Source organism: Rhodoplanes sp. SY1 (assembly GCF_046000175.1).
Lineage (GTDB): Bacteria > Pseudomonadota > Alphaproteobacteria > Rhizobiales > Xanthobacteraceae > Rhodoplanes.
Genome location: NZ_JBEOMB010000059.1, coordinates 1 through 56,587, shown reverse-complemented (window position 1 = coordinate 56,587; position 56,587 = coordinate 1). Strand labels below are relative to the sequence as shown.

Genomic DNA, 56,587 nt, shown 5'->3' with positions numbered 1-56,587 from the left:
CGACGCGCCGAGATCGCGGGCGGCGAGCACCAGGCCCTGGTCGCACTGGCTGATGCCCAGCACCGTGTTGATGACGACGGGGAAGAACGCGCCCAGCATGCTGATCGTCAGCATGAAGGGGCCGCCGGTGCCGAGCCAGATGATCAGCAGCGGAATCAGCGTCACCTTGGGCAGCGGATAGAGCGCGGCGATGAAGTTGTCGGCGATCGCCCGCACCCGCACCGACACGGCCATCCAGACGCCGAGCGCGACGCCGAGGACGAGCGCGATGAAGAAGCCGCCGAAGATGCGCGTGAGCGTCGCGATCAGGTCGGTCGTCAGGCCGCCGTTGCGGAACATGTCGAACAGCGCGACGACGATGCGGCTCGGTCGCGGCAGGTAGATCGGGTTGAGCTGGAGCACGATCACGGTCAGCTCCCAGGCGAGAATCACGACCGCGACCGCGATCCAGCTCAGCGCCTTGGGCTCGCCGAGGCGCGCGAGCAGGCCGCGCGGCGGCGCCGCCGGCGCGGTGTCCGGGCTCGCCAGCGGCCCGGCCGTGGTGTCGGGGCTCACGCGTCGCCTCCCTCGGTCGCCATGGCGCGGATCACCTCCTGGCGCAGCAGGCCGTAAATCTGGTCGAACAGCGCCGAGAAGCGCGGGTCGTGCGTCGTCGCCATGCTGCGCGGATGCGGCAGGTCGTTCTGGATCTCGGCGGCGATGCGGCCCGGCCGCGCCGTCATCACCAGGATGGAGTCGGCGAGCAGGATCGCCTCCTCGATCGAGTGGGTGACCAGGATCGCCGTGGTGCCGCTGCGCTCGACCAGGGTCGCGAGCTGCTCCTGCAGGACGAGGCGCGTCTGCGCGTCGAGCGCGCCGAACGGCTCGTCGAGCAGCAGGAGCTCTGGCTCCATCACCAGCGCGCGGGCGATGCCGACGCGCTGGCGCATGCCGCCGGAGAGCTGGCGCGGATATTTCTGCTCGAAGCCCGTGAGATCCACGGCGGCGAGCGCCTTCCTGGCGCGGGCGAGGCGCTCGGCCTTGGACACGCCGGCGACCTCCAGCCCGAACGCCACGTTGTCGACGATGGTGCGCCACGGGAACAGATTGAAGGCCTGCCAGACGGTGGCCATGTGGGGTGGCGCGACGTCTCGGATCGCCTGTTCGTCGGTCTCGCTGCCCAGTCTCACGAAGCGCAGCTTGCCGCGGGTCGGCGTCAGGAAGCCGCGGACGATCTGCAGCAGCGTGCTCTTACCGCAGCCGCTCGGCCCGATGATCGCCGTCACCTTGCCGGGCGCGAAGCGGCAGCTCACGTCGGACAGCGCGACCACCGGCTCGCCGCTCTTCGACGGGAAGGTGAGGCCGATGTTTTCTATGGCAATCGTCGTCGCCGACGCTCGCGGCGCCGATGCATGCGGTGCGGATGTCGCAACGGGCGGAGCGGCAGCCGGCGCTGACGACATGATGTTCACCTCCGGGGGCACGAGGCTCGGGCCGGACCCGCGGGCCGGCTGGTCTGTTGCACCGAAGCCTCGGACGTGATTATCTTCATGTCAAGATAATTGCGGAGGCAGCCGGTGCCGCGATCCGATGCAGTGTCGTCCCGCGCCGCGGGATCGTCCCGCGGTGCAGCGAGATTCGGCGATGCGGCGACTGCTGCGGACGCGATGGACCGCTTCATCGCCGAGTGGAACGCCTCGCATCCCGACATCGACGTGCACTATCTCGCGACGCTCGGTCGCATCCTTCGGCTCTCTGCGCATCTCCGCGAGGCGGTGGACGGCTGGCTGAAGCCGTTCGGCCTGACTTGGGACGTGTTCGATCTTCTCGTGACGATCCGGCGCTCCGGCGCGTCCGACGGCGTGCGGCCGACGGCGCTCTACGACGCCTGTCTCCTGTCCTCCGGCGCGATGACCAACCGCATCGACCGTGTCGAGAAGGCGGGGCTCGCGGTGCGGCGTCCCGATCCCGACGATCGCCGCGCGACGCGCGTCGCCTTGACGCGGCGCGGCGCCGTGCTCGCCGACAAGGCGATGAACGCGCACGCGGCGCACTCGCGCGACATCGCCGACCGGCTCACCGCGGCCGAGCAGGCGACGCTCGCGCACCTCCTGCGCAAGCTGCTGGCGACCTTCGAGGACGAGATGCCGAACGGGCGCGGGGAATGAGCGCGCCGGTCGAGTCGATGCCGCCGGAACGCCACCCTGTGTCGGTGGGCGAAACGCCACGACCGCGTCCGACCGCGACGGCCTTGCGGGTCGCGCCGGCCGTGGTGCACACTTCATACAAAGACTGCAGAGACGGCCGCCGCGCACGCTGCCGTTATTCACCCGCGGCATCGCTCTTGCATTTCCCGCCCCGCATCACGTCGATGCCGTTGTCCCACCCCCGGAGGCGCCCATGACCCGCTCCCTCGACCGCCGACGCTTTCTGTCCACGACCGCCGCGGCCGCCGCCGCTGCGACGATCGCGATGCCGCATGTCGCCCGATCCCAGGAGCGGGCGAAGATCCGCATCGGCGTGGTGCCGCTGATCTCGTCCGGGCCGATCTTCGTCGCCCAGGCGAAGGGCTTCTTCGACAAGGTCGGCCTCGACGTCGAGATCCGCTACTTCGCCGACGGCGTGCTGGCGATGCCGGCGCTGATCGCCGGCGAGCTCGACGCCACCGTCGCGACGCTGAATGCCGGCCTGTTCAACACCGTGTCGAAGGGCGCGCCGTTCAAGCTGATCCTCGACCGCGGCTCGGAGAAGCCGGGCTCCGGCTCGATGACCATCGCGGCGTCGAACGACATGGTGAAGGCCGGCATGACGGCGCCGAACAAGATGGCGCTTCTGAAGGGGAAGAAGGTCGCCATCCAGGCGCCGGGCGGCATCGACCAGTATCTGATCGGGCTGGGCGTGCAGCGCGCCGGCCTCGATCCGCGCACCGACGTGAACTGGTCGAGCGGGCTCGCCTACCCCGATATCGTCAAGGCGATCGGCGCCGGCCAAGCCGACGCCGCCAACGTGCCGGTGCCGCTCGGCTTCCTGGTCGAGAAGAACAATTTCGGCAAGCTGGTCTTCGCCGGCTACGACATCGAGCCGAACACCCAGCTCGCCTGCTGGGCGATGTCGCAGAAGTACCTGCAGGCGAACAAGTCGGCCGCGGTGCGCTTCGCCATGGCGCACACCCATGCGGGCCGCCTCTACAACAAGGCGGCCGCCGCCAAGGACCCGGAGGTGATCAAGATCATCTCCGAGGCGACCAAGGTGCCGCCCCCGCTGATCGAGGCCGCGGCGCCGCGCTGGACCTGGTTCAACGACGACGGCCAGCCCAATATCGAGTCCTGCATGGCGCAAGGCAGGTTCTGGACCGAGCAGATGAAGCTCGTCTCCGGCAGCGTCACCAAGGAGCAGCTGTTCGACCTGTCGCCGGCGATCGAGGCGAACGCCCAGCTCGCGACGAAGAACCCGTTCGGGTGAGCGCTGCCGGACTTCGGGTGAGCCCTGTCGGACAGAGTGGCGGCGCGATCGCGCCGCTCGTCGAGCGTCATACCAACGGCCCAGGACGCTGACTTTCACCATCACCCTGAGGTGCCCGGCGTAGCCGGGCCTCGAAGGATACGGCCAGCCAAGTCGGCGTCGCCGACTTGGCTTCGATGCTGTCGAGAGCCACTGCCCGAGGCCATTGGTATCAGATCTTCAACCGCTTGAAGACGAACCACGGCAGGTGGCGGATGATCGTCATGATCGGTCCCCAGAACCACGGCGTGTAGACGGTGCGGCGGCGCTTCTCGACGGCGCGCACGATGTCGGCGCCGACCGCGTCGGGGCTCGCGAACAGCGGCCCCTTGGCGATCGCGTCGGTCATCGGCGTATCGACGAAGCCCGGCTTCACCGTGACGATCCGCACCGGCGTGCCGGCGTATTTCTGGGCGAGACCTTCGAGGAAGCGGTCGACCCCGCCCTTCGCCGCGCCGTAGACGAAGTTCGAGGCGCGGCCGCGGTCGCCGGCGACCGAGCCGATGGTGATCAGGGCGAGCGGCGCGGCGGCCGGGCGGTCCTTCAAGAGCGCCAGCATCCACAGCGCGACGCTGACGAAGTTGACCTCGAGCGCGTTTCGCGCGGCGCCGAGATCGCGCTCGCTCGTCGCCTGGTCGCCGAGCCCGCCGTAGGCGATCAGCACCTCGTCGGGCTCGCCGAGGCGGCGGCGCAGCGCGGCGGCCTCAGCCTCGATGCCGGCGAGATCGGCGAGATCGAGCGTCGCGATGTCGGCGGCGCGCGCCCCGCCGGCGCGCAGATCGTCGGCAATCGCCGACAGGCGGGCGGCATTCTGGCCGACCAGCAGGAAGGCGGCGCCGGTCGCGGCGCGGCGGCGCGCATAGGCCTGCGCCATCGCCGAGCCGGCGCCGAGAACGAGGATGCGGGAGGGCGTGGTGGGCGTGCTCATCGGGCGTCTCCGGTCACGCGGCGCCAGAAGTCGGAGCCGAAGGCGGGATCGCGCAGCGCCGCGACCTTGCGCCAGTCGGGATAGCCGGCCTTGAACATCTCCGGCATCATCACGGCGTCCTTGGCCGGATAGATGCGGCCGCCCGCCGTGGTCGCGATCTCGGCGAGCCGGAGGAGCAGGCGCCGGGTGGGCTCGCCCTTGTCGGGAAAGTCGAGCGCCAGCGTCGCCCCCGGCATCGGGAACGACAAGACGCCTCCCGAGCGCGTCTCGCCCAAGAGCTTGAGGACGGCGAGGAACGAGCCCTGCCCCTCCGCCGCGGTCGCCTCCAGAAGCCGCACGACGGTGTCGCGCGCCGCCGGCATCGGAACGACGGACTGGTGCTGATAGAAGCCGCGCTTGCCGTAGAGCCGGTTCCAGCTCGGCAGCGCATCGAGCGGATAGAAGAACGGGTCGTAGTGTTGCGTGCAGGCGCCGACCGCATAGGGCCGCCGGCGATAGAGCGCGTTGAAGGCCCGCATCGTGACACTGTTCAGCACAAAGCCGGGCAGCTCCGGCGCGAAGCCGAGCCGCGGGGATTTGTGAACCTCGAGCCCGCCGGTTTCCGCCCAGCGCCCGCGCATGAAGAGGCCGCGACCGAGATCGTGCCCCTTGGCGAGGCAGTCGACCCATGCGACCGTGAACGGCCAGTCACGGCTGTCCTGCGCGATGCGGAAGAAGTCGTCGACGTCGCGGATCGCCAGCGATTCCGTGTGCAGCCGCGCCGCCGCGATCGGCACGAGCCGCATCTCCACCCATTCGATGAAGCCGGTCAGGCCGAGGCCGCCGACGGTCGCCGCGAACAGTTCCGCGTTCTCGTCGCGCGACAGCGTCAGGCGCTCGCCGGTCGAGCGCAGCAGCCCGAGCTTCTCCACATGGGCGCCGAAGCTGCCGGCCGTCTCGTGATTCTTGCCGTGCACGTCGTTGGCGACGGCGCCGCCGAGCGTGACGAGCTTGGTCCCGGGCGTCACCGGCACGAACCAGCCGCGCGGCACGATGGTGCGCAGCAGCCGGTCGAGCGACAGCCCGGCCTCGGCCCGCACCCGCCCGGCCTGCAGGTCGATCCACTGCAGCCGGTCGAGCCGGTCGGTGACGAGGAGGCGGCCGTTCGCGTTGAGGCACACGTCGCCATAGGAGCGGCCGAGCCCGCGGGCGAGCAGCGGCGCGCCTGGCGTCGTCACGGTGCCGGCCGCGACGTCCAGGAAGGGCGGGCGCGTCACCTCGTGCAGCGGCCGGGCGAGGCGCCCCCAGGCGGTCATCGGGGTCATCGGCATCGGGCTGATCCTGATTTTTTCATTTCGCCTCGCTCGCCCTGATTCTCGTCTCGTCCCGACGTGCTGATCCGGTCCGGCTCACGCGGCGCCGGGCTTCGGGGTGGAGAGCCGCACCGCCAGCGGCACGGCCAGGAAGCCGGCGACGGTCGCGTACCATACCGTGCCGAGCCGCAGGATGGCGGTAGCGACCAACGCCACCTCGTTCGGCACGCCCTGCAGGCCGAGCAGCATCACCATGACGATCTCGAAGCCGCCGACGCCGCCCGGTGTCATGGTGAGGCCGCCGACCACCGCGGCGAAACCGAATACGAAGGTGGCGGCGGAGAGCGACACGGGCGCATCGAGGAGATGCAGCACCGCCCACAGCGCGACCGCCTCGACGAACCACGCGACGATCCCCAGCGCCAGCGAGACCAGAAAGACCCGCCCCTGCATGACCAGCGCGGTGTCGCGGACCATGTGGCGCACCTGGATGAACAGGCGCGGCTTGACCCGAACGAGGCCGTAGGTCGCGTTCAGCATCACGATCAGGAGCCGCGGCCGTGCGAGCAGCAGCGTGCCGGCCGCGGCGACCGCCAGCACGGCCAGCACCGGACCGCGATACTGCTCGAACCCGGTCAGCCCGGCGAGGCAGAGGAGCAGCATCGCGTAGACGTCGCTGATGCGGTCGGCGAGCTGGAGCGCGATGCCGCGCCGATAGGCGAGATCGAACCGCCGTTTCAGGAACCACAGCCGAACGACCTCGCCGAGCTTGCCGGGTGACATGGTGAGTGCGAAGCCGGCCGTGTAGTAGGCCGAGGTCTCCCAGAACGGCATTGCCAGGCCGAGATGGCCGGCAAGATAGACGAACCGCCAGGTGCGGATCACGTAGTTCAGGGTCGCGAAGGCGACGACGACCAGCACCAGCCAGGCCGGCGCGTCGGCCAGCACCCGCATCGCCTTGTCGAGATCGTCGCCGGCCGCCAGCACGATGATCGCGGCGACCACCGACAGGCCGGCCAGCACCCCGGCCGTGACGCCGGCGCGGCGCAAGGCCGGGCGAAGCGCCCGCCCCCCGTCGGCCGCCGGCGGGATGCGCGCCTCCGGTTCCGCTGGTCGGTCGGTGTCGGTCATCGCCCGGACCCTACCCGTTCGGCGTAAACGAAGTTTTCCGCCCCGCTGGTGCGGCCGCCCGCGGACGCGGCCGGGCCCGGCGAGGTCGCCGGGAGCCGCGCCGCCACGACGCCAGCCCGCGCGCCACCTCCCGCGCGCTTTCGTATGCAATTTTACGCATATTCATGCAGCGAAAAACGCCGTCGAATCGTGCCGACCGTGCCCCCGGCCCCGCTCCGCGGTCGCGTCCCCGCCCGAGTCGTCGCCGGTGGCACCACAACAACGACACACAGGGAGATGATCGTGGCCGGTCGAACCGACTTTCTCGCATCGCGGCGCGCCGTGCTCGGCCTCGCCGCCGGTGGATTGGCGACCGCGGCCGCCCTGCGGCGGGCCGACGCCGCGCGGACCGCGACCAAGGCCCGGATCGTCATCGTCGGGGCCGGCGCCGCCGGCACCGCGATGGCCAACCGTCTGGTCGAGCGGCTCGACGGCGCCACCATCACGCTGGTCGACGGTCGTGCCGAGCATTGGTACCAGCCCGGCCTGTCGCTGGTCGCGGCCGGGCTGCGGCCCGCCTCCTACACGGTCTCGAAGACGACCGACTGGCTGCCGCAGGGCGTGACGCTCGTCCCGGAGGCGGCGGCCGCCATCGACCCGGTCGCCAAGACGGTGGCGACGACGAGCGGCAAGCGGCTCCCTTACGACTTCCTGATCGTCGCCCCCGGCCTGGTGCTGGACTATGCGGCGATCGAGGGCTTCTCGCTCGACCTGATCGGCCGTGGCGGCATCGGCTCGCTCTATGCGGGACCCGACTACGCGGCCAAGACCTGGGCGGTGGCCTCGGCGTTCGCCGACAAGGGCGGCAAGGGCCTGTTCACCCGGCCGGCGACCGAGATGAAGTGCGCCGGCGCGCCCCTCAAGCACACCTTCCTGATCGAGGACATCGCCGGCCGCAGCGCCGGCAAGGGTCGTTACGAGATCACCTACGCGGCCCACAACGACGCGCTGTTCAGCGTGCCGATCGTCTCCGAGAAGGTCCGCATGCTGTTCCAGGAGCGCGGCATCAAGACCGTCTACAGCCATGTGCTCAAGTCGGTCGATCCCGGCCGCCGCATCGCCACCTTCGCCACGCCGAAGGGCGATCAGCAGATGGAGTACGACTATCTGCACGTCATCCCGCCGCAGCGCGCCCCGGAGGTGATCCGCCAGTCGGGCCTCTCCTGGGGCGACCGCTGGAAGGACCAGGGCTGGGTCGAGGTCGACCAGAAGACGCTGCGCCACCGCCGCTTCCCGGAGGTGTTCGCGATCGGCGACGTCGCCGGCGTGCCCAAGGGCAAGACCGCCGCCTCGGTGAAGTGGCAGGTGCCGGTCGTCGAGGACCATCTGGTCGCGACGATCGAGGGCCGGCAGAGCAGCGCCGCCTACGACGGCTACACGTCCTGCCCGCTGATCACCCGGGTCGGCCGCGCCATGCTGGTCGAGTTCGACTACAACAACAACCTCACCCCGTCCTTCCCGGGCGTCATCGCGCCCCTGGAGGAGCTGTGGATCAGCTGGCTGATGAAGGAGGTCGCGCTGAAGGCGACCTACAACGCCATGCTGCGCGGCCGGGCCTGAGGAGGACACGTCATGAAGGAACTGACCGTCGGCACCATGGTCGCCGTGTTCGAGGAGATGTTCGGCCTCGCGCTGTTCTGGATCATGGTTCTCGTCGCCGTCGCCATCACGGCGGCCTATCTCTACGTGCTGATCCGCGACCGCAGGCTGTCGATGCGCAAATTCCTGTGGGCGCAGCTCGCGATGCCGCTCGGCGCCGTGGCGGCCGTGCTGTTCGTCCAGGCGGTGACGCATTCGGACTTCGGCGACATCGGCGGCCCGGTCGACGTGATGGTGCTGCTCGGCGTCGCCGTGCTCGGGGCGATCGGCATCGCCATCATGGTCTACACGGCGCAGTCGCTCGCCCGCGGCGTCCGCGACGCCAGCCGCCGGGCGCTGTAGCGGCGCGCCCGGCCGACGAGCGAACGACGGTCACGCGGTCGCGTCGGGCGGGCGGCCCGGCCGCGGCCGGTAGCGCGGCAGCGACCAGCCCCAGCGCAGCGCCGCCGCCCGCACCGCGAAGCCGACCGCGAAGCCGGCGACCAGCGCCGCGTCGCGCGGCACGCCGGCGAACGACAGGGCCACGAACGTCGTCGCCCCGGCCAGCGTCGCGGTCGCGTAGATCTCGCGGCTGAGGATCACCGGGCTCTCGCCGCCCAGCACGTCGCGGATGACCCCGCCGAACGTCGCCGTGATCACGCCCATGGCGGCCGCGACGATCGCGCCCGCGCCGGCCCGCAGCGCCGCCTCGGCGCCCGTCACGGCGAACAGCGCGAGGCCTATGGCATCGAGCCACAGCAGGATGCGGTGGCGCGACTGCGGGAGATGCGCCGTGAAGAAGACGACCACCGCGACGACGGCGCAGACCACCAGATAGGCCGGTGCCCGCGTCCAGAACACCGGCGCGCCCATGAGGACGTCACGCAGCGTGCCGCCGCCGATGCCGGTCGCGGTGCCCAGCATCACGAAGCCGACGACATCCATCTGCTTGCGCGAGGCGACCAGCGCGCCCGTGACGGCGAAGACGACGACACCGAGCCAATCGAGCGCGGTCGTGACGGTGTCGAGCATCGCGGCCTCCGGACGCCGCGCGGTCCGCGGCGCCGCCATGGAGGCATGGCGGGCGCCCCCGCGCAATCGTCCCGAAGAGCAAGGGTCGCAGGCCGCGGCTTCGGACGGCGAAAACTCAGTTCGGCCGCTTGTCGTTGCAGTTCGGCGTATAGGGCGCCGCCTGGGTGTGGCCGCAGGCCGTGCACTCGTAGGTCCGCATCTCGCGGCTGATCGGTCCGGCGATGCTGAAGTTGCGCGACACGACCTGACACCGATGGCCGCAGTCTTCGCACGCAGGCCGGTCGAGCACGACGTCCCGATAGAGAATCAGCGTGGCAACGGTTTCGATATCGAGCGACTGTCTCGGCAATACGATGCGTGGAACAAATCTGTGGCGTCGAATTCTGAGTCTGTCTTCATGGCCACTCATTGGAGTTGGCCTCCGTCATCGAGAGCAACAGCAAAGAGATACCACGATGTGAGAAAACAAGAATCCGTACATTCCCGTTCGCCAATGAAGCTAATACCTGACCCGCGCCAAACGCGGCGTTCATAGGCTATTAAGTCTCGTGAAAGTCCCGCTTTCGGCATGGCGGCTCCGCGCCGACGCCGTCTCTCATCCGAGCGGATTACCCTCACTACCCTGTGTGGCGGGTTTTTTCGTCGGCAGGAGAACATAAACGGCGGCCGCGAGCGCGATCGCCAGCACGACCAGGGCGGCCGGGTGATGGGCGAGCGAGGAGACCTTGCCTTCGGTGATGATCAAGGCCTGGCGCACCGAGAGCTCGAGCTGCGGCCCGATGACGAATCCGATCAGGAACGTCACCCGCGAGTAGTCGAAGCGGTGCATCAGATAGCCGACGAGCCCGAAGCCGACCATCAGGCCGACCGCGAACACCGACTTGCTCTCCAGATAAGCACCGACCAGGCACAGCATGGTGACGACCGGAACGATGATGGTGGCCGGCACCCGGGTGAGCTGCGCGAAAGCGACGAGTCCGATCCGCCCGACCACCAGCATCATCACGGCGGCGACCATCATGGCGCCGAAGATCCCGTAGATCAGCCGCGGCTGCTCCTCGAACAGGCGCGGCCCCGGCGTGACGCCGTGGATGGTCAGCGCGGCGATCAGGATCGCGGCCGAGACACTGCCCGGCAGGCCGAGCGCGAACAGCGGCACGAAGCTCGCCGGCACGACCGCGTTGTCGGCCGTCTCGGCGGCAGCGACGCCCTTCAGCTCGCCCTTGCCGAACTCTTCGCCGGGCTTCGCCATGCGCTTCGCCAGCGCGTAGGACGCGAAGGACGCGACGGTCGGCCCGAGCCCCGGCAGGAGGCCGATCGCGGTGCCGACCAGGCTCGACTGCAGGATGGTCGGCAGCACCCGGCGAAACTGCGTCCAGCCGAGCCGGTCGTCGGCGCCGCCGGCCGCGACGGTCGCCGTGTCGGCGCGCCGGCCGATCACCTCCTCGGCCTGGATGATCATCTCGGACAAGGCCAGCATCCCGACCGTGACGGCGAGCAGCGGGATGCCGTCGAACAGCTCGACCTGGCCGAAGGTGAGGCGCGGCGTGCCGCTCTCGACGTCGAGGCCGACGGTCGCGCAGAGGAGCCCGAAGGCGCCGGCCGCCAGGCCGCGGAACAGCGACTTGCCGGCCAGCGCCGCGATGAAGGTCAGCGCCAGGATCATCACGGCCGACATCTCGACCGGCCCGAAGCCGAGCGCCAGCGTCGCCAGCGGGCGCGCCAGCAGGATCAGCGCGAGCGTGCCGATCAGGTCGCCGATCACCGAGCCGTAGAGGGCGACCTTGAGGGCCTGCTTGGCCTTGCCGGCGCGCGCCAGCGGATAGCCGTCGAGACACGTCACGGCGGCATTCGGCTCGCCGGGCGTGTTGATCAGGATCGCGGTCGTCGCGCCGCCGGCGCCGGACGCCTTGGCGATGCCGATCAGAAAGCCCACGGCGGCGACCGGCGTCAGCCAGTAGCTGATCGGGATGGCGATCGCGAGCGCGGCCGGCCGGTTGAGCCCGGGCAGCACGCCGATGACGTAGCCGAGGAGCACGCCGAGGAAGACGAACAGCACCGTGACGGGCGCGAGCGCGTCGCCGAGGCCGAGAAGCACCGCGTCCATGAGCACGCCTCAGCGAACGATCAGCGGAAGACCAGCCAGACGAGGCCGGCGCAGGCGAGCGCCGCGACGACGATGCGCAGCGGCCGGCGCTCGCCCAGCACCAGCATGCCGGCCGGCACCATCGCGAGCGCGCAGCCCGCGATGCCGACGACGGGGAGCAGGCAGACGCCCAGCACCGCGACGGCGCCGATGCGCACGAACGCTCCCCAGCCGTCCGGATAGCGCTCGCCCGGCGCCGCGCGCAAAAGGCGCAGAGCCGCATCGGCGATCACGAAGACGCCGAGCGCGATGGCGCAGACGGTCGGAAACACGGCCGGCGACAGGCCGATGCCGCCGTCCGAGGTCTGGGCCGGGATGATCCAGACGACGGCGGCGAGCGCGGCGGCGCCGAGCAGCACCGCCTCGGCGACCACCGAGAGCCGCGACCGCGCGCCCGGGGTCGCCGCGGGTGCGGCGTCTCCGGCGCGGCCGGCCGCGTCGCTCACTTGGACTGCTCGATCAGCTTGCCGAAATCGTCGATGTGGCGCTTGACGGTCGCCTCCAGGGTCGCGCCGGTCTCGACGACCTGGTTCAGGCTGCGTTTCTCCATGAGCGACACGATGCTCGGATCCTTGCCGGCCGCCGCGAAGGCGTCGTCGAGCTTCTTCGCCACTGCGGCGGGCAGCCCCTTCGGCGCGACGAACAGGATCAGGTTGACGCTCGCGACGCCGTAGCCGAGCTCCTTCAGGGTCGGCACGTCGGGCAGGCCGGCGACGCGCTTGTCGCCGAGCACCGCCATGACGGCGAGCTCGCCGGCCTTGGCCTGCGGATAATAGGCGCCCGACGAGTAGCCGAGATCGACATGGCCGCCCATCACCTGGGTCACCACCTCGGCGCCGCTGCGGGTCGGCACCGGCACCAGCGACACGCCGGCCTTCTTGGCGATGGCGGTCGAGATCATCCGGTCGAGCGCCGTGTTGGAGGCGTAGTTCATGCGACCCGTCGCCTTGGCGGCCGCCATGGCGTCGTTCAGGGACTTCCAGCCATGCTTGGGCAGCGCGATGAAGGCTTCGGGAAATTCGCCGATCGCCGCCACATAGGTGAACTCGGCCGGCGTGTAGCCGAGCTTCATCAGCTGCGGATCGAGCGTGATGGTGGTGGAGGTCGTCGCGACCAGGTTGTAGCCGTCGGCCGGCATCCTGGCGAGCGCCGTCGCCGCCACGGCGCCGCCGGCGCCCGGCTTGTTCTCCACCACCACGGGCTGGCCGAGCTGCTTCGCCACCACCTCGGCGACGGCGCGCGCGACCACGTCGGTGGTGCCGCCGGCGCCGAAACCGACCGCGATGGTCACCGGCTTCTCCGGCCATTCGGCCCGTGACGGCGCCGCGAAGGCTGCGAGAAGCGCGGCGCTCCACAGGACGGATCGAACGGTGCGGGACATCGACATCGACGGCTCCTTGGGGGCGGTGAAGCGCGGGACAGTGGACGGATCGTCCGGACGAGGAGGCGGGATCCGAGCGGCGGGGACCAGCCCGGAAGACACGTGACGGAATACAAGTCACGTGACGGAATACAAGTATCGTGCCCGTTTCGCGCCTGTCCAATCGGGTCGCTCCGATCGCGTCTCACCCATCGCGTCTCGCCACGCGCGTCTCGCCGATCGCGTGCGTCCGATCGCCCTCGCCGGGTGCGGGCGGCGGGTGCGGGACGCGAGCGGCCGGTCGCGTCGTCCCTCCCCTGATACTGCAATCGCGGCGTGATGGTTCTGCCACCGTCCTCGTGCTGAACTCGATCTCTGATTCGACCGTGGAGTACGACGATCATGGCTTGCGCGACCCGGACCCGACCCGTTTTCGGCGCGATGCTCGCGTGCACGGCCGTCGTGCTGCTTCTCGCCGCGGCGGTGGCCCAGGCCCGGGTCGATCCGGCGCGGCTGTCGGCCGCGCAATCCGCGGCGGCGCGGTTCATGCAACTCGCCAAGGGCTCGGAGACCACCGGCCAAGTGCCGCGCCAGAGCGATCCGGCCGTGCGGCCGCTGCTCGACATGGTGTTCGACACCAGCGACGTCACCGGCCCGGTCAGCTTCCAGGAGCTGACGCCGCTCAGCCAGCGGATGGTGACGGGCGCCCAGATCGGCACCGTCTACATGCTGGCGGGCACCGGCACGACCGATCTGGCCGGCCTCGCCGCCGACCCGCAGGCGGACGCCAAGGTCAACCGCAACGTCGTGCGCTTCGCCCCCGAGATGGGGCGGTTCCTGGACTTCGAGCTGGTCGTCCAGAACGCCATCGTCGAGGCCGTGCTGGTGCATCTCGCCAGCGCCAAGCCGGCCGACCTCGCCCGGCCGAACTTCCAGTCCGGCCTCGCCAGCATCCGCCAGGGCAGCCTGCGCACCGTCGCGAGCGTGATCGAGACGCTGACGGTCGACGGCCTCTCCGACGAGTGGCGGCGGTCGCGGCTGCCGGCGCTCGCCGGCATCGCGCCGCGGCTCGCCCGCTTTCTCGAGCCCGGACAGCGCGCCAGCCTGGAGCAGCTCGCCATGGCCTGCGCGGACGCGATGGCCGATCCCAGCCTCAAGCGCAGCCTGCAGGCCTTCGCCCGCACCGTCGCGGGCAGCTGAGCCGCCTCGTCTCGGAGAGCGTTGTCGGTTTCGTCGTATCCCTCCTCGATTTCCACTCGTCCCCGCGAAGGCGCGGAACCAGGAGCCGCACGACGTGAGCCCCTGGATTCCCGCTTTCGCGGGAATGAGCGGAGTATGGGGCGCCTTCAATGGAGACTGCTCTGGACATCGCGAAACGCCGCACCGCGAGTTGTCGGCCGGCCGACCGCCGTGCCATGGTGCGCGGTCGCTGCCCGGACCGAAAGTTGTCTCGATGAGCTTCGCGTCGTCGCCCGCCGGCTCGCCGCCGCCGTCCTCCCCGTCGTCCACCACACCGGCGTCGCGCTGGCGCCGCCTGCAGGCGGCGACCGATGCGGTGCATCGGGCACTGGATGCGCGCATCATGATGGGCGACCCGTTCCGCGACCGCGCGCGTTACGCCCGCTTCCTGGCGATGCAGCTGCAGATTTTTCGCGACGTCGATGCGCTGTATGCGGATCCCGGACTCCGCGCCGTGTTCCCGGATCTCGCCGAGCGCCGGCGGCTGCATCTCGCCGAGCAGGACGCGATCGACATCGGGCTCGATCCGGTCCCCCTCGACGCGCCGGCCGTCGCTCCGCCGATCGACGTGCCGACCGGCATGGGCTGGCTCTACGTGATCGAGGGGGCCGATCTCGGCTCGCCCTTCCTGCTGCAGGAGACGATCAAGATCGGCATCGGCGAGGACTTCGGCGCCCGCCACATGCGCGGCCATCCGCAGGGCCGCGGGCTGCACTGGCGCCACTTCACCGAGGCGCTCGACGCCGCCGTCATGAGCGAGGTCGAGGAGGCGCGCCTGATCGCCGGCGCCGAGGCGGCGTTCGAGCGGGTGAACCGGCTGTTCGCGCTGGCCGGCCTCGCCCCTGGCGACTGACGCGCCTGTAAGAAAGCACCTCCTTTTCGTTCGTCCGGCTCCGCCCGTCCGGCGGACGCGCGGGCCGATGTCCGGCACCCGGCACGCGCGCCGGAACTCTCGCGGATTCCACACGTTACGGCAGGTCACAGGCGTTCCCCCGCGGCCTCGCCGAGCAGCGGGTCCGTCAAAGAGGTTTTTCGACCCTTCCGACGAGGCTTTCTGGTGCATCCCCCGCGTTCGTGTCCGGCCGACCCGCCCTCGCGGGGTCGCTCTCCTCGCTGCAGGCCGTTCGGCCACGACGGGACACGCGGTGCGAACACGGAGGCGCCGCGATGACGGCGCACGAGGCGCCCGAGTCCCGCGTGGCAGGCTCGACCCTGACGGGCGCCGACAGGCCGGTGCCGTGTGAGCGCGAACCCATCCGCGTCCCGGGCAGCATCCAGCCGCACGGCGCCCTGCTGGTGGTCGATCCGGACGACGGACGGGTTCTCCAGGCCGCAGTCGGCCCGAGCGCCGCGACGGCCGTCCTCGGCGATCCTGTCGGCCGCCCGCTGGTCGAGGCGCTGGCCGCTGGCGCAGCGCCGCTGCTGCACGATCTCGACGACCGTATCCCGTCGACCGGCACGGCGCATCTCGGCCTGTTGCGCCTTGGCGACGCCGCCCACCATCTGATCGCCCACCGCGCCGACGACACGATCGTGGTCGAGCTCGAGCGGGCGCTCGCCGACGAGCCGGGCTCGTTCGACGAGGTCTATCCGCATGTGCGCGCCTTCCTCGAAGCCGTGCAGCGCGACGGCGACGTCGCCGCCCTGACGGCGCTCGCCGCCCGCGAGGTGCGGCGGATCACCGGGCTCGATCGCGTCCTCGTCTATCGCTTCGATTCCGAGTGGAACGGCGAGGTCGTGGCGGAGGACCGCAACGAGCGCCTGCCCTCCTATCTCGGGCTGCATTTCCCGGCCGCCGACATCCCGGCCCAGGCCCGCGAGCTGTATCGGCTCAATCGGCTGCGGCTGATCTCGGACGCGGGCTACACGCCGACGCCGCTGCGGCCGGCCGTGAACCCGCGCACCGGTCGGCCGATCGACCTCTCCTTCGCGGTGCTGCGCAGCGTCTCGCCCGTGCATCTCGAATACATGCGCAACATGGGCACGGGCGCCTCGATGTCGATCTCGCTGATGCGCGGCGATCGCCTGTGGGGCCTGATCTCGTGCCATCATCGCGACCCGGCGGTCGTGCCGTATCACGTCCGCACCGCCTGTGACTTCATCGGCCAGGTGCTGTCGCTGCAGCTCGCCGCCGACGAGTCGACGGCGGTCGCCGACCGCCGCGGCGCGCTGCGCGCCATCCAGACCCGTCTGCTCGCCCGCATGGCGTCGGCCGAGCAGTATGTCGACGGCCTGGTGGCGAGCGGCGACGATCTCCTCGCGCTCGCCGGTGCCGACGGCGCCGCCGTGGTGGCAGGCGGCACGATCGCGCGCATCGGCGCGGCGCCCTCCGGCCACGAGGTGCAGCGCCTGGTCGACTGGCTCGCCGGCCGCGAGCGCCTCGACGTGATGGCGACCGACAGCCTCGCCGCGACGATGCCGGGCGGCGAGGCGCTCAAGGACCTGGCGAGCGGCGTCCTCGCCATCTCCATCTCGCAGCTCCACGACAGCTACGTCCTGTGGTTCCGGCCCGAGGTGATCCGCACCGTCACCTGGGGCGGCGATCCGCGGACCCACGCCGAGCCCTCCGCTGACGGTCTGCGCCTCCACCCGCGAAAATCCTTCGCCGCCTGGCGGGAGACGGTGCGGCTGCGCGCCCGCGCCTGGGAGCCGGCCGAGATCGACGCCGTCGGCGAGCTGCGCACCGCGATCGTCGACATCGTGCTGCGCAAGGCCGAGGAGACGGCGGCGCTGTCGGAGCGGCTGACCAGCATCAACAAGGAGCTGGAGGCGTTCTCCTACTCGGTCAGCCACGACCTGCGGGCGCCGTTCCGGCACATCGTCGGCTATGCCCAGCTCCTGAAGAAATACGAGGGCGAGCGGCTGTCGGAGCGCGGCAACCGCTACATCGACACGATCGTCGAGAGCGCCATCTCGGCCGGCACGCTGGTCGACGACCTGCTCGGCTTCTCGCAGATGGGCCGCGCGACGCTGACGCCCGTGTCCGTCGACATGAATGCCCTGGTCGCCGACCTGCGGCGGCGCGCCGAGGCCGACACCCACGGCCGCAATGTCGTGTGGCGGACCGCGCCCCTCGCCGCCACCCGCGCCGACCCGATCATGCTGCGGCTCGCCATGCAGAACCTGATCGACAACGCGCTCAAGTTCTCCCGGCATCGTGACCCGGCCGTGATCGAGATCGGCTCGACCGAGACGGCGGAGGAGACCATCTACACGGTACGCGACAACGGCGCCGGCTTCGACATGGCCTATGTCGGCAAGCTGTTCGGCGTGTTCCAGCGGCTGCACCGGGTCGAGGAGTTCGAAGGCACCGGCATCGGCCTCGCCAACGTCAAGCGGATCGCCGAGCGTCATGGCGGCCGCGTGTGGGCGGAAGGCCGCGTCGACGGCGGCGCCGCCTTCTTTTTCGCATTGCCGAAACGATGAGGACCGCGGACGAGGCTCCCATGGCCGATCTCAAGCCCATTCTCCTGGTCGAGGACAGCCCGAAGGACATCGAGCTGACACTCGCCGCCCTCGAGCAGTGTCAGCTCGCCAACGGCGTGATCATCGCCCGCGACGGCGCCGAGGCGCTCGACTACATGTTCTCACGCGGTGTCTACGAGAGCCGGAACACCGCCGACCCGATCGTCGTGCTGCTCGACCTGAAGCTGCCGAAGATCGACGGCCTCGAGGTGCTGGAGCAGATCAAGCGCGATCCCGATCTGCGCCACACGCCGGTCGTGATGCTGACCTCGTCGCGCGAGGAGCGCGATCTCGTGCAGAGCTACAGTCTGGGCGTCAACGCCTTCGTGGTGAAGCCGGTCGGCTTCGACCAGTTCTTCCAGGCGATCCGCGATCTCGGCATGTTCTGGGCGGTGCTCAACGAGCCGCCGCCGGGCCTCGGGGCGACGAGGGACGAGTGACGCGCGCCTTCCACCAGACACCGCTGCCGGTCCGGGAGGTGCAGATCCTGCATCTCGAGGACGACGGCCTCGACGCGACGCTGGTGCGCGAGTTCCTGGCGGCGAGCGGCCTCGTCTTCCGCATCGAGCGCGTGTGGACCCGGGCGAGCTTCGTCGAGGCGCTCTCGACCGGCGCGTTCGACATCGTGCTCGCCGATCATCAGCTGCCGGATTTCGACGGCGTCACGGCGCTGGCGATCGCCCGCGCGCGCGCCCCGGAGCTGCCGTTCATCTTCGTCTCCGGCGCCTTCGGCGAGGAGCTCGCCGTCGAGGCGATGCGGCACGGCGCCACCGACTACGTGGTCAAGCAGCGGCTGGAGCGGCTGCCGCTGGTGGTGCGTCGCGCCGTCGCCGAGACGGCGGAGCGCAGCGAGCGGCTGCGCGCCGAGGCGGCGCTGCGGGCGAGCGAGGAGCAGTTCCGCACGCTCGCCGACAACATCGATCACTTCGCCTGGATGGCCGACGCCTCCGGAAATCTCTACTGGTACAACAAGCGCTGGTTCGACTACACGGGCACGACGCTCGACGAGGTGCGCGGCTCCGGCTGGCGCCGGGTCCATCATCCCGACCATCTCGCGCGGGTGGAGGGCGAGTATCGGCGCTGCATCGTGTCGGGCGAGTCGTGGGAGGACACCTTCCCGCTGCGCGGCCGTGACGGCGGCTATCGCTGGTTCCTGTCGCGCGCCCGCCCGATCCGAGACGCGGACGGACGGATCGTCCGCTGGTTCGGCACCAACACGGACGTGACCGAGCAGCGCGAGGCCGAGGAGGCGCTGCGCCGTCTCAACGAGACGCTGGAGCAGCGCATCGTCGCCGGGATCGTCGAGCGCGAGTCGATGCTCGCCAAGCTGCACGAGGCGCAACGGCTCGAGACCATCGGCCATCTCACCGGCGGCTTCGCGCACGACTTCAACAATCTGCTCACGCCGATCATCGGCAATCTCGACCTGCTGCGCCGGCGCCTGCCGGAGGCGGATCGCTCGCAGCGGCTGATCGCCAGCGCCCTGCAGGGCGCCGAGCGGGCCAAGACCATGGTGCAGCGGCTGCTCGCCTTCGCGCGCCGCCAGGTGCTGGAGCCGCGCCCCGTCGACGTCGCCCGGCTGGTCGAGGGGATGGCGGATTTCGTCGGCCGCTCGCTCGGGCCGCAGATCACCTTCGCGGTCGAGGCGGCAGCCGACCTGCCGGCCGCCCGTGTCGACCCCACCCAGCTCGAGCTCGCGATCCTCAACCTCGCCGTCAACGCCCGCGACGCCATGCCGGACGGCGGCACGCTGACCGTGGCGGTCGACGGCCGGACGATCGACCGGCACACCGACGCGGCGCACCGCTTCGGGCTGCGTCACGGCGAGTTCGTCCGCATCGTCGTCACCGACACCGGCACCGGCATGGACGCGGCGACGCTGACGCGCGCCATCGAGCCGTTCTACTCGACCAAGGGGATCGGCAAGGGCACCGGCCTCGGCCTGTCGATGGTGCACGGCCTCGCCGCCCAGTCGGGCGGTGCGCTGGTCCTGTCGAGCGCGCCCGGCGCCGGCACGCGCGCCGAGATCTGGCTGCCGATCGCCAACGAGCGGGCGGAGCACCGCGAGGCGCCGTCGCACGAGCCGGTGCGCGGCCGCGCCGTCACGGTCCTGCTGGTCGACGACGAGCCGCTGGTGCGGGCGACGACGGCCAGCATGCTGACGGATCTCGGACATCGTGTGATCGAGGCCGGCTCCGGTGCCCAGGCGCTCGACTGCCTGCGCCGGCTGGTGGACGGCGCGCAGCCCGACCTCGTGATCACCGACTATCTGATGCCGGCCATGACGGGCGCCGAGCTGGCGCGCGAGATCCGGGCCCGCCACCCGGACCTGCCGATCCTGCTCGCCACCGGCTATGCCAGCCTGACCGGCGAGGCGACGACCGACCTGCCGCTGCTCGCCAAGCCGTTCCAGCAGGCCGAACTCGCCGCCACCATCGCGCAGCTCGTCGCCGCCCCACAGGGCTGATCGGCGCCGGGTGCGCAACGGGTCGGTCGAGATCCTGGCCGTTCTCCACGGCGCGCGACGCCCGCCGGAACGCTTCGACTGAGACCAGCCTGCGTCCGCGGTGTCCCCCGCGCCCTACCCCACCGTCTGCACCTGCCCGGTCGCGGCGGAGCGGATCAGGGCTTCGCTCGCCGCGGCGCCGTGGACGATCTCGGCCGGCGTGATCGGGAAGGCCGGGCCGCCCTGGGCGGCGCGGGCGAAGGCCTCGAGGCCGGCCCGGGCCGTGTCGACGCGCGCCGCCGTCCAGGTCTCGGCCTCGCCCGTCACGGGCTGGAACCGGCACGCCCCGAACAGGCCGGTGCGGCGCTCCTCGGACGAGGCGCCGGCGACATGCGTCATGCCGTCGAGCCGCACCAGGCCCTTCGACCCGTAGGCCTGGATCACGAAGTTCGGCGCCGTCGCCATCATCATGCCGAGATAGGCGGATGCACCGCTCTTCAGGCGGAACAGCGCCGAGGTGGTGTCGTCGGTCGGCAGCTCCACGGCGCGGCGGAAGCTCTGGCAGTAGATCGTGTCGATCTCGCCGGCGAGCTGGATGAAGGCGTCGATCGCGTGCACGCCGAGCGGCGCCAGCGCCCCGCACGGCGCCTCCTCGGGTTTCGCGCGCCACGCCGTCCTCGCCATGAACAGGGCGTTGGGCACCGTCATGATGCACTCGATGTGCTCGAGCACGCCGAGTCCGCCGGAGCGGATGCGCTCGGTCAGACTGATCATTTCGGGATGGAAGCGGCGATTGAAGCCGATGCCGAGCGCGACGCCGGCCTCGTCCACGGCGGCGACCGCCGCCGCGGCCGACGCCTTGTCGTAGGTGAAGGGCTTCTCGCAGAACACGTGCTTGCCGGCGCGCGCCAGCGTCGTCACCTCGGCGGCATGGCCGGACGGCGGCGTCGCCAGGATGACGGCGTCGATACCGGGGTCGCGGGCGAGATCGTCGACCGAGGGCACGTGCCGGAGGCGGCGCGCGGCCATGAACTCCGCCATCTCGGGCGCGACCCGCGGCTGCGCGGCGGCGACGACCGTCATCACGTCCGACCCGTCCACCGATTCGACCAATGTCCGGCCCCACCAGCCGAGCCCCGCGATGGCGGTCCTGAGCATGCGTTCCCCCGAGTCCGTGGTGCTTATGAGATCCGGCCCGGACGGGCCGCCGTCCTCGACTCCGGCACGGCAAGGTGCGCGGCGTCAACACGCGATCGGCGCCGGGCTGCCCCGCCGCCGGTCCTGGCTGCGACCGGCCGCCGCAGCGGAACCGGAGGTCGGTCGCGGCCTTATTCACGAGGCGGAGCGGTCCTATAGTGCTCCCGTCGTCGGAGCATGATCGTCCCGAGCAGCGAATGCCACTGGTCGGGGGTCACGCTCCGGAGCCGCCGTCGTCGTCATCGGAGTGCCCCGTGGACCGGACCGTTCGCTACGTTCTCCTCGCCGTCGTGCTGGTGCTCGCCGTCATGCTGGCGCAGCCCTGGATTCAGCAGCAGTTCTATTCGGCCACCGAGCCGCGGGCGATCGAGCCGCGCGGCAATCTCGCCGATTGGGAGAAGACGACGATCGAGATCTTCAACCGGGTGTCGCCCTCGGTCGTGCAGGTCGCCGGGCGGGCGGGCGGCGATTTCTTCGCCGGAGCGGAGCCCGACGAGCAGAACGGCGGCGCCCAGACCGGCACCGGCTTCGTGTGGGACGCCGCCGGCCACATCGTCACCAACGCCCATGTGGTGCAGGGTGCGAGCGAGATCGCGGTGCGGCTCGCCAACGGCGAGGTCGCCCGCGCCACGGTGCGCGGCATGGCGTCGAACTACGACCTCGCGGTGCTGCGCATCCCGGCGCGGTCGCTGCCGCCGCCGATCCCGATCGGCAGCTCGGGCGACCTGCAGGTCGGACAGGCGGCGTTCGCGATCGGCAACCCGTTCGGGCTCGACCAGTCGCTCACCACCGGCGTGATCTCGGCGCTCAAGCGCCGCCTGCCGACCCAGACCGGGCGCGAGATCACCAACGTGATCCAGACCGACGCGGCGATCAATCCGGGCAACTCGGGCGGGCCGCTGCTCGACTCGGCCGGCCGGCTGATCGGCGTCAACACGGCGATCTTCTCGCCCTCCGGATCGAACGCCGGCATCGGCTTCGCCGTGCCGGTCGACACGGTCAACCGCGTGGTGCCGGCGCTGATCCGCAACGGGCGGGTGCCGACGCCCGGCATCGGCATCGTCGCGGCGCCCGAGTCGGTCGCCACCCGGCTCGGATACGAGGGGCTCGTGGTGGTGCGCACCGTGCCGGGCTCGCCGGCCGACCGCGCCGGGCTGCGCGGCGTCGACCGTACGGGCGGCGTCGTCGGCGACGTGATCACGGCCTGCAACGGCGAGCCGATCCGCCGCCTCGTCGATCTCAGCGACAAGCTCGAGCAGGTCGGCGTCGGCAACTCGATCGAGCTCTCGGTGCTGCGCGGCGGCCGCACCGTCACGCTCACGGTCGAGGTCGCCGACATCGGCGGGCGGCCGTGACATGACGGCGCCGCCTCGCCGCCGGACGCTCCGCCCACCACTTTGCATGTGAGGTGACGCACAGTCACGACACGGGCGCCGGCGCGATCCTCCGTGTCACGGCCGGCGCAGCGACGCCGGAGAACCGGAGGAAACCGCCATGTCGCCGCACCGCCGCTCGCATCCGCATCGCCGCTCCGTCCGCAGCCTCCTGGCCGCCGCCGTGCTGCTCGCCGTGTCCGCCACGGCCGGGGCCGCCATGGGCACCGACGAGGAGCGCTCCGCCTGCATCCCCGACGCGTTCCGCCTGTGCAGCAGCGCCATCCCGGACGCCACCCGGGTGATCGCCTGCCTGAAGACCGAGCGCGTCAAGCTCAGCCCGGCGTGCCGGACGGTGATGAAGCGCAACGGCACGATCTGATCGGGGAGCTTTCAGTGATCAGGTCGGTCTCGCCCCTCTCCCGAAAGGAGAGGGGCACAGAATGCGTCATCCCGGGGCGCGGATCATAGGTCCGCGAACCCGGAATCCATACGCCCGGCGGCAGTGGCTAATGCCCTCCGCCGGGGAGAGGTGAGGGTTCGACCGATGGTGAACTCGCGGGCCGATGACCCGGATCCCCACGTGATCAGATCGGCCGCGGGTTCGATGTGAAACAGGTCCGGTGTGAGACAGGTCCGACGAAAAAGGCCGCGCATCGCGCGGCCTTTTTGATTCGAGCCGTCCGTGCTGCGGCGCGCGGCGCCGCTGCTTCACCAGCCGATGCCGATGTAGAGCGGGTACCAGACACGCTCCAGCCGGGCGGCCATCATGTAGGGGCTGCGCGGCGCCGGCCGGGGCGCGACGGTGCGCGCCGCACGAGGGGGCCGCGGCTGTGCCGACGCGGCGCGGGCGATCCGCGGCTTGGCGGGCGCCGACGACGCGGCGACGGGAGCCTTGGGGGTGGCGGCTGGCTCGATAGGCCGGATGGACGGCTCGGGAGCCGCCGGAGCCGGAGCCTGCGCCTGGGTCTGGGTCTGGGTCTGGGTCTGGGTCTGGGTCTGCACCACCGCATCGGCGCGGGGAGCGCCGGCCGTCGCCGGGTCGGTCGCCGATGCGAGCGCCGCGGTGGACACGATCATGGAGGCCACGGCGCCGATCACGGCACCGGTGAGCAGCACCTGATAGACGCGGGACGGACACATCGGCTTGCTCCATTCGCTGATCGGATAATCGTGCGACACGATTGTGTCGTTTTGTGAGTCGTCTTGTCGGTCGTTTCGTGGTGTCGGTCGTTTCGTGGTGTCTGTCGTGTCGCGACCGGCGGACGCTCGGGGCCGGGCGGGGCGCCGGTCGGGCCGGCCGCGCGTGCGGCCGGGTCGATCGCTCAGAAGCCGATGCCGTGCATCACCGCACCACCGCCGGCGCGCGGCGCCGGGCGCGCCGTGGCCTGCGCGCGGGCCGGCTGCTCGCGCCGCGGGGCCGGACGAGCCTCGCGTTTCGGCTCGGGCTTCTCGCGCCGGGTCGCCGTGTCCTTCCTGGACTTCTTCTCGCGCGACGGACGTTCGGCGACGGGTGGCTTCTCGGTCGGCTTGTCGATGCGCTTGTCCGGAGCCAGAGCGGCGAGGCAGCCCTTGATAGGCCGCTGCGCCTGCAGCTCCAGGAGATCCACCGCGTCCGGTGCCTTGTCGCTGCGCTGCTGGGCGGTGCCGAGCCGGTAGGCGAGCATCGCTCGGCGGGTGGCGTCGTTGAAGACGCCGTTGTCGTCGCCTTCGTAGCAGCCGATGCGGCGGAGCTCGATCTGGGCCGAGCGGACGATCTCCTCCTGGCTCCTCTCGCGGGTGCGCTCCTTCTCCTGCTCGAGCCGGAGGGCCGCCTCGCGCTGCGCCTTCTGCTCGGCCTCGGCCGCCGCCTTGGCACGCTTTTCCTCTTCGTCGCGCAGGCGGGCGGCCTCGCGCTGGCGCTCCTGCTCCTGGCGCTGACGCTCGGCCTCGGCCGCCGCCTTCGCCTGGCGCTCCTCCTCGGCGCGACGCTGCGCCGCCTCGCGCTCCGCCTTGGCCCGCTCGGCATCCGCCAGCCGGGCGATTCGCGCGTCCTCCTCGCGGCGGCGGGCGGCCTCGCGCTGGGCCCGCGCCTCCGCCTCGGCGGCCGCCTTGGCGCGACGCGCCTCCTCGGCGGCGGCGGCCTTGGCGCGACGCTCGTCCTCCTCGCGCAGACGGGCGGCCTCGCGCTCCTGACGCTGGCGCTCCGCCTCCTGGCGCTGTCTCTCGGCCTCCTCGCGCTTGCGGTCGGCGATCGCCCGCTCGATCACCTCAAGCCGGGCCTGCGCGACCACGGCGAGCGGCGAGGCGGGGTACTTCTTGATGAAGGCCCGGATGGCGGCCGGGTCCGAGGTGTCCTGCAGCTTTTCCCAGGCGAGCCGGTCCGGCGTCGCCCGCTCGGTGTCGGTGAGGGGACGCGACGGCGTCGCGCGGTCGAGCGCCGCGACCGCCATGGCGTCCGGCTTCACCGCGGCGGCGAGCTTGGCGCGCTGCTGGCGGGCAAGCTCGGCATAAAAGCCGGTGCCGTGCACGGCCAGGAAGGCATCCCAGGCCGACACGGTGCCGACCCGCTCGGCCATCTCGTAGTCGCCGCGCGGGTCGGTGGCGGTCACCGGGATCCGCTCGGGCTCGGGCACCAGCGACACGGTGGCGCCGCCGAGCGAGCCGTAGACGAACGGCTCCTGGCGATTGTTGGTGCGGCGGAGCACCTCGTCGCGCACCCGCCCGAGGGCGATGCGGATGTCGAGGCCCGGGGTGGTCAGGTTGTCGACCAGCGCCTGGGTGAACGGGCTGTTGCGGCCCGACCCGTCCTCGGCCGTGGAGCCGGCCTTGGCCGCGTAGGCGACCAGCGTGTCGGTGCCCATCGGCTCGATCTTGGCGAGGCCCTGGCTGACCGCCCGGGTGGCGATCTGGCGCTGCATCGAGCGGAGGAAGGGATTGTCGCGGCAGGCGTCGAGGATCACGAGCCGCAGCCGCCGGGTCGATTCGATCGAGCGGAAGATGCGCTCCAGCGCCACCGCCTCGTCCTCGGCGTCGTAGTCGCTGCGCAGCTTGGCGTCGACCGGGACCATGTAGTTGACGCCGCCGACCTCGATGCCGTGGCCGGCGAAGTAGACGACGGCGACGTCGGCGTCGCGCGTCGTGTTGTAGAAGTCGCGCAGCGCCCGCTTGAACTCGATCACGCCGAGGTCGCGCTTGAGCTCGACCTGGTCGAACTTCGCCTTGCGGAACATCTCGGCGATGGCCGCGGCGTCGTTGTGCGGGTTGTCGAGCTTGACGACGTTCTCGTAAGCCGAGTTGCCGATCACCAGCGCGACCCGCCTGTCGGCGAACGCCGGGCCGGCGATCAGCACGGCGAGGCCGAGCGCCAAGGCCCACACGGCGGCGCGCCACGACCCGCGACGCGGCGCGGCCGCCGCGACGCCGCCGACCGCTCGCCGGCACGCCGGACACGCAAGCGCCGAAGATGGAGAAGTCGTCTCGGGACCACTGGATCGCGCGGCGGTCGATACGACGCGACGGTGCGCGATCGCGACGAGGAAACGTCCGAGCATCTGTCGCCTCCCGCGCCTTGGACACCTCTGCCCAGGACCATTCCTGACCAGGACGTGTCGTTTCCCTGTTCGCAACGCCGGGCCGGCCACACAGGGAAACCTAGCTGCGCGGCCGGGGTGACGCAATTTCCACGCTACGCCTCTGGTTCAACCTTTCGCGAGCGCAAGGCCATCGGCGCCCCTTGCGCCACCGCCTTCATGGCCCGGGGACGGGCGGACCGCCGTCCGTCCCCGATGCACGGAACCACATCACTTCGAGGCCGACTGCTTGACCTCGAGATTGACGATCTGCACCCGACGGTTCTCGGCCGCGAAGGGCTCGCCCGGCTTCTTGAGCTGCTCCTTGCCGTAGCCGGCCGTGACCAGGCTCTCGTCGGAGATCTGGAACTTGTCCTGCAGGAACTTCTTCACCGAGGCGGCGCGCCGCTCGGAGAGCTTCTGATTGTACTCCTCGCCGCCCTTGGCGTCGGTGTGGCCGCCGAGCAGGAAGGTGCCGCCGCGCAGATCGGGGCTCGACAGAGCCTTGCCGAGCTCCATCAGATCGGGCACGGCGCGCTGCACGATCTCGGCCGAGTTGTAGTCGAAATAGACCTCGAGATCGATCTTCTGCTTGTCCTTGGCGATGTCGGCGACCTTGGTGCGCTCGTCGAGCGTCAGCGCCCGGGTCTTGCCGCGGATCGTCTGCAGGAACTTCTGATCTTCCATCTGCTTCGGCGTCGTGGTCAGCCCGCGGGTCTTGGGGGCCGGCTTCAGCGCCTCGAGGATGTCGGTCGAGCTCGGCCGAGCTTGCGCGAACGCGGCGTGGTTGGCCGTGGCGACCAGCGTGCCCGCGAGCAGAAGAGTCGCGAAGGCCGCTCCGAGCTTGGTCCAGCGCGTCGTGGTCGGGACCGTCGTGGTCTGGCGTGTCATCTGTTTGTCCTCCGGCACTTGTCTAGGCGGGTGTCTGCCTGTCGCCGTCAGAATAGCGCGCTGACGATCCGATACTGTGAGCAATCTCACACACGTTATGCGCCTCCGACGGCCGACCGAGTCGCTCACTTTCTTGTGACGTCCGATACGGCGGGCCGCCGTCTCACCGCCTCGGCCCAGGCGGTGGCGGCGGCGACGCCGCACTCACCTGTTGGTGTCGGGATTTGACCGTGACGTTCGGCGGGGCGCCATGCGCCGGGTCAAAAGACTTGTCGGGCGGCCCGGTCGAGCGCGTCGCGGTTCGGCGTTCGAAACGAGAGCCGCGACGCCGAGCCCGAAGATGCCCGACACGCGGACGCTGGACACGCAGCCGCCGGACACTCAGAGGCCGGACACGAAAAAGCCCGGCCTTCGCGGGGAAGGCCGGGCCTCGTCGTCGAGCGGCCGGGTTTGGCGGCGGCCGCGCGATCACTGCGGGCGGCTTGCCGCCCGGACTGTCTGTCGCTCAGTACGTCGCTCAGTACTTGGCCATCACAGGCACGGCCGGCACCGGCGAGAACCGGTAGTTCAGGCCGATCCGGGCGATGCCGCCGGACTCCTTGGCGTCCACTTGCAGGGCGTTGTCGACCACGTACCGGTCGGTGCCGAGGCTGTAGTAGAGATACTCGGCTTTTGCCGACCAAGTTGCCGTCAGGGCGTACTCCGCACCCAGACCAACGGTCCAGCCAGAGGCGATGTTGGACGAACCGTTGATCGGCCCCGTCGCCGGACCGGCTGCGAAGTAACCGCGATTGAAGAACGTCTGCTGAGTCACTTCGGCAGCAGCCCAACCGCCCTTCACGAAGAAGAGAGTCCGATCCCATGTGTAGCCGAGGCGGCCCGTGATCGTCGCGAACCAGTCAAAATGTGTCTCGTCCGAGTAGAAGTACGCATCAAAGGTGCCGAGCTGGTCTGCGGCAGAGCCCTTCGCGTTGCTCCAGGCGATGTCACCCTCAAGGCCGAGCACCCAGGCTCCGATTTGATAGTTGTAGCCAGCCTGACCGCCGAGCAGCGCCCCGGCGTATTTCGGCTCGGAGCTGGTGGACGGCGCGCGTCCGACATAGTCCCAGTCTGTCTTGCCCCAGATCGTGCCTGCGTTCAGACCGACATAGAAGCCACGCCAGATCACCGGAGCCGCGACGGGCGTGGGTGGGGCCTTGTAGACGAGCCCCTTACCGGACAGCGCCGCCTGCAACGGCTCGGGCGAGAACTGGTAACGCAGGCCCGTGTTGAGGGTCCAGCCGTCGATATTTTCGCCGAACCGGTAGTCCCCGCGAGCATAACCGACCCAGCCGGTGTTCAGCACCTGGCCGGCGAGACCGGCCGAGATTTGGCCGTAAGTTCCAACTCGGTCGGTGGTGAGCGTCCCGGTGAACGGGACGCCGAGGCCCAGCACAGGATTGGTGGTGATCCGCGTCGACACGTCGCCGGCGAACTCGTGATAAACGCTGCCGGTTACGAACGGCTGCAGTGCCATGGTCGGCGTGACGATATTTGTGCCTATGCGCAGGCTGGCACGACCGAGTTCGCTCTTGATGTCGTCAACCTGGACGGTCCCGGGAAGCGAGAAGCCTGGAAGAGTCGTAAACAAGGTGCCGGCAACGTTGAGCGGGTCGACCTCGACGCGCGAATAGGTGAAGCCAGCCGAAGGTTCGATAAACCAGTTGTTCGGCAGACCGACGTTGTAGCCGACATTGCCGCCGACCGACCAACCGCGAGCATTCAGAGTCTGGCCGAGCAGACCGCTGGCCGGATCGTTCAGATCGAGATTGTAGAAGTCCCATCGGACCAAAGCGTCGGCGAAGAATCCACCTTTTGTTGCAGTGAAATAGCTCCCCAGGAACGGAACTTGAACGCCGCTGGTAAACGTCCCGCCCGCCGTCGCGTCACGCGAGCGTGAGTCCATGTAGCCCACGGTCGCTCCGGCGTGCAGATTCCAGCCGTCCCAGTTCAGCTTGGCGATGTCGCGTCCGACCTGGTAGCCAACGAAGTCTTGCCGCGTGGTCGTATTGCAGGTGACGTTGCCCCCGACCGTCGCATTCGCGATCTGGACATTGGTCACGCCGGTGTTCTTGGTCTCCACGGAACCGCCGAGCACCCGCCCCCAGATGCCGCCGCCGTTCTCGCCCGGGGCCGCATTGGCCGGGCTGCTGACGAAGGCCGAGCCGGTCTGCGCCTGGAACACGGTCGTCGTCGTGTTCAGGACTGAGACCAGCGAGTTGACGGCTCCGCCCTGCGCGAGGGGCAAGAACTGAGCTGGATTGAGACCGCCGAGTTGGCGGCTGTCGAGCGTGTTCACGCACTGCGCCTGCGCGGCGCCCGAGACGGCCATCGCGACCAACAGGGCCGAGCTGCCGAGAAGGATGCTTTTTCGGTCGATCCTGGACCGCGTGCTGATGGTCTGCATTGTCGTCCCCCGTCCCCCGACGAAAATCCCGACGATCTGTTTCAGGTCGTTTCCCGGACGATTAAACAGACAACCGGCACGGGTGGGAACAGGATCCGGGCGTCCGACCGCCTCAACCCCACGTTTTGAACGCATCACGTGCTTTTTGAGCAACACGCCATAACGCCAAAACGGCGCCCTCGCAGCTCCGGCTTATATCCTTGAAGCGTTAGGCATAGTCCGTTCGGGCGAGGGAGGGCACGGGGGGTGGTGGCGCCCGGATCGACGTCCCTGGTCGCGGGGCTCCGAGCCCGCAGGTTGTGTTTCGCAATGTGAACCAGGGGCGGAGTCGCCCGGGAATCACCCGGTCGGGCGATCCGGTCCGGAGGGGGGCGCCGGCGGTCCGGCCGCCGGCCCCGATCGGTGGCCCGGACCACCGGCGCGGCCGGGACGCAGGGCCGAGACGCACAGCCGCGACGCACCTGTGCCGAGAGCGGTGCCGAGCGCGCCCGGACCCGAAAGGCATCGGATCGGGGACCGGACCGCCGCCGCTCAGCGCACCCCGTAGCTCTCGAACTCCTGGTCGATGGTCGGGTCGATCGCCTTGGCGCTGCGGATGTCGGCATTGCCGGCCGAGGTCTCGCCCTTGCGGACCTTGGCCTTGCCGCGGCCGAACAGGGCCGAGGCCATGCGCGGGTTCATGCGCAGCGCCTGGTCGTAGTCGGCGATCGCCTTGTCGAGGCGGCCGAGCCGCAGATGGACGAGGCCGCGGCTGTCGAGGGCGTCCGGATATTGCGGCTTGAGGCGCAGCGCCTCGTCGCAGTCGGAGAGCGCCGCGTCGAGCTCGTTCATCACGGCGCGGGTGAAGCAGCGGTTGTTGAAGGCCTCGGCATCGGACGGGTTGATCCGGATCGCCTGGCCGAAGTCCTCGGCCGCCATGGCGTATTCGCGGCGCTCCGCCCAGGCCTGGCCGCGCTTGTAGTAGGCCTCGCCGTCGCGCGGGTTCTTGTCGATCTGGGCGTCGAGGTCGCGGATCACCTGGTCGCGCCGCGGCCCGGTCACCGGCGGAGGCGGCGGAGGTGGCGGCGTCACGGTCGTCACCTTCGGCTCCGGCGGCGGCGGCGGGGGCGGCGGCGTGACCACGCTCACGGGCGGCTCGGGGGGCGGCGGCGGAGGCGGCGGCGTCACCACCGACAGCTTCGGCTCGACCGGCGGCGGAGGGGGCGGCGGAGGCGTCACGCTCGGCGTCGAGGCGCCGCGTGAAAAGGAGAAGTCCTCGATCAGCGAGGACGACACCCACGGCACCTGCTCGTTCTTGGAGGCGCGCGACACGCCCATGCGGGTGTTGTTGAAGATCTGCTCGGCGCTCAGCCCGGGCGAGCGCATCTCCTTCAGGAGCTCGCCGACGAACAGGCTGTTCTCGCCCTCGGACTCGTTCGCCACCTTGTCGGCGGCGGCCGAGTACATGGCGAGCGTGCCGGCCGGCGCGTTGAGCGCGGCGAGCCCGGCCGAGAAGCCGCGGAAGCGCCGCTCGAACGGGTTGCGGCGGGCGGCATCGACGATGACGATCTTCACCGAGGCGCCGGCGCTGTTCATGGCGGCGAGCACCGACTCGATGCTGATGCCGTCGCGCCGCACCTCGCCCTCGGTCCAGATCTGGGCGTCGACCGGCACGATATAGGACTGCTTGCCGGTCTGGATGCCGTAGCCCGAGAAGAACAGGAGCGCGGCCGAGCCCGGCTTGATCTTCGCCTTGAACGTGTCGATGACACTGCGCAGCCGCTGCTTGGTCAGATCCTCGCCGGTCGTCACGTCGAAGCCGGCGCGGCGCAGCTCCTCGGCGACCGCACGGGCGTCCTTGAGCGGCTGCGGCAGCGGCTGGTTGTCGTCCGGATAGGTGGCGTTGCCGATCACCAGCGCGACGCGCCCGCCCGACGCCTGCGCGAGGCGCAGCGGCGCCGGCGCGGCCCGCTCCACGGCCGGGGCCGCCGGGTCCGGCGCCGTGACGGCACCACCGGTCGCCGCCCGCAGGGCCGGGCGCGACGCGCCCTCGGGCGCGGGCGGGGCGGCGGGGAGCGCTGCGGCGGGCAGTGCGGCGTAGAGGAGGACGGCGACCGAGAAGACGAAACGGGCGAGAACGGAAGGCTTCATGTCCGGACCTCGGCGCCGGACCAGGCGGCGCGCCGGGGCGCGTTCAGCCCGGTCACGCGCGCACGTGGTCGCGGCTGTGGGAGCGACGTCGGCGCCCAAAGACTGCGCGGGATCACAATAGTTACCTCGCCTTGCAATCTCAATATGGTCGCGGCACAGCCGCGGCGCGTGATCGACCGACCTGCGATCGAACCGGAAGCCGCGACGGTGCGTCGAAGCACCCGAACGGCCCGGACGATCCGGTCCGTCGCGGCCATCAAAAAGCCGCTGCGCTTGACACACCCTTCGGGCTTCCCTGAACGTTGTGATCTGGCGGACCCGGATCGTTCACCCCCGTCGCGACGGGCCGCCACAGGACCTTGGAATGCGTACGGTTCATTCGATCTCGATCGACCGCCGGGACACCGCAGGAACAGACCGTGGTCGCCGCATCCTGTGCGTCTGTCCCCGCTACACGTCCTCGTTCGGCATGTTCGAGCATGCCTATCCGCTGACCGACGGCGTCCGCGCCCTGATGCCGCCGCAGGGTCTCCTGGTGATCGCCGCCGCCGTGCCGCCCGGCTGGGAGGTGCGCTTCGTCGACGAGAACATCAGGCCCGCCACGCACGACGATTTCCGCTGGGCCGACGCCGTGTTCGTCACCGGCATGCACGCGCAGCGCCGGCAGATCGAGGCGATCTGCCACCGCGCCCACATGTTCGACCGGGTGACGGTGCTGGGCGGCTCGTCGGTGTCGGCCTGCCCGGAGAACTATCCCGAATACGACTACCTGCATGTCGGCGAGCTCGGCGACGCGACCGAGGCGCTGTTCGCCCGCCTCGCCGCCGACCCGACCCGGCCGGAACGGCAGATCGTGCTCACGACCAAGGAGCGGCGCGAGCTCACCGACTTCCCGCTGCCGGCCTACGAGCTCGCCGAGCTGCCGCGCTATCTCACCGGCAGCATCCAGTACTCGTCGGGCTGCCCGTACAATTGCGAGTTCTGCGACATTCCGGCCCTCTACGGCCGCAACCCGCGGCTGAAGACCCCGGAGCAGGTGACGGCCGAGCTCGACAAGCTCCTCGCCTGCGGGATGACGGGGCCGGTCTATTTCGTCGACGACAACTTCATCGGAAACCGTCGCGCCGTGCGCGAGCTGCTGCCTGCGCTGGTCGACTGGCAGAAGGCGCGCGGCTACCCGTTCATCTTCTCCTGCGAGGCGACCCTCAACATCGCCAAGCGGCCGGAGATCCTTGCGCTGATGCGTGAGGCGTCGTTCGAGACGGTGTTCTGCGGCATCGAGACGCCGGAACCCGAGGCGCTCCAGGCGATCGCCAAGGACCACAACATGATGGTCCCGCTGCTGGAGGCGGTCGACACGCTCAACCGCCACGGGCTCGAGGTCGTCTCCGGCATCATCCTCGGGCTCGACACCGACACGCCCGACACCGGCGCGCGCGTCATCGACTTCATCGAGCGCTCGCGCATCCCGATGCTGACCATCAACCTGCTGCAGGCGCTGCCGCGCACCCCACTGTGGGACCGGCTGGAGCGGGAAGGCCGGCTGATCGACGACGAGGATCGCGAGTCCAATGTCGACTTCCTGATGCCCTACGACGAAGTTCTCGCCATGTGGCGGGACTGCATGGAGCGCGCCTTCTCGCCGGCCGCGGTCCTGTCACGCTACCGTCATCAGCTCGAGCACACCTATCCGAACCGGCTGAAGGTGCCGTTCCGCCAGCGCCACGTCCCCTGGCGCGACGTCGTGCGCGGCCTCAAGATGCTGCGCGCCGTGCTGTGGGAGGTCGGCGTCAGAGCCGACTATCGGGCCGAGTTCTGGACGGTCGCGATCGAATGCCTGAAGCGCGGCCAGATCGAGCACCTGATCCGCATCGGCGTGATGGCCCATCATCTGGTGATGAGCGGCCGCGACGCCGTCGAGGGCCGCCAGAAGGCGTCGCACTACTCGGCCCGCCCGCAGGAGGTGCCGGTGCCGGCGGAGTAGGCCGCGATCATCACATCCGTTTCGCCGGTCATTCCGGAAGCGTCGCGAAGCGGCGCTGTCCGGAATCCATATCCCCGGTCAGTGAGTATGGATTCCGGGCTCGCGGCCTTCGGCCGCGCCCCGGAATGACCAGCTCTTTGCGTGTCAATCCGAGTCATGCCCGTCACCGATCTGATCAAGTCCTCCTTCGCCGCCCTCACCGCGAAACAATCAGGCCCGAGCCTCTACGATCTCTGCGACCCGCTGCTGCGCGGGGCGGGTCCGGGCGACGCGCACTTACGCACCTTCTACAAGACCGCGGTCGCCAATCCGGTGCTCCGCCCCCTGATGGGCCGCGCCGGCCTGCCGGCGCTCGCCGATCCGGACCGCTTCGGCGCCCTGCAGGGCGCGATCCGCTCGGCCCGCGACGACGCCGCGCCCGACTGGGCCGCCGTCGGCCGCGCCGTCGCGCCGCTGATCGACGCGGTGCCGCAGCAGCATCCGCGCCGCCCGCCGCTCGCCGGACACGCCGCGATGCCGCCGCTGGCCGAGATCGACCGCGTCATCAAGGGCTGCGCGACCGACCTCCTCGGCTCGTACACCCGCAACCGGGGCTTTATCCCGGCCTACGCCGCCTTCAACCTGGTCGGCGACCCGGACTTCCATGGCCGCGATCTCGTCACGGCGCTGGTCGGGCTGAACGCCCGCACCTACAAGAACGCGACGCTGCTGTTCAATCTCGCCCGCGCCTTCATCCTGCCGAACGCGCCGATCGCCCGCCTCCTCAACCCCGGCTGGTCGGGCTTCGCCGAGCCGATGTGGGAGCCGGTGCAGATCCGCCATCGCTCGGCCTATTACGACGCCTTCTTCGCCGAGGCCCTGATGGACTATCTCGGCACCGGCTTAGCCACAGCGGACGAGACGGCGCGCGCCAACACGGCGATCGCCGGCATGATCGAGTTCTGCCTGACCACCAGCCGCGAGACCGTGAGGCACCCGACCGACGGCACGCCGTTCGACGTGGTGACGGCGCTGGTCAAGCCGCCGCATGTGCGGATGAGCAAGTTCTTCTGGAGGCTCAAGAGCGATCTCGGCTTCGGCCTGTACGTGCCCGACTGCGACACGACGGCCTGCTCGCTGTCGGCCGCGACCCAGTTCGGCTCGCTGGACCCGATGCTCGACCAGCCCTTCCTAGACTACTACGCCGGCTATCAGGTGCGGCCCGGCACCAACCGGGCGCCGCCCTCGGTCGACATCAACGCGCCGATCGACTTCACCGGCGGCATCGTCACCTGGATCGAGAACGCGGCCGGCGACAACCCGTTCGGCAACGACCTCGACCCGACCCTCAATCTCGACGTCCTCGAGGCGGCGTTCCGCAATCACGCGCGCTGGGACATCGTCGGCACCGAGCAGCGCGTGACCTTTTTGCGCGGCGTCGTCGACTTCCATGACAGGCTGATCGGGTCCGGGGCGTTCGCGGATCCGCGCGCCCACATCTACTATCTGCCGGAGCTATACGCCGCCTATTTCGGCCGCTGCCTCGCCGCCTTCCGGGCGATGCCGGCGGCGATCCAGAAAGCCATCGACCCGGCCGACCGCTTCGCGGCGATGCGCGAAACAATCCTGGCCTATGTGCAGGACGACCTCGCCGCGCACGAGATGAACCCGTTCGACGCGGCGCTCGCGCTCCTCGCGCTCGCCAAGCTCGGCGGCGACCGCGCCTGTTTCGCCCCCGCCGTCGCCGCGATGGTCGACGCCTATGGCGAGGGCGGCCGCAAGGGGCCGTACAAGGCCTACGAGTGGAACAAGATGAAGACCCCGACCCGCATCCTGGTCGGCGGCCCCGAGGTCACCTCGGCCTTCGTGCTCTCGGCGCTGTCGCACGCGCGGACGAGTCTCGCGGAAGCGCACTGAACCGGCGCGCCGCCCGGGTGGACCAATCGACACGGCCGCGCGGCGAATCGGTCCGCGGTCGCCCGCCCGAGGACGACCGTATTCGCGCGCCACTGTCGGGGCGGCGGCTGTGGGCACGACGGCCGGCCGCATGGCAACGCGGGGGGCGAAAGTGATAGAGATCACATACGGCCGACCCACGTGCTCCTATTCGAGTCTGTTGATTCTCCGTCACCGAGCGCCGCACGGGCGCGGGAGGCACCGGACATGATCTCGAAGACGATCGCCGCCGTCACGGTCGGCGCCGTGCTGCTCGCCGGCGGCGCCGTGGCCGTCTACGGCATCCCGGCCCGCGGCCTCGTCGACACGTTCAGCCGCGACGTCCTGGCGCGGCACGACCTCGTCCTCGACATCGGCGGCGACGCCCGCCTGACCATCTGGCCGGAGACCGGGCTGACGCTCGGCGACGTCCGGCTGCGAGACTCCAAGACCACCGACGAGATCGCCCGCATCGACGGGGTGCGGGCCGCCATCGGGCTCGGCAATCTGTGGAACGGCAAGGTCGACATCGCCGACCTGACGCTGACCCGCCCGGTCGTCCGCACCGACCCGATGTTCGCCCGCGCGGCGCGCGGCGCCGCCGCCCGCAAGTCGCGCAGCCTCGGCGCCGGCGGCACCAATGAGAGCATTCTGCCGGTCGACCAGGCGGTCGCGATCGGCCGCGTCGCGATCGACGACGGCCTGATCGTGTTGCGCGACGGCAGCCAGACCGCCGAGGTGAAGCTCGAGTCGCTGCGGCTCGCCAGCCTGCCGGCGGCGGGCGGCCGCTCCAACCTGCATCTCGACGCCAAGATCGGCGCCGCCAATCTGCGCGTCACGGCGCCCGGCGACACCCCGACCCGGCTGGCCGACGGCAAGGCCGTGCCGATCGAGGCGCGCATCGACGCGCCGAACCTGTTCCGCACGCCGGCGACCATCAGCACCACGCTGACCAGCGCCGGGCCGGTGCTGAAGGCCGACAATCTCAACGGCCTCGTCGACCAGGGCCGGCTGCGCGGCGCCGTCTCGGTGTCGTTCGCCGGCGCCCGCCCGTTCGTCGACGCGACGCTCGAATCCGAGCGGCTCGACCTGACCAGCCTGGTCGAGGCCGTCACTGGCCCGACCCCGCCGACGCGCCCGGGCAGCACCGCCGCCCCGGCCCCGTGGAGCGACGCGCCGCTCGACTTGTTCGGCCTCGGGCTGGTCGACGCCAATATCGCGCTCGACGCCCGCGAGGTGGCGATCGAAGGGATCCGCATCGCCCCGGCCGTCATCGAGGCTTCGCTGCTCGCCGACACGCTCAAGGTCGAGCTGTCGCCGTCTGGCGTCTATGGCGGCCAGGCGACCGGCGAGATCACGATCGACCGCACCGGCACGACCCCGGCCGTGTCGGTGAAGACGAGCTTCTCCGGGCTCGACGCGCTGCCGTTCCTGCGCGACGCCGTCGCCTTCGAGTACATCGAGGGCAAGGCGCGCGGCAGCCTCGAGGTGCGCGGCACCGGCAGGAGCCCGCGCGAGATCGTCGGCTCGCTGACCGGGCGCGGCGACCTCCTGTTCGAGAACGGCGCGGTGCGGGGCATCGACATGCCGGCGATGCTGCGCTCGGTGCTCGACGCCATCCTGGCCGGCTGGCAGGCGGGCTCGGGCGAGCAGACCCGCTTCTCGACTTTCAAGGGCACCTTCACGGTCGCGAGCGGCGTCGCGCGGACGACCGACGTCGCCTTCCAGGGGCCGTACATGGTGATGAGCGCGGCCGGCAACATCGACCTGCGCGCCAAGACGCTCGACCTGCGCGCCGACCCGCGGCTCGTCGCGGCGCCGACGACGCCGGGCCAGGCCGGCAACGTGCTGGGCATCGGCGTGCCGGTGGCGATCCAGGGGCCGTGGTCGGCGCCGCGCATCTATGCCGACACGCCGAACGTGCTCGCCAATCCGGACGGCGCCCTGAAGGCGCTGCGCGACGCGCTCGGCCCCGGCGGCGGCGCCCAGATCGGCAAGCTCATCGACGGCCTCAAGGGCCTCGCGCCCGGCCCCACTCCGGGCGTGACGGCGCCCGGCGTCACGCCGCCAAGTCTCGCTCCTCCGGGTGGCGAGCCGCCGCGCGAGCCGAGCACGCTGGCCGACGACATCATGAAGGCGCTCAAGGGCGCCGCACCGCCGTCGCTGCCCCCGTCCCTGCCGGCCCCTGCCCCGGCGCCGCGCGACCTCACCACGCCGCGGCCGGCCGTGCCGCCGGTGACCGCCACGGCGCCGCCGCCCCCACCGACGCCCGAGGTCGGCCCGGTGCCGCGCACCACCCCGCCGCCGACCCGCGAGACCCGCCCGAAGCCGCCGCCGGAACCCACCGTCCGCGAGCTCGAGGAGGGCGCGCGGGAGTTTCTGAAGGGCTTTTTCGGGCGGTAGTCGTTTCTTTGGTTGGTCGACCTTCGACCGGCTTCTCGATCGGGCTCGGCCCCTGCCCTTCTCCCCGCGCGCGGGGAGAAGGTGGCTCGCCGCGCGCGGCGAGTCGGATGAGGGGGCGCCTCCGTATCCACGCAACACCCCCTCACCCGAACTTCGCGCCTGCCGGCGCAAAGTCCGACCTCTCCCCGCACGCGGGGAGAGGTTAAGATATGCGGTGCGGTTTTGAGAGCCTCCGGCGGCGCTGGACGCGCGCCGCCTCACTCCTGGACGGCGCGGACGCGGTCGCCTTCGCGCAGGAAGGTGCCGGCGCGGCGGACCACCATGTCGCCGTCGGCGACGCCCTGGCGGATCTCGACGTCGCCGCCCGACATGAGGCCGAGCTGCACCGGCCGCGTCTCGACCCGGTTGTCGCGCACCACCTGGACGACAGCGCCGAGCGGGCCGAACAGGACCGCCGACAGGGGCACGCTGGTGCCGCAGCTCGACCCGACCTCCACGGTCGCCCGCGCGAAGGTGCCGATCTTGATGCGGCGGTCGTCGCCGAGCGTGATGCGGGCTTGGCCCGCCTGGGTCTGCGGGTTGATCTCGGGCGACACCGCCCGCACCCGGCCCATGACGGTGCCGAGCCCGGTGACGTCGATCTTGGCCGGCTGGCCGACCGCGATCTTGCCCATTCGCGTGGACGGAATGTCGGCCTGCAGCTCGATCTCGCCGCCGGCGATGATCAGGAACATCGGCGGGCCTTGGGTCGACACCATGGCGCCGACCTGCGTCATGGTGCGGCCGACCACGCCGGCGACCGGCGCCTGGATGACGAAGGCCGCCGCGGGCGCGTTCATGCCCTCGATCTTGGCGAGCCGCGCCAACACCTGGCCGGAGCTGACGAGATCGCCGTTCTCGACCAGGATCTGGGAGACGCGGACGCCCTCGATGTCGGGACGGACCTGGGATTCCTCGCGCGCTACCACGGTGCCGGCGACCCGCACCGTGTCGGCGAAGCAGGCGCGCTTCGCCCGCATCACCGAGACCGACATGCCGGCCTGCTCCTGGGCGGCCTGCACCGGGATTGGTGCCGAGAGACCGACGGCGACGAGACAGAGGACCGTGGCGCAGGCCACCCGACGGCGACCGGCCGGACCAGAGAGCCGCGACGGACCGGGAGGTCGACGATGGAGGTCGTGCTGGAAAGTCATGTTCGCCTCGTCATGCTCCGCCGAGGGGCGACAATTGCGCCATTCCTGCACGCGCCGCCCCTCCGATCAAGGGTGCGCGGCGGCGCCGACGGGTTCAAAAGGTCGTTCGGTTCGATCGGCGCTCGTTCGATCAGACGACCGGCTCGATCAGTCGGCGGATGTCGGCCGGCGTCTGGCCGGCGGCGCGCTGTGCCCGCAGGCCCGTGGCCCCGGTCGACTTCGACAGCTTGTGGCCGTCGGCGTCCAGCACCAGCCCGTGGTGGCGATAGACGGGGGCCGGCAGGCCGAGCAGCGCCTGCAGGACGCGGTGGACCGACGTCGCGGAAAAGAGGTCGCGGCCGCGCACCACCTCGGTGACGCCCTGCACGGCGTCGTCGACGACGACGGCGAGGTGGTAGCTCGCCGGCACGTCCTTTCGCGCGACGACGACGTCGCCCCACGCGTCCGGCCGCGCCGCGACCGTGCCGGTCTCGCCGGCCGGGCCGGCGCCGCGCTCCTCCCAGGCGAGGGCTTTCGCTCGCGGCCCCAGCGCCGCGAGGGCTGCTTCGAGATCGAGCCGCAGAACGTGCGGCGCGCCCGCCGCGAGCCGGGCGGCGCGCTCGGCCGCCGGCATGTGCTTGGCGTCCCCCGGATAGAGCGGCGCGCCGTCGGGATCGCGCGGCCACGGCCCGGTCTCCTCGCGCGCGGCGGCGTCGCGTTCCGCGACCAGGCGGGCGATCTCGGCGCGGCTCTCGAAGGCCGGATAGAGCACGCCCATCGCATCGAGCTTTTGCAGCGCCGCGCGATAATCGGCAAAATGCTCGGACTGGCGGCGCACCGGCGTCTCCCAGGCGAGCCCGAGCCAGGCGAGGTCCTCGTAGATCGCGGCCTCGAACTCGGGCCGGCAGCGCGAGACGTCGATGTCCTCGATGCGCAGCAGAAGCCGCCCGCCGGTCTCGCGCGCCCGCGCGGCATTGAGCAGCGCCGAGGCGGCGTGGCCGAGATGCAGGAGCCCGTTCGGGCTCGGCGCGAAGCGGAAGATCTGGGTCACGGGTGCGGTCCCGACCCCAACTGAATCGAGCGCTTGCGGCTACCCCCCTCCCTGTCCCTCCCGCACAAGGGGGGAGGGAACGCTGGAGGCGCGACCTCCTCGTGATCGCACAAGGGCGGATCGCCCATGGTGACCGGCCGGCGACAGACCGCAGCCTGCTCCCTCCCCCCTTGTGGGGGAGGGCTGGGGAGGGGGGTGAGCCACGCACTCGGAGTCATGATCGACTTGCTGACCTGTCGCGAAGGCACCGCCATCACCACCCTCAGCCCCTTCCCTCCGCCTCGCCATGATGCCGGATGCCCGTGACGCTCGGGGCCAGCGCGGCGAGGAGGAGGGCGCCGATCAGGATCGGCACGAAGGCGGCGAGCGGCTCGCCAGACAGATCCCAGGCGAGGCCGGAGAGAATCGGCGTGATCACGGCGCAGGAGTAGCTGATCGTGAACATGCCGGCGGCGAGGCGGTGGACGTCGTCGGGCCGCGCCAGGATCGTCGGCAGCGCGAAGATCAGGATCAGCACGGTCGCGTCGCAGAAGCCGATGACGATCGACGAGATCACGATCACGGCGGGCGAGCCGAACATCAGGCCGAGCAGCGCCACGAAGGACACGAGCCCGCACGCCACATAGGGCCACACCTTGCGGACCAGCCGGCCGGCGACGGCGAGCAGGATCAGCGAGGCCGGGATCTGGCCGACGTTCAGCACGGTCAGCGTCAGGCTGATCAGGTCGGGGCGGCCGGTGCGGGTCAAGACCTCCGGGATGAAGGCGTTGGTGGTGAAGTACATGGCGTTGACGGTGCCGAACATGATGCCGATCCGCCACAGGAGGCCGCTCTTCCAATCGGGCCACCATTTGCGGTTCGACACCACGGTCGCGGCGTCGGCGCGCCGGCGCGGCGCCATGACGGCGATCAGCAGCGCGATGGCGACGCAGGGCACCGCCCAGGCCAGGAAGCTGCCGCGCCAGCCGCCGGCGAGCGGCACCATGACTGGCAGCGTGATCGCCACCGCGGCGACCTCGCCGACCAGGAGCCCGTTGGCATAGACGGCGGTGCCGAAGCCGATGCGGTCGGGCAGCCAGGCGCGCACCAGCGGCGGCAGCGACGGCTGCATCACGGCGACGCCGAAGCCGGTGACCACGGTCGCGCCGTACAGGAGCCAGATATCGGGCGCGACGCCGCGCAGCGCCGAGCCGGCGGCGGTCGCCAGCAGCCCGACCAGCAGCGTCGTCAGCGCACCGAAGCGGGCGATCAGCAGCGAGCCCGGGATGGCGGCGAGCGCGAACAGCACCGACGGGATGCCGGTGAGGATGCCGACCTCGGTCGCCGACAGCGCGAGGTCGTCGCGGATCATCGGGATGACGGGCGGCACGGCGAGAATCGTCATGCGCAGCCCGGTGCCGGCGAGCCACAAGAGCGCGACGGCCGTGACCAGATGCCCGAGCCCGGGCGCTTCGATGCTGGATGGTGGAGCCCTCATCGGCCCTTCTTTCGGGTTGTCATGGAAAGGATGGTGTCGGTGACGGTCCCTCTCCCCTCGCGGGAGAAGTTGCCCGAGCGAAGCTCGGGCGGGTGAGGGGGCGAGCCGCGAGTTCCGAGCAAGTGGAGGGCCCCCTCACCCGTCTCGGACCTTCGGTCCAAACCACCCTCTCCCGCGAGGGGAGAGGGAAGAACGGCCACTCGTCCACTGCATCACAACGCCGACAGCCCGCTCGCCTCGAGCGCGGCCCTCGCCTCCGGGGCGACCAGGTGGGCGAGCAGGGCGCGGGCGCCCTCGGGGTTCTCGGCGCGGGCCAGGATGCCGCCGGAGAACCACGACACCTCCTGAACGGCCTCGGGCAGCGGGCCGACCAGCTCGATGCCCTTCACGGCCAGGAGCTCGCTCATCTGTTGGACGGCGAGGTCGGCCTCGCCCGAGACGGCGCGCTCGGCCGTGAAGCCGTCGCGCACGATCGTCTTGGCGGCCATCTCCCGGGCGATCCCGAGCCGCTCCAGCACGCGGGCGAAATGCAGGCCGCTCGCGCCCGTCTTCGACAGGGCGACGGCGCGGGCGGCGCGCAGGGTCGCGACCAGCGCATCGACCGTGGAGATGTCCGGATGCGGCGCCCCGGCCTTCACGGCCATGCCGACAAGCGAGCGGGCGATGTCGGTGCGGCTCTCCGGCACAACGACCCGGTCGGCGACGAGCCGGTCCATGGCGGCGCGCGACAAGAGCACGAGGTCGGCCGCCTCGCCGGCGACGATGCGCGGCATCAGCTCGTTGGTGGCGCCGTAGTCGATCGCCGCGGCGATCCCGGTGGCCCGGGTGAAGCCCGGCACCAGCGCCTCCAGCACGCCGCGCGTCGCCCGGGTGGAGAGCACCCGCACCACCGTCCCCCGCTCGGCCATGTGTCCCTCCCCGCCGCCCGTCTCGACATACCATTCCGCGCCGGCGCTCCGTCGGGGCCGCGACGTCTCCTGCCCGCCCGCTTTGACAAGCGTCCCGGCATGCCGTTCCATACACGCGTTTCGAACACGACGACAAAAAATAACGGTCCGGGAGGAATGCAATGGAGTGGTACCGCAGCCTCGCGCTGGCGGGCGTTCTCGCCGTCGCGCCCGTCATGGCCCTGTCGAACGCGGCGTCGGCGCAGGTGACGCTGCGCGCCTCGCACCAGTTCCCCGGCGGCAAGGGCGACGCCCGCGACGAGATGGTGCAGATCATCGCCCGCGAGGCCAAGGCCGCCAATGTCGGGCTCGAGATCCAGGTCTTCCCCGGCGCCTCGCTGTTCAAGCCGAACGACCAGTGGAACGCGATCGTCAACGGCCAGCTCGACATCACATCGTTCCCGCTCGACTACGCGAGCGGCAAGGTGCGGGCCTTCGGCGCCACCCTGATGCCCGGCCTGGTGCGCAGCCACGAGCGCGCGCAGCGGCTCAACGACTCGCCCTTCATGAAGGAGATCCGCGCCAAGATCGACAAGGCCGGCGTGATCGTGCTGGCCGACGCCTGGCTCGCCGGCGCGGTCGCCTCCAAGAAGGGCTGCATCCGCAAGCCGGAGGACATGCAGGGCGTGAAGGTGCGCTCGGCCGGGCCGACCTTCGCCGCGATGTGGCAGAAGGCCGGCGGCTCGATCGTCTCGATCCCGAGCAACGAGGTCTACAACGCGCTGCAGACCGGCGTCGCCGAGGCGACCGACACCTCGACCGGCAGCTTCGTCTCGTTCCGCCTCTACGAGCAGGTGAAATGCGTCACGGCGCCGGGCGAGAACGCGCTGTGGTTCATGTACGAGCCGGTGCTGATGTCGAAGAAGAGCTTCAACCGGCTGACCAAGCCGCAGCAGGAGGCGCTGCTCGCCGCCGGCAAGAAGGCCGAGACGTTCTTCGACGACGCCAGCCGCAAGCTCGACGAGCAGATGATCGAGACCTTCAAGAAGAACAATGTCGAGGTCGTCACCCTCACGCCGGCCGAGTACGACGCCTGGATCAAGGTCGCCCAGGAGAGCTCCTACAAGGAGTTCGCCGGCGAGGTGCCGGACGGCAAGGCGCTGATCGACCAGGCGCTCGCGGTGAAGTGAGGCGGCGCGAGCGGTCGGCCGGCGCCGCTCCGCGATGCCGGCCGACCCCGCCAAGGGGACGGGACGCGCGTCCCGGGGGACTGTCATGGATATCGCGATCAGGGCCGTGCGCGGCCTCTCGCTCGTCTGCGGCATCGTCGCGGCCGCGCTCACCGCCACGGCCGTGGTGGTGGTGTGCCAGATGGTGTTCGTTCGCTTCGTGCTCAACCAGAACACCATCTGGCAGACCGACTTCGTCACCTTCAGCCTGGTCGGCGCGACCTTCGTCGGCGCCCCCTATGTGCTGATGACGCGCGGCCACGTCGCCGTCGACGTGCTGCCGCTGGCGCTCGGCGAGACCGGCAGGTACTGGCTCGCGATCGTCGCGGCGGTGCTGTCGCTCGCCTTCGCGGCGACCGCGACGGTGCTCACCGCGATGTTCTGGATGGAGGCCTGGGAGAACCGCTGGGTGTCCGAATCCATGTGGCGGGTCCGCCTGTGGATCCCCTATGCGGCGATGCCGATCGGGCTCGGCATGCTGACGCTGCAATACGTCGCCGACCTCGCCGAGCTGATCACCGGGCGGGCGCGGCCGTTCGGGCTCGAGGCGCCGCTGGAGGGCGGCATATGAGCCCGGCCGTGCAGGGCGTCCTCGTCCTCGTCGTCACCATCCTGGTGCTGCTCACCGGCGCGCCCGTCGCCTTCGCGCTCGGGATCGTGTCGATCGTGTTCCTGGTGCTGTTCCAGGGCGCCGACTCGCTCGGCGTGGTCGCCGAGACGCTCTATTCGGGCCTGCACGACTTCACGCTCGTGTCGATCCCGATGTTCATCATGATGGGCGCGGCGATCGGATCCTCGCCGGCGGGACGCGACCTCTATGTCGCGCTCGACCGCTGGCTCTACCGGGTGCCGGGTGGGCTCGTCGTCTCCAATCTCGGCGCCTGCGCGCTGTTCGCCGCCCTCACCGGCTCGTCGCCCGCCACCTGCGCGGCGATCGGCAAGATGGGCATCCCGGAGATGCGCAAGCGCGGCTATCCGGGCGAGATCGCGACCGGCTCGATCTGCGCCGGCGGCACGCTCGGCATCCTGATTCCGCCGTCCATCACCTTCATCCTCTACGGCATCGCCACCGAGACCTCGATCGGCCGCCTGTTCCTGGCCGGCGTGATGCCGGGCCTCATGCTCACCGGCCTGTTCATGGCGTGGACCATCTTCTACATCTGGTGGAAGGGCTTCCGCGCCTACGCGCCGGACTTCCGCTACACCTGGGCCGAGAAGCTCTCCTCGATCCCCAAGGTGGCGCCGTTCCTCGCCATCGTGGTCGGCGTGATGGTCGTGCTCTACGGCGGCATCGCGACGCCCTCGGAGGCGGCCGGCGTCGGCGCCGCGCTGTGCGTCGTGCTCGCCGTCACGATCTATCGCATGTGGAGCCCGACGGCGTGGTGGCGGATCCTGCGCGAGACGACGCGCGAATCCGTCATGATCCTGATGATCATCGGCACCGCCGTGCTGTTCGGCTACATGCTGAGCTCGCTCTACATCACCCAGACGCTCGCCCAGGCGATCGCCGACGCGAACGTCAACCGCTGGGTGCTGATGGGGCTGATCAACCTGTTCCTGCTGGTCGCCGGCTGCTTCATCCCGCCGGCCGGCATCATCCTGATGACCAGCCCGATCCTCCTTCCGATCATCACCAATGCCGGGTTCGATCCGGTGTGGTTCGGCGTCATCGTCACCATCAACCTGGAGATCGGCCTGATCACCCCACCGGTCGGGCTCAATTTGTTCGTCGTCAACGCCATCGCGCCCGACGTGCCGACCCGCACCGTGCTGCTCGGCTCGATCCCCTATGTCGGCGCCATGATCCTGGCGCTGGTGATCCTCTGCGTCTTCCCCGAGATCGCCACCTGGCTGCCCGACACCCTGATGGGCCCGGCGACGGGAGGCCGGTGAGGGAACACGAAGCCTCGTGTCCCGGGCGCGGCGCTCACGCCGCGACCCGGGACCCAGGGCGACCGGGTGCGGCGCTCACGCCGACGCTGTGCGAGACGCCCCTGGGTCCCGGCTCTGCGGCCCGTCAGCCTACAGCCTGACGGGCCTTGTCCGGGACACGCCGAGCATATCCGAAGCCCGAATCCGAACCACGCCCGACGCGCACATCATGTCCTCTCCGTGACGGTTCCGCGCCGGCGCGCGACACAGTCGTGCCGCGGCGCGGGGTGATCCGGGCGGGCGTTCTTGCTATGCTGCGGCACGGACATCAGCCCCCGGTCGTCCGCCTCCGGTCGCCCGGGGATGCCGCGGTTCGAGTGCCGTCCCGCGGCCAACAGGACGAGGCAGATGAACACGTCGTTCTTCGGCGAGCTGTTGCAGACGATCAGCGAGCGCGGCCGCGGGCTGCTCGACCGCCGGCGCGAGCCGCCCGGCCAGGTCCACTCCGAGAGCCTCGCGGATCTGTGCGAATCGCTGCTCACCGGCCGCGGCGAAGCCTCCGGCACGGCGCTGGCGCGAGAAATCCTGCAGCGCTACGAGGAGCTGAAGACCGGGCCGCGCATCGCCTTCTTCGAGGCGCTGGCGACCCGCTTCGGGCCGGACCGCGTGCGGCTCGACAAGGCCATGGAGGCGTTCCGGGCCGACCCGAGCGACGCCGCCGCGCATGTCCTGCACATCGCCGCCGAGCCGCGCCGGCAGGAGCTGTTCCGCCGCCTCAACCTCGCCCCGCACGGCACCGCCGCGCTGGTGCGCATGCGCGAGCACCTGCTCGCCGCGATGACGCGCCGGGGCGACCTCGAGCCGATCGACGCCGACTTCCGTCACCTGTTCGCCTCGTGGTTCAACCGCGGCTTTCTCGTGCTCCGCCGCATCGACTGGTCGACGCCGGCCGTCGTGCTGGAGCGGATCATCCGCTACGAGGCCGTGCACGAGATCCGCGACTGGAACGATCTGCGCGCCCGCATCGATCCGCCCGACCGGCGCTGCTACGCCTTCTTCCATCCGGCCCTGGTCGACGACCCGCTGATCTTCGTCGAGGTGGCGCTGACCCGCGAGATCCCCGGCGCCATCGGCCCGATCCTGGCGACCGAGCGCGAGCCGATCGACCCCGAGCGGGCGACCACGGCGGTGTTCTACTCGATCTCCAACTGCCAGCGCGGGCTCGCCAGCGTCTCCTTCGGCAGCTTCCTGATCAAGCAGGTGGTCGCCGACATCTCGCGCGACTTCCCGCGGCTCACCACCTTCGTGACGCTGTCGCCGGCGCCGAACTTCGCCGCCTGGCTGAAGCGCGAGCGCGCCGCCGAGGCGTCGCTGCTGAGCGAGGCCGACCGCATCGCGCTGGCCCGCCTCGACGAGGATGGCTGGTGGGAGAACAAGGCGACGCTGGAGGAGCTGCGCGACCCGATGATGCGGGCCGCCGCCAACTACTACATGAACGGCCGCGACCGGCGGGGCCGCCCGGTCGACTCGGTCGCCCGCTTCCATCTCGGCAACGGCGCGCGGCTGGAGCGGCTCGACTGGCCGGCCGATCTCTCGGCCCGCGGCCGCGCCCAGTCCTACGGCCTGATGGTCAACTATCTCTACGATCTCGGCGACATCGAGCAGAACCACGAGGCCTATGCCGAGAGCCGCACCGTGATCGCGGCGAACGCCGTGAAGAAGCTCGCCAAGGCGCCGCGCGCCCTCGTCCCGACCAAGCTGATCGGCGGCGACAAGAAGGCCGACGCCGCCAAGGCGGACAAGAAGGGCGACGCCAAGGCCGACGCGAAGGCCGTCGATCCGAAGGCGCTGCCGAAGCCGGCGAACGACGGCGCGCCGGTTGCGGAGACCGCGACCACGAGTGACGGCGCGGCCGCGACAGCGGCGCCGGCCGCCAAGCCGCAGCCGGAGAAGACGGTGGAGCCCTCGACAACCTGATCAGGATCTCGGCATCGTAGGGTGGGCAAAGGCGCGGAACGCGCCGTGCCCACGCCGACCGACGCCGGCGTGAGACGACCGCCGGCGTGAGACGGCCGCCGGCGTGAGACGGCGTGGGCACGCCGCGCCTGCGGCGCGGCTTTGCCCACCCTACAACGCTACACCGCTACGCGGACGGCCGGCCACACGTAGCTGGCGACGGCGCCGGGGGGGAGCGTATCCGTGACGGTGCGGCCTTCGCACGTCAGGGCGAAGCGCGTGGGCGCGCCACCGTCATTGAGGACCAGCAGCACGATCCGGCCGTCCGGCGTGGCGAAGGCGACGTTCGGCAATATGTCGAGCGCGGTGGAAAAGATCCGCACCGATCCAGGCGGGACGAATCGCGCCAGGTGCGCGATCACGTAATACGAGACGTTGCGGGCGACGACGGCCGGCCCATCGATGGTCAGCGCGCCGATGCATTCGCCGCAGCCCCGCGGCGTGTGCGGACCGTGCGCCGGATCGCCGGCGAGATTCCATTCGAGCACGGCGCAGGCGCCGTTGCGAATGGCGCCGATCAGCACGTTGCGGACATGCCAGGCGAGGTCCGGACCGAAGGTTCCGTCGGCGCCGACCCACTGCTCGGTGATCCACATCGCCATGTCGGGATAGAGCGCCGCGACCTCGGAGAGCACCTCGGGCGCCCCGGCGTAGAGATGCCACGCGACGCCGCTGATGAACGGACGCGCGCGCGGATCGGCCAGCACGGCGATCGGATAGGCCGGCAGGTCGCAGTTGTGGTCGTAGCAGAGCAGCGCGACGTCGCCGAAGCCGGCCGCCCGCAGGGTCGGCCCGAGATGGCCCCCGACGAAGGCGGCCTGCTCGGCCGCCGTCATCGTCATGCTGGGCTCGTTCTTGATGTTCAGCGGCTCGTTCTGCGGCGTCATCGCGTGGATGGTGATGCCGCGCGCCCGCATCGCCGCGAGGTACGCGACCAGATAGGCCGCGTAGATGCCGTGGCACTCGGGCTTCAGCGCTCCGGCCACGAAGCTCTCGTTGGTCTTCATCCACGGCGGCGCCGACCACGGCGTCGCGAGGAGCTTCAGATCCGGCCGGACGGCGAGAATCTCTTTCAGCACCGGGACGACATGGACGTCGCCGGCGTCGAGGTCGAAATGGCCATGCGCCGGGTCGGCAGCGCCGGGCGGGGGATCGTCGTAGGCGAACACGGCACGGCTCAGATCGGAGGGGCCGATGCTCAGACGCAGCAGGCCGATGCCGGCGCCGCCTCCGTCGACGGAGAACAGCTCGCTCAGCAGCGCGCTGCGCCGCGCCGCCGGCAACCCGGCGATCAGTTCGGCACTGCCGCCCGTCAGCGCGAAGCCGAAGCCGTCCATGGTCTGATGACGCGCGGCGGGGCGCACCGCGATCACGAGGCCCGCATCGGGCGGATCGCCGGCCTCGCGGAGGGACCGCCGGTGCAGCAGCCGCGTGCGATCGGGATGCGTGGTCCACGCCTCCACGCCGAGCCGGAGCGCCTTTGTCGCGGTCCCGTCGGTGGTGGTCGCGTCGATGGTGATCATTGTCGTGCGCCCTGCGGCGCACCCTCGACGCGCCACGTCGGACTCTTCGGTGGGCCGGCGAGAGGCCGGTCGGGCCGGCGAGACCGGCCGGCATCACGATACACCGGTCCGGGTTTACGGGGAGTTCGTGCTTCTATGGACGGAACCGCCGGGCCGGCGTCACGCCTCGTCGTCGTGTGCCCGCGCGTGGACGACGGCGAGCACGCGGCGCGCCCCGAAGCGGTCGGCCGGATCGAGCGCGACGACCTTCTCCAGCGCCGCGACGCCGTCGTCGGTCGCGCCGGTCCGCAGGCTCGCATAGCCCCAGGCGAGCAGCGCCTGCAGATAGAGGCTCGGCGCCTCGTCCAACGCCCCGAACGGCGCGTCGTCGGCACCGACCAGCCGCCAGTCGGTCGCCACGTTCAGGCGCCGCGCCATCGCCACGACGATCGCATCCGCATGCGGCAGCGCCTCGGCGAGGCGATGGTTGTAGAAGTAGAACCGATAGGCGGCGAGCCGCGCCTCGACACTGTCGGGCGCCAGCGCGAGCGCGCCCAGCACGGCCGCCTCGGCCTGCACGGGCGCCGAGCGCGCCTGCAGGGCGCCGGCGAGGAGGTCGCGGATCGCCGGGCCGTCGTCGTCGAAATCGCCGGACCGGCCGTCGCCGTCGTGACGCCGATGTCCCCCGCCGCGCGCCATGGGCCGCCTCTCGAAAACCCCGAAACCAGCTTATCCACAAAAGCAAGGGATCGGCACGGCCGGCTTTCGTAGGGTGAGGCGACGTGTCCGGCGCGCGGCACGGCCCCGGCGATAAGCGCGTCAGGCCATACCCGAATGATGCTCGAACGGATTGATTAGCTCCAGCCCGAGATCGGAAAAATCCGCGACGTCGCGCGTCGCGACCGCCATCCGGTGGGTGAGCGCGATCGCGGCGATCGCCGCGTCCATGGCGGCGATCGTCCGGCCGAGACTGCGGCGCGCGGCGACGATCCGCCCGAACACGTGGGCGCAATCGCGGTCGAAGGACAACACGCGCCCACCGAACAGATCCCGCTCGGCCGCCGTGATCGCTCGGTCGAGATCGGCGCGGCGCTGCCCGGGCTGCAGGAGCTCGACCCCGAAGCGCAGCTCGGCGAGCACCGGCGCGCACAGCCAGAGATCCGTCGATCGCTGAGCGTCGAGCCATCGCCGGACGGCCTCGCTCGGGCGCGGACGAAATGCCTCGGAGACGACACTGGTGTCGAGAATGATCATGCGGCAGGCGCCGCCCTACGAGAAATCGGGAGGCTCGACGCCGCCGCCCCGCACGTCGAAGACGAGGTCGTCGCCGCGCGCCGAGTCCGGCAGCAGAGAGAACAGCCTGGTCCCCAGCCCGTCCTCCATCGGCACGGCGAGGCTGCGGCGAATCAGGCTCTTCGCTTCGTCGGAGAGGCTCCGGCCATGCGCCTTCGCACGCTCCTCGAGCTGTCGCCTCAAGCCGGGATCGAGGTCCCGGATCAACAGATCGGGCATCGCAGCCTCCATGCTGATATCAAAGATATCATATCGCCGCGCAAAGAGGAACGCCACCGTGCCCCCGCCCTTGACCCCCGTGCGGCGGCGAAAATAGGGTCGTCGACCATCGGGACCGATCGCCAGGGGCGCCGACAGTTTTCATCGTCGCCCGGCCACCCCACCAAGAACCCTGAAATCGAGCCTGGAAACACCCATGTCCGGAAGCCTGTTCGCCCTCCTCCGCAGCCGCATCCCGTCGCAGGGCAAGACCCTGATCGAGACGCCCGAAGGGGCGCGGATCACCTATGGCGACATGCTGGCGCGGACGGGCCGGCTCGCCAACGCGCTCGTCGGGCTCGGCGTGAAGCCGGGCGACCGGGTCGCCGTGCAGGTGGAGAAGAGCCCCGAGAACCTGATGCTGTTCCTCGCGGTGATGCGGGCCGGCGCCGTCTATCTGCCGCTCAACACCGCCTACACGACCCACGAGGTCGAGTATTTCGTCTCCGATGCCGAGCCGCGCCTTCTCGTCTGCGATCCGGCCAAGCGCGACGGGCTCGAGCCGATCGCCGACCTGCGCGGCGCCGCCCTCCACACGCTCGACGCCGACGGCCGCGGCTCGCTCGCCGACCTCGCGGCGGCCGCGCCGGAGGCGTTCGAGGACGTCGGCCGCGCCGGGCACGATCTCGCCTGCATCCTCTACACGTCGGGCACCACGGGCCGCTCCAAGGGCGCCATGCTGACCAACGCCAATCTCGGCTCCAACGCCGACACGCTGGTCGGTTACTGGCGCTTCTCCGACACCGACGTGCTCCTGCATTCGCTGCCGATCTACCATACGCACGGCCTGTTCACGGCGGCCATGACCGTGATGCTGTCGGGCGGCAGCATGCTGTGGCTCCAGAAATTCGACGCCGACCAGGTGATCGCGCTCTTGCCGCGCGTCACCACGTTGATGGGCGTGCCGACCCATTACGTGCGGCTCGTCCAGCATCCGGGGCTCACCCGCGAGGCGACCGCGCATATGCGGCTGTTCACGTCGGGCTCGGCACCGCTGCTCGCCGAGACCCACGAGACCTTCAAGGCGAAGACCGGCCACGCCATCCTGGAGCGCTACGGGATGACCGAGACCGGCATGAACACCTCCAACCCCTACGACGGCGAGCGCATCGCCGGCACGGTCGGCTTCCCGCTCCCCGACATTCACGTGCGGGTCGCGAACCCCGGCAGCGGCGAGGTGCTGCCGGCCGGCGAGGTCGGCGTCATCGAGGTGAAGGGACCGAACGTGTTCGCCGGCTACTGGCGCATGCCGGAGAAGACCCGCGAGGAGTTCCGCCCGGACGGCTTCTTCATCACCGGCGACGTCGGCATGATCGACGCGCGCGGCTATGTCCATATCGTCGGCCGCGCCAAGGATCTGATCATCTCGGGCGGCTTCAACGTCTACCCCAAGGAGGTCGAGAGCGAGATCGACCTGCTGCCCGGCGTCGTCGAGTCCGCCGTCATCGGCTGCCCGCATCCGGACTTCGGCGAGGGCGTCACGGCCGTCGTCGTGAAGGCGCCGGGCGCGGCGCTGACCGAGCGCGACGTGATCACGGCGCTGGAGAGCCGGCTGGCGAAATTCAAGCTGCCCAAGCGCGTGCTGTTCGTCGACGAGCTGCCGCGCAACACCATGGGCAAGCTCCAGAAGAACGTGCTGCGCGACCAGAACAAGGCGCTGTACGGGTGATACAGTCGCCCGCCGCCCTGTCCTTCTCCCCGCGTGCGGGGAGAAGGTGGCTCGCCGCGCAGCGGCGAGCCGGATGAGGGGGCGCCTCCGCGAGTTGCGAACGCTCGACGTCCGGGAGACGCCCCCTCACCCGAGCTTCGCGCCGATGGCGCGAAGCTCGACCTCTCCCCGCGCGCGGGGAGAGGTGAGGTCAGAGCGCTCCCGCCACCGCTTTCGCCACGGCTGCGATGGTCGCATCGCGCGCGGCGGCGGGCGCGGTCGTCTCGGTCAAGTACACCGCGACGATCACGGGCTTGCGGCCGGGCGGCCAGAACAGGCCGACATCGTTGGTGGCGCCGCGCTCGCCCGTGCCAGTCTTCTCGCCGACCTTGAAATCCGTCGGCAGCCCGGCGCGCAGCCGCGCGGCGCCGGTGCGGTTGCCGACCAGCCAGCCGTTTAGCAAATCACGTGAGGCCGGCGACAAGGCGTCTCCCAGCACCAGCCGTTCGATATCGGCCGCCATCGCGCTCGGCGTCGTCGTGTCGCGCGGATCGCCGTGCCGCGCCTCGTTGAGGGTCGGCTCGGTGCGGTCGAGCCGGGTCACCGGATCGCCGAGGAGGCGCAGCCAGGCGGTGAGACCGAGCGGTCCGCCGAGCGTGTCGAGGAGCAGATTGGCCGCGGTGTTGTCGCTCATCACCATGGCGGCCTCGGCGAGCGCCGCGACCGTCATGCTGCCACCCGCGTTCGGCCTGGTGAGCGGCGCCCAGTCGAGCAGCGCCGACGGATCGATCGCGATGCGCCGGTCGAGCGTCTCGCGGCCGGCGTCGACGCGGGCCAGCACGGCGGCGGCGAGCAGCAGCTTGAAGGTGCTACACATCGCGAAACGCTCGTCGGCGCGATGGCCGGTCCGCGCACCCGTGGCGGTATCGATCACGGCGACGCCGAGCCGGCCGCCGCTGTCCCGCTCGATGCGGGCGAGGTCGTCGGCGAGAGCCGCGAGCTCCGGCGCGGCCGCGAGGCCGGACGGCCCGGCCACTGCAACCAGCGCCACGGCTCCGGCCGCTGCGGCGAAACGACGTCGATCCATCATGCGCAAAGCTCCCGTGCCCGGACGGGATGGCGCGAAACTTGGCCGGAACCGCGGCGACGCGGCGGGTCAGCCGCGGCTGCGTCGCGCCAGCAGCGCGTGGATCAGGCCGGCGAGCGACGGCGACAGGCCGATGCCGGGTTTCATGACGGCCGACGGTGGCGGCGACACCGGCGGGGCGGCCCGGGGCAGCGCCAGCGCGGCCTCCACGGCGCAGGTCAAGCCGTCGAGCACCGGCACCGCGACACGGCCGGCGAGGTCGCGCCCGACGCCGGCGAAGGGCGCGCCGCCGAACAGCACCGCTTCGGCCCCCTCCTCGGCGACGCAGGCAGCAGCGGCCGCGACCATGGCATCCAGGAACCGCTCGCGATCGTGGGCGAGGTCCAGCACCCCGCCGTCGAGGAAGCGGATCGAGGTCAGCCGGTCGGCGACACCGGCCGCGACCGCGGCGCGCTCCAGCTCCGGGCGAAGATGCCGGCCGAGCGTGACGACGGCGAAGCGGCGTCCGTCGGCCGCCGAAGCCTGCAGCCCGGCGTGCGCGAGGCCGATCACCGGCATGGGGGCGATCTCTGCCGCGGCGTCGAGCCCCGGATCGCCGAACGCCGCGACGATCGCGGCATCGCAGGGCGGCGCCGCGGCGATCGCCTCCAGCACGGCATGGGCGGCGATGGCGAGCTCGGCCCTACTCTCGATCGACGCCGCACCGAACGGCGCCGTGACGCCTTCGACCTCGGCCGCGTCGTCGGCGATGCGCCGCGCCTCCGCCGTGAGGATCGTCGTGATCCGCGCCGAGGTGTTCGGGTTGATCACCAGGATGCGGCGCACCGGCTCACGCCTTGCCGTAGACCGGAACCACGGCGCCGCGGGTGACGCGGTTCTCGGGCGAGGCGAGGAACAGGATCGTCGCCGCAACCTCCTCGACCTTCGGCCAGGCCGAGAGGTCGGCCTTGGGCATGTCCTGGCGGTTCGCCGGGGTGTCCATGATGGACGGGGCGACGGCGTTGACCAGCACGCCCTCCTTGGCCACCTCCTCGGCGAGCGCCACCGTCAGCGCCGCGACGGCGGCCTTGGCGGCCGCGTAGATCGCCATGCCGGCGCCGGTGCGCCATTCGAGCGCGGGGCGGGCCGCGACATTGACGATCCGGCCGCCATTCCGGCCGCGGGAAAAGGCCCGCAGCGCCGCCTGGCAGCACAGCGCGCAGGTGATCAGGTTGACGCCGACCTGGTGGTGCAGCACGTCCTCGTCGAGATCGCGCAGCGGCCCATAGGCGAAGCCGCCGGCGAGGTGGATCGACGCCCACAACGGCGGCAGGCGCTCGTAGAGATCCTCGACATCTTCGCTCTCGCCGAGATTGAGCTCGCCATAGAGGATGACCCGCTCGTGGTCGCGCAGCGGGAACGCCTCGGCGGCGCTCTCGCGCGTGTAGGGGACGTGGCAGACCGCCCCCGCCTCGACCAGGGCCGTCACCACGCCGACGCCAAGCGCCCCGGTGCCGCCCGTCACCACCACGTGCCGCCCGCTGAAGTCCATTCCGCCCTCGCGTGCCACCTGTCACCGCCCCGACTACGCCGGCGAGGCGCCGGCGAATCACTGCCCGGACAAGACGATAGCGCCGCCGCCCGGCGCGGCCCACCGGCACCGGCGCGCGGGTGCCCCGCCCCGGTCGCGGGGCCGGCCCGGCGCGACCGAAAATTACGGTTGATCGCGGCGCCGCCGCTGCCCATCAAGGCAGCCGAGCAGGACACCCCTCGCAGCGGATCCCCCGATGCCCCGAGCCGTGGCCCCGACCGAGCGACCGCCCGACACCGCCTCCCCTCCCCCGGGCGCGCGCCTTCCCGGCGAGCGCCGTCCGAGCCCCACGCGACTCGGCGACCGGGCGATGGTGCGGTTCGACGACGTGACGCGCCGCTTCGGCGACACGACGGCGGTCGATCATCTCGATCTCGACATTCGCGAGGGCGAGTTCTTCGCCCTGCTCGGCCCCTCGGGCTGCGGCAAGACCACGCTGCTGCGCATGCTGGCCGGCTTCGAGCGGCCGGACACCGGCCGCATCCTGCTCGCCGGCGACGACATCGCCGCGGTGCCGCCGTGGCGGCGGCCCGTCAACATGATGTTCCAGAGCTACGCGCTGTTCCCGCACCTCTCGGTCGCCGGCAACATCGCCTTCGGGCTGAAGCAGGACCGGCTGCCGAGACCCGAGATCGCGGCCCGGATCGCCGAGATGCTGCGCCTCGTCCGCCTCGACGGTCTCGGCGGGCGAAAGCCGCACCAGCTCTCCGGCGGCCAGCGCCAGCGCGTCGCACTCGCCCGCGCGCTCGCCAAGCACCCGAAGGTGCTGCTCCTCGACGAGCCGCTGGCTGCCTTGGACAAGAAGTTGCGCGAGGAGACGCAGTTCGAGCTGATGGCGCTGCAGGAGCGGCTCGCCACCACATTCGTGGTCGTCACCCACGACCAGGAGGAGGCGATGACCATGGCGGACCGCATCGGCGTGATGAACCACGGCCGCCTCGCCCAGGTCGGCACGCCGTCCGAGATCTACGAGCAGCCGCGCTCGCGCTGGGTCGCCGGCTTCATCGGCGACGTCAACTTTCTGGACGGCACCGTGGAGGCGGTCGACGCCGGCGGCGTCACGATCACCGACGCGAGCGGCCGCCGGTTCCGGGCGACCGGACCGACGACGGCCCGCATCGGCGACCGGGTGACGCTCGCGGTGCGCCCGGAGAAGCTCGTCGTCGCGACGGGGGCAGCCACCTCCGCGACGGCCGGTCAGTCACCGGAGAACACGGTCACGGCCAAGGTGGCCGACATCGCCTATCTGGGCGACATCTCGCTCTACAAGGTGCGGCTCGACGACGGCACGCTGCTGAAGGCCTCGGTCACCAACGCCCGCCGGCGCACCGAGCAAGGCATCGACTGGGACGACACGGTCCGCCTGTCGTTCCCCCCCGACGCCGCCGTGGTGCTGACGGAGTGACGGTCGACGTGATCAGCACACCTCGAGACAGCAGCAGGCTCGTCCGCCTGGGCTTCCCCCCACCCCCGGCGCGCACTGCGCGCCAAAGCCCTCCC

General features: G+C 70.9%; 47 protein-coding genes (1 of these 47 cut by a window edge). 20 read left to right on the top strand and 27 right to left on the bottom strand.

From position 1 onward, the window contains the following. Together ABTU92_RS16165 and ABTU92_RS16160 are read right to left on the bottom strand one after the other, a co-directional pair. Positions 1–555, bottom strand: the 5' portion of a protein-coding gene (locus ABTU92_RS16165; RefSeq protein ID WP_408092401.1) for an ABC transporter permease. 276 nt of this gene lie to the left of the window's left edge; only the first 555 of its 831 coding nucleotides appear in the window; the start codon lies at positions 553–555; the stop codon falls past the left edge of the window. Further along, on the bottom strand, positions 552–1,310 hold the full coding sequence (locus ABTU92_RS16160) for an ABC transporter ATP-binding protein (RefSeq protein WP_408092399.1): 759 nt from the start codon (positions 1,308–1,310) through the stop codon (positions 552–554). Before ABTU92_RS16160 ends, ABTU92_RS16165 begins: the two co-directional genes overlap by 4 nt. A gap of 336 nt (positions 1,311–1,646) precedes the next feature. Here ABTU92_RS16160 and ABTU92_RS16155 point away from each other — a divergent pair, with 336 nt between their 5' ends. Further along, positions 1,647–2,147 (top strand): MarR family winged helix-turn-helix transcriptional regulator, encoded by a 501-nt coding sequence (locus ABTU92_RS16155; protein ID WP_408092397.1) that lies wholly within the window; start codon positions 1,647–1,649, stop codon positions 2,145–2,147. 232 nt (positions 2,148–2,379) lie between these two features. Then, positions 2,380–3,441 carry an ABC transporter substrate-binding protein gene (locus tag ABTU92_RS16150; RefSeq protein ID WP_408092395.1) on the top strand — a complete coding sequence of 354 codons (1,062 nt, stop codon included), beginning with the start codon at positions 2,380–2,382 and terminating at the stop codon, positions 3,439–3,441. A 211-nt stretch (positions 3,442–3,652) separates the two neighbouring features. On the opposite strand, the gene ABTU92_RS16145 is transcribed toward ABTU92_RS16150, so the two are convergent. From ABTU92_RS16145 to ABTU92_RS16135, 3 genes are all read right to left on the bottom strand, one after another. After that, positions 3,653–4,408 (bottom strand): SDR family NAD(P)-dependent oxidoreductase, encoded by a 756-nt coding sequence (locus tag ABTU92_RS16145; protein ID WP_408092393.1) that lies wholly within the window; start codon positions 4,406–4,408, stop codon positions 3,653–3,655. Further along, the gene (locus ABTU92_RS16140; RefSeq protein ID WP_408092391.1) at positions 4,405–5,718 is read right to left on the bottom strand and encodes an FAD-dependent oxidoreductase; all 1,314 of its coding nucleotides are present in this window, start codon (positions 5,716–5,718) and stop codon (positions 4,405–4,407) included. The genes ABTU92_RS16145 and ABTU92_RS16140 overlap by 4 nt, the downstream gene beginning before the upstream one ends. 78 nt (positions 5,719–5,796) lie before the next feature. Then, the gene (locus tag ABTU92_RS16135) at positions 5,797–6,831 is read right to left on the bottom strand and encodes a lysylphosphatidylglycerol synthase transmembrane domain-containing protein (protein WP_408092389.1); all 1,035 of its coding nucleotides are present in this window, start codon (positions 6,829–6,831) and stop codon (positions 5,797–5,799) included. A 282-nt stretch (positions 6,832–7,113) separates the two neighbouring features. Between ABTU92_RS16135 and ABTU92_RS16130 the strand changes: the two genes are divergently transcribed. Beyond that, positions 7,114–8,430, top strand: a complete 1,317-nt coding sequence (locus ABTU92_RS16130) for an FAD/NAD(P)-binding oxidoreductase (RefSeq protein ID WP_408092387.1) — start codon at positions 7,114–7,116, stop codon at positions 8,428–8,430. 12 nt (positions 8,431–8,442) lie between these two features. Further along, complete coding sequence (locus tag ABTU92_RS16125) at positions 8,443–8,811, top strand: DUF5368 domain-containing protein (RefSeq protein ID WP_408092385.1); 369 nt, start codon at positions 8,443–8,445, stop codon at positions 8,809–8,811. A 30-nt stretch (positions 8,812–8,841) separates the two neighbouring features. Here the strand turns inward: ABTU92_RS16125 and ABTU92_RS16120 are convergent, their stop codons facing one another. The 5 genes from ABTU92_RS16120 to ABTU92_RS16100 all read right to left on the bottom strand — a co-directional run bounded on the left by ABTU92_RS16120 (position 8,842) and on the right by ABTU92_RS16100 (position 13,013). After that, complete coding sequence (locus tag ABTU92_RS16120) at positions 8,842–9,480, bottom strand: trimeric intracellular cation channel family protein (protein ID WP_408092383.1); 639 nt, start codon at positions 9,478–9,480, stop codon at positions 8,842–8,844. Positions 9,481–9,595: 115 nt separating this feature from the next. Beyond that, positions 9,596–9,721 (bottom strand): hypothetical protein, encoded by a 126-nt coding sequence (locus ABTU92_RS16115; RefSeq protein WP_274611529.1) that lies wholly within the window; start codon positions 9,719–9,721, stop codon positions 9,596–9,598. 354 nt (positions 9,722–10,075) lie between these two features. Next, positions 10,076–11,587 carry a tripartite tricarboxylate transporter permease gene (locus tag ABTU92_RS16110; RefSeq protein WP_408092381.1) on the bottom strand — a complete coding sequence of 504 codons (1,512 nt, stop codon included), beginning with the start codon at positions 11,585–11,587 and terminating at the stop codon, positions 10,076–10,078. A 20-nt stretch (positions 11,588–11,607) separates the two neighbouring features. Continuing rightward, positions 11,608–12,072 (bottom strand): tripartite tricarboxylate transporter TctB family protein, encoded by a 465-nt coding sequence (locus tag ABTU92_RS16105; RefSeq protein ID WP_408092379.1) that lies wholly within the window; start codon positions 12,070–12,072, stop codon positions 11,608–11,610. Then, positions 12,069–13,013, bottom strand: coding sequence for a tripartite tricarboxylate transporter substrate binding protein (locus ABTU92_RS16100; protein WP_408092377.1), 945 nt, complete (start codon positions 13,011–13,013; stop codon positions 12,069–12,071). The genes ABTU92_RS16105 and ABTU92_RS16100 overlap by 4 nt, the downstream gene beginning before the upstream one ends. Positions 13,014–13,388: 375 nt before the next feature. Here ABTU92_RS16100 and ABTU92_RS16095 point away from each other — a divergent pair, with 375 nt between their 5' ends. From ABTU92_RS16095 to ABTU92_RS16075, 5 genes are all read left to right on the top strand, one after another. Then, entirely contained in the window at positions 13,389–14,186 is a 798-nt protein-coding gene (locus tag ABTU92_RS16095; protein WP_408092375.1) for a hypothetical protein, read from the top strand. Positions 14,187–14,439: 253 nt separating this feature from the next. After that, positions 14,440–15,078 (top strand): biliverdin-producing heme oxygenase, encoded by a 639-nt coding sequence (locus tag ABTU92_RS16090; protein ID WP_408092373.1) that lies wholly within the window; start codon positions 14,440–14,442, stop codon positions 15,076–15,078. Between the two features lie 314 nt (positions 15,079–15,392). After that, on the top strand, positions 15,393–17,651 hold the full coding sequence (locus tag ABTU92_RS16085) for an ATP-binding protein (protein WP_408092371.1): 2,259 nt from the start codon (positions 15,393–15,395) through the stop codon (positions 17,649–17,651). Between the two features lie 20 nt (positions 17,652–17,671). Continuing rightward, positions 17,672–18,130 (top strand): response regulator, encoded by a 459-nt coding sequence (locus tag ABTU92_RS16080; protein ID WP_408092369.1) that lies wholly within the window; start codon positions 17,672–17,674, stop codon positions 18,128–18,130. Next, positions 18,127–20,157, top strand: coding sequence for a response regulator (locus ABTU92_RS16075; RefSeq protein WP_408092367.1), 2,031 nt, complete (start codon positions 18,127–18,129; stop codon positions 20,155–20,157). The genes ABTU92_RS16080 and ABTU92_RS16075 overlap by 4 nt, the downstream gene beginning before the upstream one ends. Before the next feature lie 114 nt (positions 20,158–20,271). Here ABTU92_RS16075 and ABTU92_RS16070 read toward each other — a convergent pair whose 3' ends face one another. After that, positions 20,272–21,294, bottom strand: a complete 1,023-nt coding sequence (locus ABTU92_RS16070; protein WP_408092365.1) for a Gfo/Idh/MocA family protein — start codon at positions 21,292–21,294, stop codon at positions 20,272–20,274. Positions 21,295–21,641: 347 nt separating this feature from the next. On the opposite strand from ABTU92_RS16070, the gene ABTU92_RS16065 reads away from it, so the two are divergent. Continuing rightward, the gene (locus ABTU92_RS16065) at positions 21,642–22,688 is read left to right on the top strand and encodes a S1C family serine protease (protein ID WP_408092513.1); all 1,047 of its coding nucleotides are present in this window, start codon (positions 21,642–21,644) and stop codon (positions 22,686–22,688) included. A 139-nt stretch (positions 22,689–22,827) separates the two neighbouring features. Then, positions 22,828–23,088 carry a hypothetical protein gene (locus tag ABTU92_RS16060; RefSeq protein ID WP_408092363.1) on the top strand — a complete coding sequence of 87 codons (261 nt, stop codon included), beginning with the start codon at positions 22,828–22,830 and terminating at the stop codon, positions 23,086–23,088. A 329-nt stretch (positions 23,089–23,417) separates the two neighbouring features. Here ABTU92_RS16060 and ABTU92_RS16055 read toward each other — a convergent pair whose 3' ends face one another. From ABTU92_RS16055 to ABTU92_RS16035, 5 genes are all read right to left on the bottom strand, one after another. Next, complete coding sequence (locus ABTU92_RS16055) at positions 23,418–23,888, bottom strand: hypothetical protein (protein ID WP_408092361.1); 471 nt, start codon at positions 23,886–23,888, stop codon at positions 23,418–23,420. A 143-nt stretch (positions 23,889–24,031) separates the two neighbouring features. Next, on the bottom strand, positions 24,032–26,065 hold the full coding sequence (locus ABTU92_RS16050; RefSeq protein ID WP_408092359.1) for a caspase family protein: 2,034 nt from the start codon (positions 26,063–26,065) through the stop codon (positions 24,032–24,034). Positions 26,066–26,488: 423 nt separating this feature from the next. Beyond that, the gene (locus tag ABTU92_RS16045) at positions 26,489–27,148 is read right to left on the bottom strand and encodes an OmpA family protein (RefSeq protein WP_408092357.1); all 660 of its coding nucleotides are present in this window, start codon (positions 27,146–27,148) and stop codon (positions 26,489–26,491) included. Positions 27,149–27,665: 517 nt separating this feature from the next. Beyond that, the gene (locus ABTU92_RS16040; protein ID WP_408092355.1) at positions 27,666–29,750 is read right to left on the bottom strand and encodes an autotransporter domain-containing protein; all 2,085 of its coding nucleotides are present in this window, start codon (positions 29,748–29,750) and stop codon (positions 27,666–27,668) included. Between the two features lie 375 nt (positions 29,751–30,125). Then, entirely contained in the window at positions 30,126–31,724 is a 1,599-nt protein-coding gene (locus tag ABTU92_RS16035) for a caspase family protein (protein WP_408092353.1), read from the bottom strand. Positions 31,725–32,088: 364 nt separating this feature from the next. Here ABTU92_RS16035 and ABTU92_RS16030 point away from each other — a divergent pair, with 364 nt between their 5' ends. The 3 genes from ABTU92_RS16030 to ABTU92_RS16020 all read left to right on the top strand — a co-directional run bounded on the left by ABTU92_RS16030 (position 32,089) and on the right by ABTU92_RS16020 (position 38,025). Beyond that, positions 32,089–33,708, top strand: a complete 1,620-nt coding sequence (locus ABTU92_RS16030; RefSeq protein WP_408092351.1) for a B12-binding domain-containing radical SAM protein — start codon at positions 32,089–32,091, stop codon at positions 33,706–33,708. A 156-nt stretch (positions 33,709–33,864) separates the two neighbouring features. Next, the gene (locus ABTU92_RS16025; protein WP_408092349.1) at positions 33,865–35,604 is read left to right on the top strand and encodes a hypothetical protein; all 1,740 of its coding nucleotides are present in this window, start codon (positions 33,865–33,867) and stop codon (positions 35,602–35,604) included. Positions 35,605–35,850: 246 nt separating this feature from the next. Then, complete coding sequence (locus ABTU92_RS16020; RefSeq protein ID WP_408092347.1) at positions 35,851–38,025, top strand: AsmA-like C-terminal region-containing protein; 2,175 nt, start codon at positions 35,851–35,853, stop codon at positions 38,023–38,025. Positions 38,026–38,282: 257 nt separating this feature from the next. On the opposite strand, the gene ABTU92_RS16015 is transcribed toward ABTU92_RS16020, so the two are convergent. The 4 genes from ABTU92_RS16015 to ABTU92_RS16000 all read right to left on the bottom strand — a co-directional run bounded on the left by ABTU92_RS16015 (position 38,283) and on the right by ABTU92_RS16000 (position 42,633). After that, positions 38,283–39,218, bottom strand: coding sequence for an efflux RND transporter periplasmic adaptor subunit (locus ABTU92_RS16015; RefSeq protein ID WP_408092345.1), 936 nt, complete (start codon positions 39,216–39,218; stop codon positions 38,283–38,285). Positions 39,219–39,348: 130 nt separating this feature from the next. After that, positions 39,349–40,248 (bottom strand): tRNA glutamyl-Q(34) synthetase GluQRS, encoded by a 900-nt coding sequence (gene gluQRS, locus ABTU92_RS16010; RefSeq protein WP_408092343.1) that lies wholly within the window; start codon positions 40,246–40,248, stop codon positions 39,349–39,351. Positions 40,249–40,510: 262 nt separating this feature from the next. Continuing rightward, the gene (locus tag ABTU92_RS16005) at positions 40,511–41,725 is read right to left on the bottom strand and encodes a CynX/NimT family MFS transporter (protein WP_408092341.1); all 1,215 of its coding nucleotides are present in this window, start codon (positions 41,723–41,725) and stop codon (positions 40,511–40,513) included. A 212-nt stretch (positions 41,726–41,937) separates the two neighbouring features. Then, complete coding sequence (locus tag ABTU92_RS16000; protein ID WP_408092339.1) at positions 41,938–42,633, bottom strand: substrate-binding domain-containing protein; 696 nt, start codon at positions 42,631–42,633, stop codon at positions 41,938–41,940. 161 nt (positions 42,634–42,794) lie between these two features. Here ABTU92_RS16000 and dctP point away from each other — a divergent pair, with 161 nt between their 5' ends. The 4 genes from dctP (at position 42,795) to ABTU92_RS15980 (ending at position 47,690) form a co-directional block, all read left to right on the top strand. Continuing rightward, the gene (dctP, locus tag ABTU92_RS15995; protein ID WP_408092337.1) at positions 42,795–43,802 is read left to right on the top strand and encodes a TRAP transporter substrate-binding protein DctP; all 1,008 of its coding nucleotides are present in this window, start codon (positions 42,795–42,797) and stop codon (positions 43,800–43,802) included. An 85-nt stretch (positions 43,803–43,887) separates the two neighbouring features. Beyond that, the gene (locus ABTU92_RS15990; protein WP_408092335.1) at positions 43,888–44,412 is read left to right on the top strand and encodes a TRAP transporter small permease; all 525 of its coding nucleotides are present in this window, start codon (positions 43,888–43,890) and stop codon (positions 44,410–44,412) included. Further along, entirely contained in the window at positions 44,409–45,734 is a 1,326-nt protein-coding gene (locus tag ABTU92_RS15985; protein ID WP_408092333.1) for a TRAP transporter large permease, read from the top strand. The genes ABTU92_RS15990 and ABTU92_RS15985 overlap by 4 nt, the downstream gene beginning before the upstream one ends. A 387-nt stretch (positions 45,735–46,121) precedes the next feature. Further along, the gene (locus ABTU92_RS15980) at positions 46,122–47,690 is read left to right on the top strand and encodes a malonyl-CoA decarboxylase (RefSeq protein ID WP_408092331.1); all 1,569 of its coding nucleotides are present in this window, start codon (positions 46,122–46,124) and stop codon (positions 47,688–47,690) included. A gap of 158 nt (positions 47,691–47,848) precedes the next feature. Here ABTU92_RS15980 and ABTU92_RS15975 read toward each other — a convergent pair whose 3' ends face one another. The 4 genes from ABTU92_RS15975 to ABTU92_RS15960 form a co-directional block, all read right to left on the bottom strand. Next, entirely contained in the window at positions 47,849–49,252 is a 1,404-nt protein-coding gene (locus ABTU92_RS15975) for a glycoside hydrolase family 30 protein (RefSeq protein WP_408092329.1), read from the bottom strand. Positions 49,253–49,411: 159 nt separating this feature from the next. Then, positions 49,412–49,930: a hypothetical protein gene (locus ABTU92_RS15970; RefSeq protein ID WP_408092327.1), complete on the bottom strand. Its 519-nt coding sequence runs from the start codon at positions 49,928–49,930 to the stop codon at positions 49,412–49,414. Between the two features lie 120 nt (positions 49,931–50,050). After that, the gene (locus ABTU92_RS15965; protein ID WP_408092325.1) at positions 50,051–50,485 is read right to left on the bottom strand and encodes a type II toxin-antitoxin system VapC family toxin; all 435 of its coding nucleotides are present in this window, start codon (positions 50,483–50,485) and stop codon (positions 50,051–50,053) included. Positions 50,486–50,500: 15 nt separating this feature from the next. Continuing rightward, a complete protein-coding gene (locus tag ABTU92_RS15960) occupies positions 50,501–50,800 on the bottom strand; it encodes a FitA-like ribbon-helix-helix domain-containing protein (protein ID WP_408092323.1) in 300 nt (99 codons plus the stop codon). Between the two features lie 139 nt (positions 50,801–50,939). Here ABTU92_RS15960 and ABTU92_RS15955 point away from each other — a divergent pair, with 139 nt between their 5' ends. Beyond that, positions 50,940–52,451, top strand: coding sequence for a malonate--CoA ligase (locus tag ABTU92_RS15955; protein WP_408092321.1), 1,512 nt, complete (start codon positions 50,940–50,942; stop codon positions 52,449–52,451). Between the two features lie 190 nt (positions 52,452–52,641). Here ABTU92_RS15955 and bla read toward each other — a convergent pair whose 3' ends face one another. The 3 genes from bla to ABTU92_RS15940 form a co-directional block, all read right to left on the bottom strand. After that, positions 52,642–53,520 carry a class A beta-lactamase gene (gene bla, locus ABTU92_RS15950; protein WP_408092319.1) on the bottom strand — a complete coding sequence of 293 codons (879 nt, stop codon included), beginning with the start codon at positions 53,518–53,520 and terminating at the stop codon, positions 52,642–52,644. Between the two features lie 66 nt (positions 53,521–53,586). Further along, complete coding sequence (locus tag ABTU92_RS15945) at positions 53,587–54,342, bottom strand: aspartate/glutamate racemase family protein (RefSeq protein ID WP_408092317.1); 756 nt, start codon at positions 54,340–54,342, stop codon at positions 53,587–53,589. A gap of 4 nt (positions 54,343–54,346) precedes the next feature. After that, positions 54,347–55,048: an SDR family NAD(P)-dependent oxidoreductase gene (locus ABTU92_RS15940; RefSeq protein ID WP_408092315.1), complete on the bottom strand. Its 702-nt coding sequence runs from the start codon at positions 55,046–55,048 to the stop codon at positions 54,347–54,349. A 349-nt stretch (positions 55,049–55,397) separates the two neighbouring features. Here ABTU92_RS15940 and ABTU92_RS15935 point away from each other — a divergent pair, with 349 nt between their 5' ends. Then, entirely contained in the window at positions 55,398–56,492 is a 1,095-nt protein-coding gene (locus ABTU92_RS15935; protein WP_408092313.1) for an ABC transporter ATP-binding protein, read from the top strand. Positions 56,493–56,587: the final 95 nt, after the last annotated feature.

Excerpts from the sequence above, each read along its gene's own strand:
- ABTU92_RS16155 (WP_408092397.1), top strand. The coding sequence starts at position 1,647 with ATGGACCGCTTCATCGCCGAGTGGAACGCCTCGCATCCCGACATCGAC.
- ABTU92_RS16150 (WP_408092395.1), top strand. The coding sequence starts at position 2,380 with ATGACCCGCTCCCTCGACCGCCGACGCTTTCTGTCCACGACCGCCGCG.
- ABTU92_RS16145 (WP_408092393.1), bottom strand. The coding sequence starts at position 4,408 with ATGAGCACGCCCACCACGCCCTCCCGCATCCTCGTTCTCGGCGCCGGC.
- ABTU92_RS16140 (WP_408092391.1), bottom strand. The coding sequence starts at position 5,718 with ATGCCGATGACCCCGATGACCGCCTGGGGGCGCCTCGCCCGGCCGCTG.
- ABTU92_RS16135 (WP_408092389.1), bottom strand. The coding sequence starts at position 6,831 with ATGACCGACACCGACCGACCAGCGGAACCGGAGGCGCGCATCCCGCCG.
- ABTU92_RS16125 (WP_408092385.1), top strand. The coding sequence starts at position 8,443 with ATGAAGGAACTGACCGTCGGCACCATGGTCGCCGTGTTCGAGGAGATG.
- ABTU92_RS16120 (WP_408092383.1), bottom strand. The coding sequence starts at position 9,480 with ATGCTCGACACCGTCACGACCGCGCTCGATTGGCTCGGTGTCGTCGTC.
- ABTU92_RS16110 (WP_408092381.1), bottom strand. The coding sequence starts at position 11,587 with ATGGACGCGGTGCTTCTCGGCCTCGGCGACGCGCTCGCGCCCGTCACG.
- ABTU92_RS16100 (WP_408092377.1), bottom strand. The coding sequence starts at position 13,013 with ATGTCGATGTCCCGCACCGTTCGATCCGTCCTGTGGAGCGCCGCGCTT.
- ABTU92_RS16095 (WP_408092375.1), top strand. The coding sequence starts at position 13,389 with ATGGCTTGCGCGACCCGGACCCGACCCGTTTTCGGCGCGATGCTCGCG.
- ABTU92_RS16090 (WP_408092373.1), top strand. The coding sequence starts at position 14,440 with ATGAGCTTCGCGTCGTCGCCCGCCGGCTCGCCGCCGCCGTCCTCCCCG.
- ABTU92_RS16085 (WP_408092371.1), top strand. The coding sequence starts at position 15,393 with ATGACGGCGCACGAGGCGCCCGAGTCCCGCGTGGCAGGCTCGACCCTG.
- ABTU92_RS16080 (WP_408092369.1), top strand. The coding sequence starts at position 17,672 with ATGGCCGATCTCAAGCCCATTCTCCTGGTCGAGGACAGCCCGAAGGAC.
- ABTU92_RS16070 (WP_408092365.1), bottom strand. The coding sequence starts at position 21,294 with ATGCTCAGGACCGCCATCGCGGGGCTCGGCTGGTGGGGCCGGACATTG.
- ABTU92_RS16065 (WP_408092513.1), top strand. The coding sequence starts at position 21,642 with ATGCTGGCGCAGCCCTGGATTCAGCAGCAGTTCTATTCGGCCACCGAG.
- ABTU92_RS16060 (WP_408092363.1), top strand. The coding sequence starts at position 22,828 with ATGTCGCCGCACCGCCGCTCGCATCCGCATCGCCGCTCCGTCCGCAGC.
- ABTU92_RS16045 (WP_408092357.1), bottom strand. The coding sequence starts at position 27,148 with ATGACACGCCAGACCACGACGGTCCCGACCACGACGCGCTGGACCAAG.
- ABTU92_RS16035 (WP_408092353.1), bottom strand. The coding sequence starts at position 31,724 with ATGAAGCCTTCCGTTCTCGCCCGTTTCGTCTTCTCGGTCGCCGTCCTC.
- ABTU92_RS16030 (WP_408092351.1), top strand. The coding sequence starts at position 32,089 with ATGCGTACGGTTCATTCGATCTCGATCGACCGCCGGGACACCGCAGGA.
- ABTU92_RS16025 (WP_408092349.1), top strand. The coding sequence starts at position 33,865 with ATGCCCGTCACCGATCTGATCAAGTCCTCCTTCGCCGCCCTCACCGCG.
- ABTU92_RS16020 (WP_408092347.1), top strand. The coding sequence starts at position 35,851 with ATGATCTCGAAGACGATCGCCGCCGTCACGGTCGGCGCCGTGCTGCTC.
- ABTU92_RS16015 (WP_408092345.1), bottom strand. The coding sequence starts at position 39,218 with ATGACTTTCCAGCACGACCTCCATCGTCGACCTCCCGGTCCGTCGCGG.
- ABTU92_RS16005 (WP_408092341.1), bottom strand. The coding sequence starts at position 41,725 with ATGAGGGCTCCACCATCCAGCATCGAAGCGCCCGGGCTCGGGCATCTG.
- ABTU92_RS16000 (WP_408092339.1), bottom strand. The coding sequence starts at position 42,633 with ATGGCCGAGCGGGGGACGGTGGTGCGGGTGCTCTCCACCCGGGCGACG.
- dctP (WP_408092337.1), top strand. The coding sequence starts at position 42,795 with ATGGAGTGGTACCGCAGCCTCGCGCTGGCGGGCGTTCTCGCCGTCGCG.
- ABTU92_RS15990 (WP_408092335.1), top strand. The coding sequence starts at position 43,888 with ATGGATATCGCGATCAGGGCCGTGCGCGGCCTCTCGCTCGTCTGCGGC.
- ABTU92_RS15985 (WP_408092333.1), top strand. The coding sequence starts at position 44,409 with ATGAGCCCGGCCGTGCAGGGCGTCCTCGTCCTCGTCGTCACCATCCTG.
- ABTU92_RS15980 (WP_408092331.1), top strand. The coding sequence starts at position 46,122 with ATGAACACGTCGTTCTTCGGCGAGCTGTTGCAGACGATCAGCGAGCGC.
- ABTU92_RS15975 (WP_408092329.1), bottom strand. The coding sequence starts at position 49,252 with ATGATCACCATCGACGCGACCACCACCGACGGGACCGCGACAAAGGCG.
- ABTU92_RS15970 (WP_408092327.1), bottom strand. The coding sequence starts at position 49,930 with ATGGCGCGCGGCGGGGGACATCGGCGTCACGACGGCGACGGCCGGTCC.
- ABTU92_RS15965 (WP_408092325.1), bottom strand. The coding sequence starts at position 50,485 with ATGATCATTCTCGACACCAGTGTCGTCTCCGAGGCATTTCGTCCGCGC.
- ABTU92_RS15955 (WP_408092321.1), top strand. The coding sequence starts at position 50,940 with ATGTCCGGAAGCCTGTTCGCCCTCCTCCGCAGCCGCATCCCGTCGCAG.
- bla (WP_408092319.1), bottom strand. The coding sequence starts at position 53,520 with ATGATGGATCGACGTCGTTTCGCCGCAGCGGCCGGAGCCGTGGCGCTG.
- ABTU92_RS15940 (WP_408092315.1), bottom strand. The coding sequence starts at position 55,048 with ATGGACTTCAGCGGGCGGCACGTGGTGGTGACGGGCGGCACCGGGGCG.
- ABTU92_RS15935 (WP_408092313.1), top strand. The coding sequence starts at position 55,398 with ATGGTGCGGTTCGACGACGTGACGCGCCGCTTCGGCGACACGACGGCG.